Raw genomic sequence first — 57,010 nt, forward strand, 5'->3', positions numbered from 1 at the left:
CGATGATCTTCACACACACAACATGTCTTGCAGCCCCCTTTTTTGGGGGTGTGAATAGCAGCGTGTTTCGCGTCCACTGTACGGTTTTGGAACAACACCGTCCCACAACCATCTGGTTCCCGTTCGCCGGGGTTGGTGGTGGTGGGTGGTAGGTTCGTGAACAGGTTTCCACGCGCACTGCGGTGTGTGGTGGTGGCAGGTTTGCGGTGGTTATAGCGTGAGGGAAACGCCCGGTCCCATCCCGAACCCGGAAGCTAAGGCTCACAGCGCCGATGGTACTGCACTCTGATGGGTGTGGGAGAGTAGGTCGCCGCCGCAATTATTTGTACGGAGAGAGGCTGATCGCTGACTCCTTGTCTTCACCGTGAGGGTGAGGATGGGTCGAGTCGCGGTCGGCCTCTTTTCGTGTACCCAGATGCTTTTTGCCCCCTCCTGCTGAGTGGATACCTGATTGCGCTATGAGGGCCTTTAGCGCAATTGGGGATCCACTCGGCCTACGGGGCTCTTCCTCCCCGCGCCGAGTGGATAGTTGATTGCGCTGTTGGGGCTCTCAACGCAACTGGGAATCCACTCGCGCAAAGGGAGAGGGCGGTTATCACTGCAGAGCCCCTCCTGGCTCTGTCTGCCGGCTCTTCGGGCTCACTAGCGATGTAGGCGGAAGGGCAGCAGGTCAGAGTGCGAGATCCGCCATGGCCGCGCGGGCGGCCCAGGCGCCTGGCATGCCGTGGACGCCGGCACCCGGAGGGGCGGAGGAGGAGGCCAGGTACAGTCCCCGCGGTGCGAGCCGATACGGGTCGAGGCTCGGGCGCGGTCGCAACACCGACTGCAGTCCCGTCATGGCACCGCCGGCCACGTCGCCGCCGATGAGGTTGGGGTTCCACCGCTCGAGGGCCGCGGGGTGCGTGCTGCGGCGTTCGAGGATGCGGTCGCGGAAACCGGGGGCGAAGCGCTCGATCTGGGACGTGATGCGCTCGGCGACCTCACCGGGGCGCCGCTCCACGTACCCCGCCGGCACATGGGCATAGGCCCACAGGACCACGCGTCCCTCGGCTGGGCCGTGTGCGCGCGACGGATCGGCCGCCTGCTGCTGGCACACCAATACGAACGGTCGTTCTGGTAGCTGTTCCCTGAAGACCTCGGACTCCGCGCGCACCAGCTCCTGAGCGGTACCCGCGACGTGGACGGTGGTGGCCTCCGCGACGCGCGGATCGCTCCACGGCACTGGCCCGTCGAGGAGGAAGTCGACCTTGTAGGCGGCCGCCCCGTAGCGCCACCGGCCCAGCTGATTCCGCACACGCGGCTGGATCTCCTCGGCGCCCGGCCCGCTCAGGCGCAGCACCTGCGAGGGCGTGAGGTTCAGAAGGACGGCATCGGACTGCGGCAGCTCGCGCAGATCGGTGATCCAATGACCGGTGTGCACGCGGCCGCCGTGGGACTCCAGGACGCTGAGCAGGGCTGCGACGATCGAGCCGGTGCCTCCGCGTGCCACCGGCCAGCCGCGCGTCATGCCCAGCGCCCCGAACAGGGTCCCGAACGCACCGGTGAGCGGCTGTCCCAGCGGCGTGATCGCATGAGCGGCCGAGCCCAGGAAGAGGGTGCGCGCGGCGTCGTCGCGGAACAGCGCGCGTGCCATCGCAGCGGCAGGGGGCGCAGAGCGCAGCCCGAAGCGCGCCATAGCCAGCGGGTGCTTCGGCCAGCGCAGCATGGGCCCCAGGATGTTCTCCAGGTGGGCGTCGAGGCCCTCGACGACGGGGGCGTGCAGAGCGCGCCAGGCGCGGGCGTCGCGTCCCAGGCCCTCAGCCGTGGAGGCGAGGTCCTGGTGGAGCAGCGCGGCCGGAGCGCCTTCAGCTGGATGCGCCATGGGATAGGCGCTGCGGACCCACTGAAGGCCGTGCTGCTCCAGGCGCAGGTCCCGGAACACCGGGCTGGCGACGCCGAAGGGGTGCCCGGCGGCGCCCAGATCAACGATCGTGCCCTCGCCGAGCAGCGGGGCGGAGGCCGCCGCGCCGCCGGGATGCTCGCCGCCCTCGTAGACGTCGACTTCCCAGTCCTGACGGGCGAGCAGCGCTGCGGCCGTGAGGCCATTGGGCCCAGAGCCCACGACGACGGCGCGGGGCGGTCCGTCGCTGCTGTGCCGATGGGCGGTCATGCCTCTCACCTCCGGTGGCGATCCGCAGGATGCGCGAGACCTGCTGTCCCTGGACCGCGATGTCCCTCGACTATGGCCCACCGGAATGAAAGCCCGATGAGCGCGCAGCGCGAGGGCGAGATGCCGACGGCCGGGTGCCGATCGCTGCCGGTGAGGGCGCGATCGGCCCCCGGCCGTCGGTGCGGGGTGCTGGAGCCCCTGACCTGCTCCGACGCCGCGCGGACGAGGAGCGGGTCAGGGGTGGGGATCAGGCGAAGGGCTGGGAGGCCTCGTTCAGCGCCGTGACCTCCGCATCCGTGAGCTCGAGCTCGGCGGCTGCGATCAGCGCCGGGAGCTGCTCGACCCGGGAGGCCGAGGCGATCGGGGCGGTGATGCCGCGGGCCAGCAGCCAGGCCAGGGCCACGGTGGGCATCTCGACGCCGCGAGCAGCGGCGATGCGCTCCACGGCCTCGACCACGCGCAGGCCGTCCTCGGAGAAGTAGCCCTCGGCCATCCCGCCGCGCTGGGCACCCTCGAGATCGGCCTTCGTGCGGTACTTGCCGGTGAGGAAGCCTGCGGCCAGGGAGAAGTACGGGAACACGGCCGCGCCGTACTCGCGGGCGATGGGGGAGTAGTCCTGCTCGTATTCCTTGCGGAACACCAGGCTGTACTGCGGCTGGATCGCCACCGGGGCAGTAAGGCCCTCGCGGCGGGCGGTCTCGAAGAACTCGCGCATGCGCTGCGGCGAGTAGTTGGACAGCCCGTAGGCCATGACCTTGCCGGACTGCACGAGATCGTGGAAGGTGCGGACCTGGTCGGCGATCGCGATCGCCTCGTCGTCGTAGTGCGCGTAGTACAGGTCGATCCGGTCGGTCTGCAGCCGCTGCAGGGAGGCCTCGAGGGAGGCCTTGACGGTCTCGTCGGCCAGGCCGGTGAACTCCGGGTGCCGGCCGGTCTTCGTCGCGATCAGCATGTCCTCGCGGTTGCCGCGGGCGGCCAGCCAGCGGCCCAGGACGGTCTCGGACTCGCCGCCGGTGTGGCCGTCGGCCCAGACTGAGTACATGTCTGCGGTGTCGATGAAGGTGCCGCCGGCCGCGACGAAGCCGTCCAGGACCTCGAAGGAGGTCTGCTCATCCGACGTCCAGCCGAAGGTGTTGCCGCCGAGGTTCAGCGGGAGGAACTGCGTGTCGATGCCGGGGATGCGTGCGGATGCTGCCATGGGGTGCTCCTTGATCGAGGATCCGGGCCGCAGGATTCTTCGAGGGCCCGAGAGAGGTTCCACCCGTCTCAGCACCTCAGGGCCCGGGGCTTATTCCGATGGCGGCGCGGCGGCGACGGGAGGAGGCTGCGGCCCGGATGCAGAACGGCCCCCGTCGGCAGAGTCTGCCGACGGGGGCCGTGCGAGCCGATCAGGAGGCTCAGCCCTGCTGCTGACGGTGCTGCTCCAGCACCCGGGTCTGGGTGTCGGGGGAGTCGATGACCTTGCCGGGGTTGAAGTTCTCGCCGGGGTCGGCCGAGCGGAACAGCCCGCGCAGGACCTCGACGCCCTCTTCGGAGACGTCCTGGTCCATCCAGGGGCTGTGCTCCGCACCGACGCCGTGGTGATGCGACAGAGTGCCGCCGGCGTCGATGAAGGCCTGCTGGATCCGCGTCTTGACCAGGGCGTACTCGTAGTCGACGTTCTCGTCGGTGAAGGGGAACGCGAACGTGAAGTAGAGGCAGGCCCCCGTGTGGTACGAGTGCGACATGTGGCTCATGATCCAGCCCTTGACGCCGAGCTCGTCGAAGGCGGACTGGGCGGCCTGGTATGCGGCCTTGTGCACCGAGATCAGCCGCGACCAGGGCGCGGCCGTCTCGGAGACGTCGCCGATGATCTGCTGCTCGAGCAGGAAGTCGCGCAGGTACGGGGTGTCGAACTTCTTCTGGTCGTAGAGCGCTCCGGGTCCGGAGCCCAGCACGATCGCGCCGTTCGACTTGGCGATGCCGGCGACCGCCTTGCGGTGGCGGGCGACGTCCGCCTTGGCGCCCTCGAAGCAGACGTAGGCGATGCACATGGCCTGGGTGTCCCAGCCGCGCTTGCGCATGAACGCCCACAGCGCCTCCTGGCCCTTGGCGGCGATCTCCGACTTCCGGGAGGTGGGCGCCTTCTGCGTGGCCAGGGAGAACTCGGTCTCGCCGGCATCCGAGATGCGGGCGAAGGTCGTGGGGATCTCCGCCTCCTTGATCTGTCGGATCCCGGTCAGCCCCTGCTCCCACGTGGGGAACATGTAGGCGATGACCTGGCGCTCGGGGGCGATGCGGTGGACCTGGACCCACAGCTCGGTGATGATGCCCAGCCGGCCCTCGGAGCCGATGAACATCTCCCGCAGGGACGGCCCGGTCGAGGTGGAGGGCAGCGGGCGCAGCCGCACGGTGCCGCCGGGGCGCACGACGTCCATGCCGCGGATGATGTCCGCGATGTCGCCGTACTTGTCCGACTGCATGCCCGACGAGCGCGTGGCCGCCCAGCCGCCGACGGTCGAGTGGGTGAAGGAGTCCGGGAAGTGGCCCAGGGTCCAGCCGCGGGCGTTGAGCTGCTCCTCCATGTCCGGGCCCAGCGTCCCGGCCTGGATACGGGCGATGCAGGAGGTCTCGTCGATCTCGAGCACCTTGTTCATGCGTCCCAGGTCCACGGAGACGACCGTCCGGGTCTCCTCCGGGCGGGGCTGCAGGCTGCGCGAGATGCTGGTGCCTCCGCCGAACGGGATCAGCACCAGGTCGCGCTCGACGGCCAGGCGGGTCACCGCGGCGACCTGCTGCTCGTCGGCCGGGTAGACGACGACGTCGGGCAGGCGCTCGAAGCGGTTCTGCAGCGTCTTGACGATGTCCATGACGGCCTTGCCGGCCCAGTGGACCACGCGGTCGTGGTCATCGGTCACGGTGTGCTCGGCGCCGAGGATCGCGGTGAGCTCGGAGCGGAGGTCCTCCGGCAGGCGGGACTCGGGGACCTGGGCGGTGGCGAAGTCGACCGTGTCGACCTCGCGCGGGCGCAGGTCGACGCCCACGGCCCGGCGCACGATCGGGGCGAAGGCCGGCTTGTTCTGCCAGTTGAAGAAGACGCCCTCTTCTCCCCAGCCCCACCACTTCATGTGCTTGACGTTCGGCATCGCTGCTCGTGCTCCTTCTGCTCGTGTGGTGCCTATCATCCTCCGTCGGGCGCTGCCGCGTCCGTCAGGGGCGGCGCGCGGCGGGCCCTGCTGCCGGGCTCAGGCGGCGTCGGGATCGTCGATCAGGGGCCGGTTCTGCGCGTACAGCGACCGGACCGTGGCCTGGATCCGCTCGTTGAACGACGGAACGGACTCGTTGGGGCGGTGCCGCATGGGCTCGCCCAGGGCCACGACAACCGGCGGGCGGCCCCAGCGCGGCCACGAGGACCCCTTGGGCATGGCCTCGTGGGCGCCGATCAGGGCGACCGGCAGGACGGGGACCTCGAGCGACTGGGACAGCGCCGCCGCGCCCATCTTGAAGTCGCGCATGCGCCCGTCCTTGGAGCGGGTGCCCTCGGGGAAGATCAGCACGGGGATCCCGGCGGCGATCAGCTTCTTGGTCAGCCCGCGGTTGGCCCCGCTGCCCTTGCGGTCGACGGGGAAGGCGTTGAAGACCAGCTGCGTGAACAGCCGCTTGTGCCAGGCGGTGAAGAAGTAGTCGGCTGCCACGCCGGTGGCGACCTCGTGGCGCAGGTTGGGCGGCAGCGAGCTCATGATCATGGGGGCGTCGAGGTGGCTCGAGTGGTTGCACACCACCACGCACCCGCCGGAGAGCTGCTCCGCTCCCGGGGCGCGGACGACCCGGCGACGGACCACACGGTCGACCAGACCCCGGAAGAAGATGGTCTGCGCGATCGTGCGCGCCCGCCGACGGGACTGCCCGGTGAAGTCGGCGAGGCTGATGTGCGCCGAGGCCGCCGGGGGAGCCACGGGATCGGGGCCGCTGCGCTCCTCGCGCTGACCGTGGGAGTCGATGCTCTCCAGGACCGGCTCGTGCTCCGGATGCGTCCAGCCGTCCAGGCGCTGGCGCAGCTCGCGCGCCTCCCGGCTGGCGCGCTCCTGCGCGGCGCCCCACGGGGTGCTGCGCTGCCCGGCCTCGGCGGGATGCTGCGGCTCCTCGGCCGCCTGGCCTGCCTCGGACTCTGATGCGCGCCGGTCGTGGTCCTGAGTGCTCATGCGTGCTTCCCCTGTCCAGCGCGGCGTCGGGCGGTGGAGCCGGAGGCCGCGGGCTCGGCCAGCGGAGTCTCATTGGCGCGAGAGCCCATCAGCATGCCCGAGCACTTGCGCACCACAGCGCGCGGGGCGAGCTTGGCTCCGAGCATGATCGCCTTGTAGCGCAGCGTGGGGATCGACACCACGCGGCCGCGGGCCAGGTCCTTGAGTGCCTCCTCGACCAGGTCGTCGGCCTGCAGCCAGAGGAAGTCGGGTATGGAGGAGCCGCTGATGCCCGCCCGGGCGTGGAACTCGGTGCGCACCCAGCCGGGCAGCAGCGCCATCACGCGCACGCCCGTGCCCTCCAGCTCCACGGCCAGGGACTCGGTGTAGGTGGTGCACCAGGCTTTGAGCGCGGAGTAGGGGCCCATGGTGACCTCGCCGGAGGTCGAGGAGACGTTGAGGATCCACCCCTCGCCGCGGGCGGTCATGGCGCGGGCGGCGGCCGAGGAGAGATCCAGGACGGCCTTGGCCATGACGTCGATGCCGCGGTGGTGCAGGTCCAGGCCCTCGGCCTGGTAGGTGCGCTTGACCGAGAAGCCGGCGTTGTTGACCAGCATGTCGATCGGTGCGCGCGGGTCCTCGATGCGCTCGGCGACGCGGGCGACGTCGTCGGCGTCGCTGAGATCGGCCTCGAGGGTCTCGACCTCGACCGCGTACTCCGCGCTCAGCCGCGAGGCGGTGGACTCGAGGCGCTCGGCGCCGCGGGCGACCAGGACGAGGCTGAATCCGCGGCGCGCCAGCGCCTCCGCGAACGCAGATCCGATGCCGGAGGTTCCGCCGGTGATCAGAGCAGTCATCATGGTGGACAGGCTACACTACGGTGAGCGTAGCGATTCAGAAGAGACGAGGCAGTCCCCTTGGCAGCAGCCGCAGCCCAGCCCCCGCTCGGATACCTGGCCCAGCACCGTTCCGGCAGGCTCTACAGCACCCCCGGGCAGCAGGGGGTCCTGTCCACGGACTTCTCCGTGCGGGAGTTCTTCCGGCGCGAGCGCGGAGCCTTCTCCTCGGATCTCGGGCTGGAGGAGTTCGAGCAGCGTCGACTGGATGACGACGTCCTGGAAGCCGTGCGCCACCTGTGGGACCTGCAGCGCTCGACCACCGGCCGGCTGCGCGACCTGTTCGCCGGGTGGACCTCCAAGGAGGCTCGGATCGACGCCTTCCTGACCACCTGGGCCTACGAGAAGTTCTGGATCGCCGATGCCCTCAAGCGCGTGCTGCGTGCCCACGGAGCCCCCATTCCGCCCGAGGTCGAGCCGGACGACGACCTCCGCGGCCGCCTGGGTCGGCTCCTGGACCACGTCTATCCGATGACCGACTCCGTGTGGACGAACCTGCGCGGCGAGCGGATCGTGGCAGGGCAGATGGCCCGCGAGCTGTCCCGGGAGTCCACGGCGGCAGCACTGCTGCAGCGCCTGGGCGAGGTGGCCGATCACCCGGTCATCGACCGGCTGTGCCGGGAGTCCCTCGAGCGCACCGACGACTACATCGCGTTCTTCCGCGAGGAGGCCCGGACCCGGCTGCTGGCAGACGCCTCGGCCGCAGCGCCCGCCAGGCGCGCGCTCGGAATCGGCTACTCGCCGCTGGTGGCGCCGCGGATGTCGGCCCGCCGGGCTCGACGCGCCCTCGAGGTCCTGGCCCCGGGGGTGCGCGAGCGCCGGCAGCTGAGCAGCCGGGCCGATGCCCCGGTCCACTCCCTCCCCGGCCTGCGCGGGCCCGAGCCGCTGGCGGCGGCGCTGCGCAGCGGCCGGTGAGCCCTCGGCGGCCTGCGTGCCGAGCTGAGATGCACATCACGAGGCCCGCGACTGTGCCTGTGACGTCCCCGTCGTCCGGCACACTGGTAGCACCCAAGCCCCGTCCCTGACATCGCGCGGCAGGCGCCGCGCCCCTCGAGGCGGCCGACAGGCCGCCCCTGCACAAGGAGTCCTCTTGAGCGAGACCACCACCAAGCGCGTGCTGCTGACCGGAGCCACCGGCTTCCTCGGCCAGGCGGTCCTCGAGCGCCTGCTCTCCTCCGGAGCGGACGTGCACGTCACCGCCGTCATCCGCCCCAAGGGCGAGATCACCGCACAGACCCGGCTCGGGCAGCTCTTCCGCAAGCCCGTCTTCAAGAACTGGCGCGCTGCCGTCGGCGACGACGAGGCCCGTCGGATCTTCGAGGAGCGCACCGATGTGCTCTCCGGCGATCTCTCCGCACTGAGCGAGATCCGCGAGCCGTTCGACGTCGTGATCCACTCGGCCTCGACCGTCTCGTTCGATCCGCCGATCGACGACGCCTTCAAGACCAACGTGGGCGGTGCGCTGAGCCTCTACGAGGCCCTGCGCGCCTCGGGCCAGGACCCCCACGTCATCCACGTCTCGACCTGCTACGTGGGCGGCATCGCCAAGGGCCTGCGCCCGGAGACGGCCGTGGACCACGACGTCGACTGGCGCCTGGAGCTCGACCACGCGATCGCCTCGCGCGCCGAGGCCGAGGCGGCCTCTCGGACCCCGGAGCAGCTGCACGCGTTCGTGGAGTCCGCGACCCGCACCGAGGGCAAGCAGGGCCCCAAGTCGGTGGCCGGCTCGGCGGAGGCCAGCCGCACCGGCTGGATCACCCAGCGCCTGGTGGATCTGGGCCGCACCCGCGCGCAGTCGCTGGGCTGGACCGACGTCTACACCTTCACCAAGGCCATGGGCGAGCGCGTGGCCGAGGACCTGTGGGCCGGTGACGGGCACCGCCTCTCGGTCGTGCGCCCGGCCATCATCGAGTCCTCCCTGCGCCACCCCTTCCCGGGCTGGATCGACGGCTACAAGGTCGCCGATCCGCTGATCATGGCCTACGCCAAGGGCGCGCTGCCCGAGTTCCCGGGCCTGCCGGACTCCGTGCTGGACGTGACCCCGGTGGACTTCGTGGTCAACGCGATCGTGACCCTCGCCCTGCAGGGCCACCGAGGGGAGGCCGAGGGGGAGCGCTCCCGGGCCGGGTACTACCAGATCTGCACGGGCGCCTCGAACCCGCTGCCGTTCCACAAGATGTACGAGTACGTCCGCGAGTACTTCCTCGAGCACCCGGTCGAGGGGCCCGACGGCAAGCCCGTGGTCGTCCCGGAATGGAAGTTCCCGGCCAACAACGGCGTGGAGAGCTCCCTGGCCGTGCGCGAGCGGCTGGTCGATCTGGGCGGGCGGCTCAACGAGCTGCTGCCCTCGACCAAGCGCACCCTGCAGTGGGCGAATCAGCTGCACAAGGCCCAGTCCGGGCTGGGCTCGCTGCGCACCTACGTGGATCTCTACCAGAACTACACGCGCACCGAGATGATCTTCGACGACACCAACACGCGTGCGCTCAACGCCCAGCGGCCGCAGGATGCGCCGGAGGACTCGTCCTTCGACCCCCGCGACATCGAGTGGCGCACTTACTGGCAGCAGATCCACCTGCCTGCCCTCACGGAGATGACCAAGGCGTACTCGCGGGCCTCGGCAGCCCGGCGAAAGCGCACCGAGCGCCCGCGCCGGGAGCTCAAGCCGGGCACCGACGTCCTGGCGCTGTTCGACCTCGAGGGCACCGTGCTCGACTCGACCGTGGTCTCCCAGTACCTGGCCGTGCAGCGCAGGGTCGCACCGTCGCGCATTCCGAGCGACATCCTGGGCATGGTGCGCACCGTGCCCACCTACCTCAAGGCCGAGCGGCGCGATCGCGGCGAGTTCCTGCGCTCGTTCCTGCGCCGCTACGAAGGCCTCCCGGAGTCCTCGATCCGCGAGGCGGTCGACGGCCCCCTGGGCGAGCAGATGCTCGAGCGGCTGAACCCGGGTGCCCTGGCCCGCCTCGACGAGCACCGCGCAGCAGGGCACCGCACGGTGCTCGTGACGGGCAGCCCGGAGCTGCTCGTCTCACCGGTCGCGGATCTGTTCGACGAGGTCGTCGCCTCCCGGATGGGTGTGCGTGCCGGCGTGCTGACCGGCTACCTCGACACCCCGCCTCTGGTCGATGAGGCCCGGGCCCAGTGGCTCAAGCGCTACGCGCAGGATCACGGCCTGGACCTGTCCCGCTCCTTCGGCTACGGCGACTCCGTGGCCGATGCGGCGTGGCTCGGTCTGGTCGGGCACCCGGCCGCCGTGAATCCGGACATCCCCCTGTATCGCCTGGCCAAGCGCTCCCACTGGCCGATCGAAGACTGGAAGAGGCACTGATCGCATGGCATTCGACATCGACCGCTTCGCCGAGACCTCCCACCGCGTCGCGTGGGAGGACCTCGACATGGACAGCTTCCGCAGGGACCCCCTGCCGGAGTCGTCGCTGCGGGTGCTGCGCTACATGTGCGATGTCGAGTTCCACACCGTCTGCTACCTGCGCGATCTGCTGATCACCCCGTCGCACCACGACGAGGACGTCTCCGCGTTCATGACCATGTGGAACCGCGAGGAGTTCTGGCACGGCGAGGCGCTGGCGGAGGTGCTGGGGCTGCACGGAATCGTCGTGGACTACGACGAGATCAAGGCCAAGCGCGTGAAGCTGGGCTGGGCGGAGGCGCTCAAGCCGCTGAAGCAGTCGCTGCTGTCCACGCTGATCGGCCACGACTTCGTGGCCACGCACATGACCTGGGGAGCGGCGAACGAGTATTCGGCGGTGGCGGCCTACAAGCGGATGGCAGCGATCGAGAAGCACCCCGTGCTCTCGGAGCTGCTCGTGCGCATCGCCCGTCAGGAGTCGCGCCACGTGGCCTTCTACTCCACGCAGGCCCGGCAGCGCCTGGGCGACTCCGTCAAGGCCCAGCGCATCACCCGGCTCGCGCTGCGCAGCGCCTGGCGCCCGGTGGGCTCCGGCGTGATGAGCGATGAGGAGGTCCGCCACGTGATGGGCCACCTCTTCGCCGGCGAGGAGGGGCGTGCGGAGATGCGCAAGCTCGACGCCAACATCGCCCGCCTGCCGGGCATGGAGGGGCTCACCCTGTTCCAGGATGTCATCGGGCATGCCGAGCCCGCAGATCAGGAGACCGCCGGGCCCGGCGAGGCGGAGTCTGCCCAGCGGCAGGTCGCATGAGCTCGCAGCGGCAGGAGGCCTCGGCAGGGCCGGCGCGGGGGCGCGCTGCCACGACGGATCGCAAGATCGTCGCGGCAGTCCTGTCGCTGCTCGTGCATGAGGGCCCGGGACGGGTCTCCATCGAATCGGTCGCGGCCGAGTCCGGGGTGGCCAAGACCTCGATCTACCGCCGCTACGCCAATACCGAGGCCATGGTCGAGGACGTCCTGGAGCGCAGCGGCGACAGCCTCGCACCGCGGCCCCTGGAGATCCCCCAGGACGGGCAGTGGACCCAGCGGCAGTGGACCGAGGCTCTCGATGCCGCGGTGCGATCGCTGGTCCTCGATCTCGGGACGGGCACGGCAGTCGCACTGCTGTCCCAGCCGACCTCCGAGGTGGCCCGGATCCTGCGATTGCACCTGGTGCGGCCCAGGATCGAGCAGCTGCACCGGCTGCTGCAGCTGCAGGTCGAGGCGGGGCGGCTGCGCTCCGATCTCGATCTGGAGGTCGTGATCGACTTCGTGCTGGGCTCCGCCTATGCGCGTCTGGCGCGGGAAGGGGAGCTCGGCGCCGACTGGGCGCAGCGGGTGCGCGATGCGCTGCTGGGCCAGCTCGGACAGGACTGAGCACCCGCGGATCCGGGAGGCCTCAGAGCCTCATCTGCTCATCGGGCCTGCGCCGCAGCTGGGACTCCAGGTAGTCCTTCGTGGCGACCTCGGTCGGCACGTCGTGCTTCTGCCGCTCGGAGAGGAACCAGCGGTGCTCCAGCACCTCGTGGACGATCTCGGCGGGCTCGCGCTTGGCGCGCAGCTCCGCGGGGACCGCCTGCATCATGGGCGAGAAGACCTCCTGCTTCCACAGGCTGGCGGTCATGTCGTCGGGCAGCCCCGGGTACAGGGCGCGGCCGAACTGGCGGATGTCCGTGAGGATGCGCCGCGCCTGGTTCTCCCGGGCGTGCAGACCGGTCAGGTTCAGCAGCTCCCGGGTGTGGTGCCCCGGCTCGACCACGCGGGGGATCAGGCGCACCACGCCGTCGTCGTCGGTGTCCAGGGAGGCCTCCTCCACATCGAAGCCGAGGTCCTGGAGGCGCTGCACGCGCTCCGCCACGCGCCACTTCTGCTCGTGAGGGAAGCGCTCCTCTCCGGTGAGCTCCTCCCACAGGGAGTCGTAGGTCTCCGAGAGCCGGTTGGCGGTGGCGAACGGGTCCACCGGGGTCGAGGCGGTGGCCACGGCCGGGAGCACCGTCAGCGCCTGAGTGGCGGCCGCTGGCTCGTAGCCGGGCCCGGAGTGCGTGCCGCGGTCCTCGGGGTCGAGCTGATCGTCGCCGCGCAGGTCCTCATGGATGTCTGCGGGGTCCTGGTCCTGCTCGAAGGCCGCCAGCAGGTCCATGAGCTCGCCGGCCACGTTGGTCGTGGCCAGGTCCAGGTCGTAACGTCGCTGGCCGTCCGTCAGCCGCGGGTGCAGCTCGCCGGTCTCCGCATCCACCAGGCATGCCGCGAAGGCCCCGGCATCGCGCAGGAACAGGGTGTTCGACAGGGAGGCGTCCCCCCAGTAGAAGCCGGCCAGGTGCAGCTGGACCAGCAGCAGCGCCAGGGCATCCACGAGCTTGTTTGCGATCTCGGGGTCCGGATTGTCCGAGAACAGCACCCGGTAGGGCAGGGAGAAGGCCAGATGCTCCGTGAGCAGCACCGCAGGCAGCTCGGTGCCGTCCGGCGCACGTCGATCGGTGACCACGGCGACCGGCACGACCGACGGCGTGCCCATGTGCCGCAGTTGGCGCAGGACCTCGTACTCCCGCGAGGCATTGCGGGCCGTGGTCTCCTTAGCGGCCAGGACGCGCTCGCCCACCCGGGCGAAGCGCACGACGTGACGGGAGATGCCCCGGGGGTAGGCCACCAGGACGTCCTCGGGCCACTCGGCCAGCGGTACCTGCCACGGCAGATCCAGCAGCTCGGGCTGGGGGAAGCCGGTCTGGATGGATACGCGGCGCCCGTGGCGATGCGTCTCGGGCGGGGCGGTGGGGGACTCCGTCATGGGACAAGAGCCTACTGGTCAAGCGGCAGCCGGTGAGATGACGCCGGCGCTGCGCACATCACCTGGTCTGAGCGTGTCGCGCGTCACGTAGTGGGCTGAGCATTTAGCCTGGGGTTCCTGCAGCCTGGATTCGGGTATGCAACGTCCCAGATCGGACCGGAGATCACTGTGGAGCGAACGCCGTACCCGAGACACCGGGCTGCGACTGGACAGCGTCCTGACCGACGTCTGACGCGCCGGGCCCTGCTGGGCGGAGGCCTGGGTCTGGGCGCTCTCGGGGCACTGAGCGCCTGCACCGAATCGGGCGCCGGTCTGGGACTCGGTGCAGGAACGCTGAAGATCCAGGCCGGTGACGACGAGATCCCCGGCCTGCGGCGCATCGCCGAGGGATTCACGCAGCAGACGGGCGTGAACGTCGAGTACATCCAGCGTGAGATCAACGCCGACTCGATCTCGGACTTCATCGCGCAGTCGCCCATGGGCCAGGCCCCGGACATCATCATCTCCCCGCATGACAGTCTCGGGCAGCTGGCCACGAACGGCGTCGTGGCATCGGTCGAGCTGGGCGACCGGGCGCAGGACTTCACGGACAACGCTCTGACCGCCGTCGTCTTCGACGGGGTGTCCTACGGGGTGCCCTATGCCGTGGAGTGCGTGGCGCTGATCCGCAACGATCAGATCACCGACGCGCAGCCGGAGTCCTTCGACGAGCTGCGGCGGATCGGCCGGCGGCTGATGCAGGAGCAGGGGCTGAGCTATCCGCTGGCGGTCTCCCAATCGCCCACCTCGGGAGATCCGTACCACCTCTACCCGCTGCAGACCTCATTCGGCGCGGAGGTCTTCCACCGGACCGAGGACGGCGAATACCTGCCCGAACTGACCATGGGCGGCTCGGAGGGCGAGGCCTTCGCCGACTACCTGGCCGAGCTCGGGGAGGCGGGCGATGTGCAGACCTCGATGACTCCCGACATCGCCTCCGAGGCCTTCCTCAACGGAGAGTCGCCCTTCCTGATCGGAGGGCCGTGGGAGCTCGCGGCGATCGAGGCGGCCGGGATGAGGTGCACCGTGCTCCCCGTGCCGCCAGCCGGTGACCAGCCCGCTCGGCCGTTCGCCGGAGTCCAGGCGCTGTTCGTCAACGCCCACGCGGCGAATCCGGTCGCCGCACATGACTTCGTGACCAACTGGCTGCCCACCACCGAGGCGCAGATCGCCCTCTACGAATCCACAGGGCGGCCTCCGGCCTCCGTCACCGCCGTGGAGGCGATGGACGGCGATCCCCTGCGCACCGAGTACGCCAGGATCGCCGACGAGCTGGCGCTGCCCATGCCGTCGATCCCGGCCATGGGAGCGGTGTGGAACTTCTGGGGCACCACGGAGAACGCCATCCTGGACGGACGCGCGGAGCCCGGACCCCAGTGGCAGTCCATGATCGAGAGCATCGAGGGGCAGATCTGATGACTGAGCAGGTGAAGGCTCCGGAGATGGGCTCCGAGCTGGATTCGAAGCCCCCGCGACGCTCCCACACCCGGGGCTTCGGCGCCGGATTCCTGGTCAAGCTCGCCCTGATGGGGCTGGTCAACGCGTTCGGCCTCTATGGGATCGTGGCCTCGGCCACGGTCGGCAGCTGGGCGATCTGCCTCTTCCTGGTTCTCGCGCTGGTCATCGCCGACCTGATCTACTTCGTCCCCTCCCGGCGGATGCTCCCGGGCAAGTACCTGTTCCCCGGGCTGCTGATGCTCGTGGTCTTCCAGGTCTTCGTCATCCTCTACACGGGCATGACTGCGTTCACGAACTACGGCGACGGGCACAACGGCACCAAGGACGAGGCGATCGCCCAGCTGACCCGCACCTACGAGCAGCGCGTGGAGGGCTCGCCCGAACGTGCTGTGACCGTGCTGCGCAGCGACGACGGCGACCTCGCCCTGGCGGCTGTCGAGGACGAGGAGGTGCTGATCGGCACGGCCGATCAGCCGCTGGCTGCTGAGGACTCTGCCCAGACGGACGGGGATCGGGTCACAGCTGCGGATGGCTACGAGGTGCTGGACTACGCGGGCGTCGTCTCGGCCTCGGAGGACCTGGAGCAGCTTCGCGTCCCGGTCTCGGGAGATCCGGATGACGGCTCGCTGCGGACCGAGGACGGGCGGACCGCCTATGCCTGGGAGCCGACGCTGAGCTACGACGAGGACACAGGCTCCATGGTCGCCGAGGACGGCACGGTGTACAGCGACTCCGGTGAGGGCTCGTTCGTCTCGGAGGCGGGCGAGGAGCTGCGTCCGGGCTGGCGGGAGTTCGTGGGATTCGAGAACTTCGCGGCGATCTTCGACCCCGAGATCCTGGGCGGGCCGTTCGTATCCGTGACGCTGTGGACCTTCGCCTTCGCCATCCTGTCGGTCGCGCTCACCTTCTTCCTGGGGCTGCTGCTGGCGATGCTGCTCAACGACCCCCAGCTGCGCGGACGCGGCTTCTACCGGGCGATCCTCTTCCTTCCCTATGCCTTCCCCATGTTCCTCTCGGCGCTGATCTGGGCCGGACTGCTGAACACCGACTACGGATGGATCAACCAGGTGCTGCTCGGGGGCGCAGGGGTGCCCTGGCTGGAGAACGCCTGGCTGGCGCGAGGCTCGGTCCTGCTGGTGAACCTGTGGCTGGGCTTCCCGTACATGTTCCTGATCTGCTCCGGGGCCCTTCAGGCGATCCCCTCCGAGATCTACGAATCGGCTTCGACCGACGGTGCGGGCCCGGTGCGTCGCTTCCGCTCGATTACGCTGCCGATGCTCATGGTGGCGGTGGGCCCGCTGCTGATCGCCTCCTTCGCCATGAACTTCAACAACTTCAACGTGATCTACCTGCTCACCGGCGGCGGGCCCGTGGACCTCGAGTCCACGACAGGGGTCGGCGGGACGGACATCCTGATCACGTTCGTCTACAAGATCGCGTTCGCGGGCGGCACCAATGACTACGGTCTGGCGGCGGCCCTGTCGATCCTGATCTTCCTCATGGTCGCGCTCATCTCGCTGCTGACCTTCCGTCGCTCCCAGGCTCTCGAGGAGATCAACTGACATGGCCAGCACCGCAGGGTCTCGCACCCCTCGTCGTCGTCGCAGCGCCCGTGCACGCTCGAATGCCTGGTGGCGCCATCTCGCCGCCGTGGCCATGTGCGTGTTCGCGCTGTTCCCGCTCGTCTACGCCCTGTCGGCCTCGCTGTCGGCTTCGGGGTCGCTGGTGGGCTCGAATCAGCTGTTCGCCACCGTCACCGATGCGAACTACAGGCAGCTGTTCTCCGATCCGCAGAATCCGTTCCCGCGCTGGTTCCTCAATTCCATGATGGTCTCCACGATCACAGCGATCGGCACGGTGCTCATGGGGGCGGCGGCGGCCTATGCGTTCTCCCGGTTCCGCTTCCGGGGCAGACGCCAGGGGCTCATGGCACTGCTCATCATCCAGATGTTCCCCCAGCTGCTGGCCTTCGTGGCGATCTTCCTGCTCCTGTTCGCGATCTCCGAGGTCTATCCGGTCCTGGGACTGAACTCCCGATTCGGCCTGATCGCTGTGTACCTGGGCGGGGCTTTGGGAGCGAACACGTTCCTGATGTTCGGGTTCTTCAACACCATCCCGCGGGACCTCGACGAAGCCGCGACGCTGGATGGGGCGAGCCATGCCCAGATCTACTGGCGGATGATCCTGCCGCTCGTGACGCCGATCATCGTGGTCGTCGGCATGCTCTCCTTCATCGCGTCGTTCTCCGACTTCCTGCTGGCGCAGATCGTCCTGCAGGATCCTCGCCAATACACGCTCGCGGTGGGCCTCTACCAGTTCGTCTCGGTCGAGTTCGGGGCGGACTGGGGAGTCTTCACAGCAGGAGCCGTGCTCTCGGCGCTGCCAGTCGTGCTGCTGTTCCTCTTCCTGCAGCGCTACATCGTGGCCGGGCTCACCGGCGGGGCCGTCAAGGGCTGAGCAGATCTCGGATCCGCTCAGCCCAGGGCGTCCGCCCGCAGCTGCGCGAACTGCGTCAGCAGTCGCCCCAGGGCCTCGGGGGAGGCCACGCGGAACGGCGCGACCGTCTCCTTGTCGCCGACCTTCAGGCCGACGTCCTGGGGGCGCAGCGCTCGCATGCCGTCCTCGTCGGTGACGTCGTCGCCCACGAACAGCGCCGCATCCGCGCCGGTGGCCTGGATCAGCGCCTCGACGCCCTCGCCCTTGGTCGCCGAGAGCACCGAGCACTCCATGACCTGCTGGCCCGGGGTGATGCGCAGCCCGTCCAGGGCCTCGAAGCGCCCGAGCATCTCGGCCAGCGCCTGATCCGACAGGGACTGGTCCTCCATGGGACGGGTGTGCAGGCAGACCCCTGCCGGCTTGAGCTCGGCCTTGGCCCCGGGATACCTGTCCACGACCTCGCGCACGGCGTCGACGGCGCGATCGAGTGCCACGAGCTGCTCCCCGGACAGGCGGATGGCCGTGTCGCCGGCGTCGGGCCCGAGCGGATGCAGGTCCAGCTCGGCCCCGTGGGACCCGCTGAGCAGCTTGGTGCGGTCCTTGTCCACGACGGAGCGCAGGAAGCCGAGGTCCCGCCCGGAGATGATGCCCACGTGAGTGCGCTCCATGGCCGCCAGCCGGTCGAGCGCCTCCTGGGACTCGGGCAGCGCCCGGGAGTCCTGCGGGTCCACGGTGAAGGGGGCCAGGGTGCCGTCGAAGTCGAAGGCGGCCAGCAGGACGGGCGCCTTCGCCAGACGCCGCAGGGCCTCGAGCAGCTCAGGAGACAGGGCGTCGTCGGGAGAGGACATGGGCTCAGGACTCCTGGGCATCGTCGTTGCGGCGGCGGAGGGCGGCGAGGTCGTTGAGGAACGCCTCCTGCCAGGCGTCGACGTCGTGGGTCAGCACCTGCCGGCGCATGGCGCGCATGCGCTTGCGGGCCTCGTCGTCCGGCATGGCCTTGGCCGCGAGCATGAGCAGCTTGAGGTCGTCGATGTCGTGCGGGTTGACCAGGATCGCCTGCTTGAGCTGATCCGCCGCCCCCGTGAACTCGGAGAGCACGAGCCGTCCGCTGCCGTCGGCCTTGGCCGCCACGAACTCCTTGGCCACCAGGTTCATCCCATCGCGCAGGGAGGTCACGAGCATGACGTCGGTGGCCAGGTAGAGCGCGACCATCTCCTCGAACGGATAGCCGTGGTGGAGGTAGCGGATCGCGGTGTGGCCCATGGTGTCGTACTGGCCGTTGAGGTGCCCGACCATGCCCTCGACCTGCTCGCGCAGCACCTTGTAGGACTCCACGCGCTCGCGCGACGGGGAGGCGACCTGGACCAGGATGTCGTGATCGACATCGAGATCGCCGTCTGCCAGCAGCTCGCCGTAAGCCTTGATCCGATGGCGGATGCCCTTGGTGTAGTCCAGGCGGTCCACGCCCAGGAACACCGTCTCGGGATCGCCGAGCTCGCGGCGGATCTGCCGCGCGCGCTCCTTCGTCTCCTTCCGGGCGGCCATCTCCTTGATGCCCTCGACGTCGATCGAGATCGGGTACGGACCGGCCTTCAGGGTCCACGACGGATCGTCCGCGGCGTCCTCGCCCGTGAAGTCGAAGGCGGTGGAGGTGGTCTGCGCGGTGATCTCGGCCTCGCCGCGGCGGAAAGAGACTCCCAGGAACCGGCGGACGCAGTTCTGGAAGTTCTGGGCGTCGCCGGGGCGCTGGAAGCCGACCAGATCCGCACCGGTGAGGCCCTCGAGCACCGAGCGCCGCCAGGGCAGCTGGGCGAAGATCTCGACCGGCGGGAACGGGATGTGATCGAAGAACCCGATGGTCAGATCGGGACGCATCTGCCGCAGCATCCTGGGCACGAGCTGCAGCTGGTAGTCCTGCACCCACACGGTCGCGCCCTCGGAGGCAGCCGTTGCGGCGGCCTCGGCGAAGCGCCGGTTCACGTCCTTGTACGCGTTCCACCAGGTGCGGTGGTAGCTCGGCGGGGCGATGACGTCGTGGTACAGCGGCCACAGGGTGCCGTTGGAGAACCCCTCGTAGTAGCGCTCGACCTCCCGGGCGGAGAGCTCGACCGGGACCAGGTGGAAGACATCGTGGTCGAAGGGCTCGAGCTGCTCGTCCGGGCTGCCGGCCCAGCCGACCCAGGCGCCGTCGTTGCTGGCCATGACCGGGGCGAGCGCGGAGACCAGCCCGCCAGGGGAGCGATGCCAGGAGCTGCTGCCGTTCTCGTCGACGGCGCGGTCCACCGGCAGGCGGTTGGCGACGACGACGAAGTCCCGGCCCGGCCCGTCCCCAGTGGATGTCTGATCGGTGCTCGCGGATGCGGACTGGCTCACGGTGCACTCTCCTCCATCGGGTGATCTGCTGGCTCCAGTCTAGGTTGCCGCGCCTGGCCCGGCCCCGGGGCGTCTGCACGTCGGCTGGACGGTCCCTGATCGCGGAGGCGGGCGCGGTCACCGCTATCCTGGCGCGTGAGACCACTCGAGCCCGCGATACGCCCCCGGGCACCGTGGTGCCGTCGCCCCCGACCTTCACGCAGAAGAGGATCCATGGCCTCCACCCACGACAAGGACGATTTCAGGGCTCAGGCTCGCGGGATCGCCGAGAAGCACGCCCAGGCCGACCAGCGGCAGAAGCGCCTCCTCCAGGGCGGCATCGCGCTGCTCGTGGTCGCGGTCCTGGTCATCGCCGCGCTGGTGTTCTGGCAGGTGCGCTCCCAGCGCATCCCCGATTCCGGGCCCGTTCCCGCCAGCGCCAACCAGTGGGGCGGGATCGAGATGACCGCCGACGGCATCACGAAGGACTCCTCCGATACGGATGAGGTCTCCGCCGATGACGCCGGCGACCCGCCCGAGACCCCGCCGGAGACCCCGGAGGCCGAGGGCATCGTCAAGCCGGGAACGGCCGCCGATTCCGATGAGCCCGTGCAGATCGTGATCTGGCAGGACTTCGACTGCGTGCACTGCGCGGAGTTCGAGGAGGCCCACGCCGAGGACCTCGCGAAGGTCGTGGACTCGGGCGAGGCCACCGTCGAGTACCGCACGGTGAATTACCTGGACAACGCCACGTACTACTCCTCCCGCTCCGCGGCCGCCTTCTACGAGGTCGCCAACCAGGTGGGCACCGACGAGGCGCTCGCCTTCCAGGAGGAGATGTTCACGCACCAGGGCACCGGCGGGCTCGACGACGACGAGATCGTCGAGATCGCCTCCAAGCACGGCGCGGACATCGAGCAGGCCATGGACGACCAGGACTGGCGCCCGATGGTCGACTACACCTCCGCCACGGCCCAGGCCGACGGCGTGAACGGCACGCCCACCGCCATGGTCGACGGCGTGGTCTGGGAGCAGGGCTCGAGCCTCTCCGAGGCCGTCAAGGCCGCCGCCGAGGGCAAGGACCCGAACGAGGCCGGCGGTGAGGCCTCGGACTCCGCCTCGGGCGGGGCCACGGAGTCGCCGTCCGCCTCCGCGTCGGGCTCCTCGACCGCCTCGGCGGAGCCCACCGAAGGCTGATTCCCCCTCGGACCGCGCGACCACGGCGCCCGTCGAGCCCAGGGCTCGACGGGCGCCGTCGTGTCATCCGGGTGCTCCCCGCTAGGATGGCAGGGTCCTTCAGCAGAGGACGCGCCTCCTTAGCTCAGTCGGCAGAGCAGCTGCCTTGTAAACAGCAGGTCGTCGGTTCGATTCCGACAGGGGGCTCCGCTTGTGCCAGCATGTGGCTCATGATCCTGGCAGCGCTGGACATGATGGTCCCCACCCACCAGAGCACGGGGCTGTGGCGCTATCCTCGCGCTCAGCCGGAGCAGTACCGGGACCTGAGGTTCTGGACCGCCCACGCACAGATGCTCGAGCGCGCCGGCTTCGACGTCCTGTTCCTGGCCGATGCCGCCGGGGTCTACGACGTCTTCGACGGCTCCGGGCGCACCGCCATCCGCTCCGGGATGCAGTACCCGGCGCTGGATCCCCTGACGGCCGTCAGCGCGCTCGCCGCAGCCACCACCACCCTCGGCTTCGGCGTGACGGCCTCGGTGAGCTACGAGCAGCCGTATCTGCTGGCGCGCCGCTTCGCGAGCCTGGACCACCTCACGGACGGGCGCATCGGCTGGAACATCGTGACCGGCTATCAGGAATCCGCCATGCGCAACCTCGGCGCCGGAGGCCAGCTGCCCCATGACGCCCGCTACGACCGGGCCGATGAGTTCATGGACGTGGTCTGCGCGCTGTGGGAGGGCACGTTCGAGCCGGGGGCGCTGCGCGCCGACGCCGAGTCCGGGATCTATCTCGACCCGGACCTCGTCCACGGGGCGGGTCATGAGGGCGAGCACTTCAGCGTCCCCGGACCCGCGCTCGTGGCGCCGGGCCCGCAGCGCACCCCGTACCTCTTCCAGGCGGGCTCCTCGCCGCGCGGGATGGCCTTCGCCGCCCGGCATGCCGAGGCCATGTTCTTCTCCGGGACCTCGACAGCATCCGTCCGTCGGCTCACGGACGCCGCGCGAGCCGGGTTGGAGCGGGAGGGCCGCGGGGCGGATGCTGCGCACATGCTGATGTCGATCACGGTGATCGCCGACAGCACCGACGCGGAGGCGGCCGAGCGCGCGGCTTCCTACGCCCAGTTCGCCGACCGGCAGGCTGCCCTGGCGCTGTTCGCGGGCTGGACCGGGCTCGACCTGGCGCCGTTCGCCCCGCAGACCCCCTTGGCGCAGGCGGTCGCGCAGCTGACGGGCGACGGCGCCATCGAGGGCAACCGCTCAGCGCTGCAGTCCTTCCTGGAGCTGGACCCTGACCGGGACTGGACGGTGGGGGAAGTGGCTGCGCACATGTGCCTGGGCGCTCGCGGCCCCGTCGTGATCGGCTCGGGCGCCACGGTCGCCGAGGAGCTCGAGCGCTGGATGGCCGAGGCCGGCGTGGACGGCTTCAACATCGACTACGGCCTGCGCGACGTGGATATGACGGCCTTCGCTGAGCACGTGAGCCCCGAGCTGCGCCGCCGCGGGCACCTGCCCGGGGGCGCCCGGCCAGGCTCGACGCTGCGCGGGCGGCTCACCGGCGCCGATCACCTGCCGAGCACCCACCCCGGGGCGGCGTTCCGGCGCTGAGGTGCCGCACAGAACGGAAGCGGCCCCCGACCATCCGGTCGGGGGCCGCTGGGGATCGAGGCGGGATCACTCGTCGGTGATCGCGACCTCCGCCTGCTCGCGGCGGCCGAAGGCCCACAGCAGCAGCTCGGACGGGGTGCCGCGCACGATGCGCACCGTCGTGGTCTTGGCCTTGCCCCCGGTCACGGAGCCGTAGCCGTTGGCCACCAGCAGGACGGAATCCTGTTCGGGACGCAGCAGAGCCTTGCCCATGAGCTTGAGGGCGGCCCAGAGGTCCCGCTCCTCCTCCTGCAGCAGCTGACGGCGGTGCCAGGTCTCCTGGGCTCGGCGCACGTCCTCGTGGTGGACGAAGAACTCGGCGGTGTTCATGCGCTTGTCCAGCGGGCCCAGTCGGGCTGGGGAGTAGAGGGCAGGCTTCTCGACCTTGGACACCAGCTCGCCCCAGTCCTGGCGGCGCAGCTGGGCGTCGGCCTCCTGGGCCCGCTTGCTCAGCACGGGGATCTTGGGCAGGACGGTGCCCGCGATGAGATCAGGGCGGGAGTCGCGCTCGATCAGGTGGACCGCGAGGTCACGGGTGACCCAGCCCTCGCACAGGGTGGGGGCATCCGGCCCCACGCGGCGCAGCAGGGCTGCCAGGTGACGGCGCTCGACGACGGCGAAATTGGTCACTTCATCTCCTCCCGGCGCGCTCCGGGTCGCCGGAGGCGCTCATGCGATGACTGATGCGATGCCTTCCTCCCCAACGTATCCGCGCACGCCGAGGGGAGGAACCGCACTCGTCGCATCGGCTCGAATGCACAGGACATTCCCACGGGGATCCGCCGCGGGACCGTCGAGCACCTGGCCCGGGCACGACGAAGGCCCTCCTCGATGGGCACTGCGCACCGAGGAGGGCCTTCGCGGCTCGACCCGGCTCAGACGTCCTTGCGGGTGCGGCTGACCACCTTGGCGCGGATGGACAGGAGCAGGATCACGGCGAGCAGCCCGTAGAGCACCCAGGTGATGGGGCCGTCGATCAGCACGGAGGGATCACCGGCGGAGGACACCAGCGCATCCCGCAGGGAGGTCTCGGCCAGCGGCCCGAGGACCATGCCGATGATCAGCGGCGCCATGGGGAAGTCGTTGAGCCGCATGACGAACGCGATCAGTCCGAGCACCAGCAGCAGGCCCAGGTCGAACAGGGCGCTCGACGACGCGTAGATGCCCAGCGCGCAGAAGACCATGATCCCGCCGTAGAGATACGGGGCGGGGATCAGCAGCAGCTTGGCCCAGATCTGTGCGAACGGCAGGTTGATGATCAGAAGGACCACCATGGCCACGAAGAAGCTGGCCAGCAGCGCCCACACCAGGTCCGAGGATCGCTCGAACAGCAGCGGGCCGGGCTGCAGGCCGTACTGCCGGAAGGCCGCCAGCATGATGGCCGCGGTGGCGGAGACCGGCAGGCCCAGGGCCAGCAGAGCGCCCATGGCCATGCCGGTGGTCGAGTTGCCGGCGGCCTCGGGTGCGGCCAGGCCGCGGATGGCCCCCTTGCCGAACTGGGGGTCCTTGCGGCGTCGATCCAGCGATCGCTCGGTGCCATAGGCCAGGAAGGTGGGGATCTCGGCGCCGCCGGCGGGGATCACGCCGAAGGGCAGGCCGATGGCGGTGCCGCGGCCCCAGGCCGGGGCCGCCTCCCGGAACTCCTTGCCCGACAGCCACGGACGGCCCTTGGAAGCGACCATGGTCCCCTGCGGGGTGTGCCGGGTGACGGTGGCGTAGTGGAAGACCTCGCCGAGAGCCAGCACGGCCACGGTGACGGTGACCAGCGAGATGCCGTCGAAGAGGTTCTGGGAATCGGCGGTGAAGCGAGGGATGCCGGTGACGGAGTCGATGCCGATCACCGCGATGCCCAGGCCGAGCAGCAGCGACAGCAGGCCCTTGACCGCCGAGTCGGTGACGACGGAGGACGTGGCCATGAAGGCGAACAGGGCCAGGGCGAAGTACTCGGCCGGTCCGAAGCTGGAGGAGAACCTGGCCAGCCAGGGCGCGACGAACACCAGCAGGATCGAGGCCGTGAAGCCGCCGACGAACGCGCCGATCGCGGCCGTGGCCAGGGCCTGGGGCGCTCTGCCGTCCTTGGCCATGCGATGGCCCTCGAACGTGGAGGCGATCGCCGATCCCTGCCCCGGAGTGTTCATGAGGATGCCCATGGTGGAGTCGCCGAACAGGCCGCCGAAGTAGACGCCCGAGAACATGATGAACGCGGCGGTGGGCTCGAGGGCGAAGGTCACGGGCAGCAGCAGCGCCACGGCCATGGAGGAGCCGAGCCCGGGGATGACGCCCACAGCGGTGCCCAGAAGGCACCCGGCGACGACCCAGAAGAGGTTGCTCAGCGTCAGGGCTCCGGCGAAGCCGTCGGCCAGAAGGGACAGGGATTCCATCAGAACGCACCTCCCAGGATGCCGGAGGGCAGGTTCAGGCCCAGCCCCATGTCGAAGCCGATGTAGGCCAGCGAGCTGACCGTCAGGCCCACCGCGAGCGAGGTCAGCGGGCTGCGGTTGCCGAACCCGCGGGCCACGAACCAGAAGAGCAGCGCCGCGGCCAGGACCCAGCCGAGCAGCCGCAGGGTGAGGATGAACAGGATGAACCCGCCGACGGTCCAGACCAGTGCGGGCCAGTCGAACGGCGCGGCCGACTCGGCGGCGGCCGCGGGCGCGGGGCCGCGACGGGAGCGGTTCCGGGCGATGCTCAGCAGCTCCAGGGCCGTCAGCGCGTAGATCAGCCCGGCGATGATCGCGGGGAAGAACCGGGGGCCCGGGAAGTCGGTGGAGTCCGTGACCTCGATCAGGAACAGGTTCACCGTCAGATAGGTCGCGAACGCGAGCAGGATCAGCGGAGTGAGCAGATCGCGGATCAGCGTGGTGCGCACCTCGGGCTCGGCGGAGGAGCTCGAAGGCGCTGCGGGGTCGCGGGGCTCGTCGGAGCCGTCGGCCCAGGGGGTCTCGGCGGCGGATGCTGAGGTGCTCATGAGCCCATCTCCTCGTACAGGCCGGAGATGCGCTCGCGCTCGGTCTCCAGGAAGTCGGTCAGCTCGTCGCCGAAGATCCGGTTCTCGGACCAGTGGTAGCGCTCTACGGCCTCGGCCCATTCGGGGGCGTCGATGGTCTCGAGGATCACGTCCTCCAGCTCGGCCTTCTCCTCTTCCGTGATTCCCGGAGGGGCTGCGAGCAGGCGCCAATTGGTCAGCGAGACGTCGTATCCCTGCTCCAAGGCGGTGGGGATGTCGATGCCCTCGACCGGCTCGGGGGCCACCAGCGCCAGCGCGCGCAGGTTCCCGGCCTCGATCTGATCCACGTTGTCCGGGTAGCCGCCCGTGGCCGCCTTGGCGGTGCCGTTGAGCAGCGCCTGGATGGCCTCGCCGCCGCCGTCGGAGGACACGAACTGGAAGTTCGCCAGGTCCACCCCGGCCTTCAGCGCCAGATCGGTGATCACGAGCTCGTCGAACGAGCCGCCGCCGGTCCACGGAAGGGCCCTGGGGTCGTCCTTCCACGCCTTCACGAGGTCGTCGAGGCTCTCGTAGGGGGAGTCTCCGGGCACGACGATCACGCCGTACTCCTCGACCACGACGGCCAGAGGGGTGACGTCGTCGAGGGTCGCCTCCGTCTCGTACTGGATGGTCGCCGCGAGCTGGCCGGTGCCGCCGACCATCAGGGTCTGCGGGTCGCCCTCCATGTTGATGAGGTTGCTCAGCGCGATCGTGCCGCCGGCACCGGGCTGATTGACCACCTGGGTGTTGTTGATGATCTGGTTCTCGCGCTGGACCATCTGCATCTCACGGGCGATGGTGTCCCATCCGCCGCCGGCCGCGGCCGGGGCGATGATCGTGAGGTTCGAGCGCAGATCGGTTCCGGAGGTGCGCGAGGTGATCGAGCCGTAGGCCGCGGTCCCGAACGACCCGAGCGCGACGACCGCGCCCAGTCCCTTCAGAACGGCCCGACGGCCCGGGGGACCTGTCTGCGGTGTTTCCTGTACTTCCACGGGAGGGCTCCTGCTGGTGCGTGGCGCAGCCGCAGGTCAGAGGTGGTGGCATCCCGACCCGCGGCTGATGATGTGCGCCATGCTACATGTGAACTCGCCCACAATCGCATCTGAGCCGAGCCCCCGCAGCGGCCGCGATCACAGCTGATCGAGCGAGCCGGTGAGGGCCTCGGGCTCTTCGGGAGGCTCCTCGCTGAACTGGCTCTCGTAGAGCGCCCGATAGGCCCCGGGGCGGGACATCAGCTCGTCGTGGGAGCCCTGCTCGATGATCCGGCCGCCGCTCATCACCAGGATCGTGTCCGCGTCGCGGATGGTGGAGAGGCGGTGGGCGATCACGAACGATGTGCGGCCCCGGCGCAGCGCGGCCATGGCCTTCTGCACCGCGACCTCCGTGCGGGTGTCCACCGACGAGGTCGCCTCGTCCAGGATCAGCAGGGCGGGTGCCGCCAGGAAGGCGCGGGCGATCGTGATGAGCTGGCGCTCGCCGGCGGAGATGCTGCCGCCGTCGTTGTCCAGCACGGTCTCGTAGCCCTCGGGCAGGGAGCGCACGAACCGATCCACCGAAGTGGCGCGGGCCGCCTCCTCGACCTCCTCGTCGGTGGCCTCGAGGCGCCCGTAGCGGATGTTCTCGCGGATGGTCCCGGTGAACAGCCACGCGTCCTGCAGCACCATGCCCACCTGCGAGCGCAGCTGCGCACGGGTCATCTCCCGGATGTCGGTGCCGTCCAGGGTGATGCGCCCGGAGTCGATCTCGTAGAAGCGCATCACCAGGTTGACCAGTGTGGTCTTGCCCGCGCCGGTGGGGCCCACGATCGCGACCGTGCGCCCCGGCTCGGCGGTGAAGGAGAGGTCCTCGATCAGCGGCTCGTCGGGCTGGTAGGAGAAGTCCACGTGCTCGAACTGCACGCGGCCCTCGATGCGCTCGGGCATCTGCGCCGGAGCGGACTCGGGCTCCTGCTCCGGGGCGTCCAGCAGCTCGAAGACGCGCTCGGCGGAGGCTACGCCCGACTGGATCTGGGTGGCCATCGAGGCGACCTGCGACAGGGGCTGGTTGAACTCACGCGAGTACTGGATGAAGGCCGTGGCCGCACCCAGCGTCATGGACCCCGACACCACGCGCATCCCGCCGACCACGGCGATGCCCACGTAGGACAGCCAGGAGACGAACTGCATGATCGGCATGATCGTCCCGGAGACGAACTGGGCGGAGAAGGCCGAGCGGTAGAGGTCGTCGTTGCGGCGATCGAAGTCCCGGGCCATGTCGTCCTCGCGCCCGAAGACGGTCACGAGCTGGTGGCCGGTGAAGTCCTCCTCGATCTGGCCGTTGAGGGCTCCGGTGGCCGCCCACTGCTTCCCGAAGTGCTTCTGGGCACGAGAGCCCACGATCCCGGCCGCGGCGGCGGACAGCGGCAGCGCGATCAGCGCCACGAGCGCCAGCTGCCAGGACAGCACGAACATCATGATCAGGATGCCGAGCACCCGCATGATGTTTTCGAGCAGTGACGAGAAGGTCTGCTGCAGCGCCGTCTGGACGTTGTCGACGTCGTTGGTCACCCGCGACATCACATCCCCGCGGCGGCGGGTGTCGAAGTAGCTCAGCGGGATCCGGTGCAGCTTGTCCTCGACCTGGGCGCGCAGGTCCCGGATGATCCGCACGGAGATCGTGTTGAGGATCCGGCCCTGGGCCCACTGCAGGACCGAGGCCACCAGGTACATGGCCAGCACGAGCATGATCAGCTGGCCCAGCCGACCGAAGTCCACTCCGGAGCCTGGGTCCAGCGTCATGGTCGAGAAGACGTCGGCCAGGGAGTCGCGCCCGTCGGCGCGCAGGCCGTCGACGACCTCCTGCTGCGTGGCATCCGGCGGGAGGTCCCGGGACAGCACACCGGCGAAGACGACGTTCGTGGCCTGGCCGAGCAGCATGGGCGCCAGCACGGAGAGCAGGACGGATCCCGTGATGAACACCAGCACCACGGCCAGCCCCGCCTTGAAGTCCATCATGAGGCCGCCGAGCCGGTGCACCGAGGGCCAGAAGCTGCGCGGCTTGCGCGCGGGAGCGCCGCCGCCCCAGCCGTCGTCAGCGGGAGCGTCATCCAGGTCGATCTCGGGGGAGATCAGGGAATCGTCCTTCAGGGCCTCGTCCCCGGCCGCGGCTTCGGCGTCGGCGCGGCCGCGGCGACGTGCAGAGGAGGTGCTGGGGCTCATCGGGCGGCCTCCGCTTCCGTGTCGGCCGAGGGATCCTCGGGACTGAGCTGGGAGTCCACGATCTCCCGGTAGGTGGCCGAGGACTCAAGCAGCTCGGCGTGGGTGCCGCGGGCGGTGATCCGGCCGTCGTCGAGCACGAGGATCTGATCGGCATCGAGCACGGTGGCCACGCGCTGGGCGACCACGATCTGGGTGACGTCGCGGGTCACGGGACGCAGCGCCGCCCGCAGCGCGGCATCCGTGGTGACGTCCAGGGCCGAGAACGAGTCGTCGAACAGGTGGACCACGGGATCCGCGATCAGTGCCCGTGCGATGGACAGGCGCTGGCGCTGCCCGCCCGAGACGGTCGTTCCGCCCTGGGACACGTTCGTCTCGAGCTGCTCGGGCATCCGGCGCACGAAATCGGCGGCCTGCGCGGTCTCCAGGGCCTCCCACAGCTGCTCGTCGGTGGCCTCGGGGCGCCCGAAGCGCAGGTTGGAGGCGATCGTCCCGGAGAACAGGTAGGGCTTCTGCGGCACGAGCGCCACGCGGCGCACGATCTCGCTGCGGGCCAGGCGCGAGGTCTCCGCCCCGTCGAGCAGGACCTGCCCGTGCGTGGGGTCGTCCAGGCGCGGGATGAGGTGCAGCAGCGTGGTCTTCCCGGCGCCGGTGGAGCCGATGATCGCGGTGGTGGTGCCCGGGCGGGCCGTGAAGCTGATGCCCTCCAGCACCGGGGCCTCCGCGCCGGGGTAGGAGTAGGAGACGTCCCGGAACTCGACGACGCCCTCGAGGCGCTGCGGGGCCTGCGGCTGCAGCGGTTCGTGGAGGCTCGTCTCCGTGCGCAGGACCTCTCCGATGCGCTCGGCGCTGACCATGGCCCGGGGGACCATCATCATCATGAACACGCCCATCATCAGGGCCATGAGGATCTGCAGCAGGTACTGCGTGAACGCGGTCATCTGCCCGACCTCGAGCAGCCCCTCATCCACGCGGTGGCCGCCGAACCACAGCACCGCGGCGGTGGCCAGGTGCAGGATCATCATGATCAGGGGGAACATCAGCACGAACAGCTGCCCGATGCGCAGGGAGATCCCGGAGAGCTCGTCGTTCACACCGGCGAAGCGCTGGCGCTCGTGGTCCTCGCGCACGAAGGCCCGCACCACGCGCATGCCGACCACCTGCTCGCGCAGCACGCCGTTGATGTCGTCGATCCGGCCCTGCATGGAGCGGAACAGGGGCATGAGCCTGCGCATGATCAGCAGCAGCAGCACCACGAGCAGCGGGATCGCGACCCAGACCAGCCAGGACAGGCCGGGGTCCGTGCGCAGGGCCATGGCCAGGCCGCCGATGCTCATCAGCGGCGCGGTGATCATCATGGTCAGGCCCATCAGGGTCAGCATCTGGATCTGCTGGACGTCGTTCGTCCCGCGCGTGATCAGCGACGGTGTGCCGAAGCGGTCCATCTCGCGCCCGGAGAAGCGGGCGACCCGGCGCTGGACGGCGTGGCGCAGGTCGCGTCCGGTGCCCATGGCCACGCGCGCGCCGCAGTACACGGCCGCCACGGCAGTCACTGCCTGCAGCAGCGTCACCCCGAGCATGACCAGACCCGTGGAGACGATCACCCCGGTGCGGCCCTGGGCCACCCCGCCGTCGATGATGCGCGCGTTGAGCGCGGGCAGCAGGAGGATCGTCATGGTCGCGGCCAGCTGCAGGACGACCGTTCCCAGGATCCAGCCGGGGTAGCGGCCCGCGTAGTCGCGGATCAGGCGCAGGAGCAAGCGGTGCCTCCAAGGGGGCGGACGAGGGGCGCAGGGATGGGTGCGTCCGTCATCGATGACGGGGTGCGCGGAAGGGGCAGGGGCCCGGAAGCCGGGCCCGGCCGGGGACAGGATAGACCTTCGGACAGGGAGGCTCCCGATAGTCTCGGGGGCGACGCCCCGGGTCGCAGCGGCCCTGTCTCGGCTGCCGCGAAAGGACCGCGCACCGAGGAGGGGGCGAGGCACGGACTCGGGTCCCAGGAGGAATCGGCACATGTTCGCACAGGAGCGGCAGGCGGAGATCGCCGAGCTGGTCAGCACATCCCGTCGGGTCAGCGGCGCCGACCTGTCCCGGCGATTCGATGTGGCCATGGAGACCGTGCGCCGGGATCTGGCCGCGCTCGAGGCCGCGGGCAGGCTGCGTCGAGTGCACGGCGGGGCGGTCTCCCTCGACCGGCCGGCCTCCGTCGAGGCAGCGATCGCAGGGCGCGAGGCGCCGAAGTCCCCGGCCAAGCGGCGCATCGCCGCGGCTGCCGTGCGCCTGCTCGAGGCCGAGGGCGCGGTCACCGTCGTCCTGGACGCGGGCACCACGGTGGAGGCGGTGGCCGATGAGCTCGCGAACTGGCGGTCCGATGACTCCGAGCAGCCGCTGCAGGTGCTGACCCACGCGCTGCACGTGGCCGGGCGGCTGGCCGATCACCCGGACATCGAGCTCGACATGGTCGGCGGCGCTGTGCGCAAGCTCACCTGGGCGGCCGCCGGAGCCCGGACCGCCGGGCACTACTCCGACCACCGGGTGGACCTGGCGATCCTGGGCTGCTCGGGGGTCTCGGAGGGCTTCGGATTCTCCACGCCGCACGCGCCTGAGGCCGCGGTCAAGGCGGCGATCGCAGGGGCCGCCCGCCGGGTGGTCGTGGTCTGCGACGCCGAGAAGCACGGCCACGAGACGTTCTCGCGCTACGCCCATCTGAGCGAGATCGACGTCATGATCACCGACGCCGAGCCGCCGTCAGGGCTCGCCCGCGCCCTGGAGCGCGCCGGTGTGGAGATCGTCATCGCCTGAAGGACGCGCAGGGGCGGTGCCGGGGTCCGAGCAGGGATCACCCGGTACGGTGGGAGGCCGAGACCCCTGTCCGCGAGCCCGGGCGGCGCGGGCCTGCTGTCGGCCCCCGTCCCGTCCTCGACGAGACAGCCCCCGAGCGATCGTCCCGGGGCATGACCCGAAAGGAGCACCGTGCGCGCTTTCACCGCACGCTTCGCCACGACCCAGGAGATCGACGCCTGGGATGAGCATGTGCAGTCCAACCCGCGCGGAGGGGACCTGCTGCAGGCGTCCTCGTACGCCGACGTCAAGAAGGATCACGGCTGGCGGCCCGTGCACCTGGTCCACGAGCCGCGCGACGGATCGCAGCCGGTGTTCACGCTCGTGCTCGAGAAGGTCGTTCCGGGGCTGGGCAGCCTCTGGTACATGGCCAAGGGCCCGTCGGTCGAGGCCGGCGAGGACGTGGTCGGCTTCGCCGAGGCTACGAAGGAGCTGATCCGCCGCAAGCGCCTGGGCGTCTTCATGGTCAAGATGGAGCCGGTGCTGCTGGATGACCCCGAGCTCACGTCCACCCTGGAGGACGCCGGCCTGGTGCGTTCCTTCCCGATCCAGTCCAACGACTCGACCGCGCTGCTGGACACCGACCGCAGCGAGGACGAGGTCTTCAAGGCCCTGCACTCCCGCGGCCGCAACGCGGTGCGCCGCGCGATCCGGGAGGAGGCGCGCGTCGAGCGCGTGCCCGTCACGGAGGAAAACATGCAGGCCATGTTCGGGCTGATGCAGACCATCGGACAGGGCCACGCCAGCGTCATGCTGCGTCCGTACGAGTACTACCAGCGGTTCTGGACGAACTTCGACCAGGCCGGGCAGGGACGCCTGTACTTCGCCTACGAGGACGGCGAGCCCTCCGTCGGCGCCTTCGTGGTGGCCTTCGGGAGGCACGGCTTCTACAAGGACGGCGGGTCGAAGCCCCGGCGCAAGCAGTACGGCGATTCGCACCTGGTGCAGTGGACCGCGCTGACGGATCTCATGAAGGACCACGGGATCATCGACTACGACTTCGTGGGCACCCCGCCCAAGGACCGGGTCAAGGACAAGGAGCACCCGTTCCACGGGCTGGGGCTGTTCAAGACGTCGTTCACCAAGACCGTCATCGACTACACCGGCGTGTGGGATCAGCAGATCTCCCCCTGCCGGGCCCGCCTGTGGAACACCGTGATCGAGAAGGTCATGCGACGGCTGTGGGTCCGCTCCCGCAACGAGGCGTTCTACTGAGCCGACGACCGGCCCCCTGCCCGGCCTGCCCGGGTGCCCGTGACGGATGACGCCGCACGGCGGCATCCGGCGCGATGCATGTCGGAACACACCATGGAGGAGAGTCCGCGGTGCCCCCAGCCACGCTCACCGGTTCCCTGACCAGCCTGACGGACGCATCCGAGCCGTCGGCTCTGCAGCCCTTCGGCCAGGGGGTCCGCCCCGGCTCCTATCCGAGCTCGGGATGGACGGACCTCGAGCAGCTGCCCGCGGATCCCTTCGGGCCGGACGCCCAGCTGAGCCTGCAGCAGTGGCTCAGCGACGAGGACCTGGCGCCGATCCGGCCCACCGAGGCCCAGGCCGGACGCGCCCAGGCCCTGGCGGACGGTCAGCTCGGCGATGTGCTGGCACCGCGCGTCGAGGCGCTTCCAGTGCTCACGACCGAGGCCATCGAGCGCGACCGGCTGCAGCGGCAGTCGCCCGCCCAGACCGTCCCGATCGCCACGACGAGCCGTCGGCGCGCCTCACAGGAGTCCACGGGCCCGGTCTCGCGCCCGGACACCTCGATGCTGCCGGCCGTCGAGCCGACGGATCTCGGCAGCCAGCCGACCACGCAGATGCAGACGGCGGCCTACCCGTCGTCGAGCTCCGCAGCGACGGCACCGCAGCCGCGGCGCTCGCGTCGCGTGCTCGAGTCGATCATGAAGCGCGACGCAGGGATGACCGCCGCCATGCCCATGGTCGAGCGGCTTACGGCCAGCCCGTTCGCGGGCCTGCGCCGGTACGCGAGCTCGGACGACCGAGAGGCCCGGCGCACCCTGAATTTCGCCCTGCGCCTGGCGGAGACGATGTTCCACTACGGCGCCGACGCACTGGACGTCGAGAACGCGGTCGTGGCCGTGTGCGCGACCTACGGCGTGGAGAACATCGAGGTCGACATCACCAACCAGTCGGTCACGATCAACTACGTCGCAGACGTCTCCGGCCTCGATGCCTCCGCGACCCGCGAGGACGTGTTCAACCACGCCGACACCACGAGCCACACCGTCATGCGCGTGGTGCGCTCGTCGTCGGACAACTACTCCGGTCTGGCGGACACGCACCGGCTGGTCACGGAGATCAGCCGAGGGAGGATGTCGCGCGAGGAGGCCCGCGAGCGGCTCCAGGCCATCAACTCCCGGCCCAAGCCCTTCCCCAACTGGGTGGTCTCCCTGGCCACCATGGCTGCGGCATTCGCCATCACCCTGGGCATCGGCGGCGGCCTCACGGGCGCCACGATCTCGATGCTCTCGGCCGGCATGGTGGGCAAGATCGGGGCCGTGATGGGCCGACGCCGCGTGCCGGAGTTCTTCACCATGGTGGTCTCGGCCTTCGTCATCACCGTCATGGCGCTGCTGGGCTCCCAGATCGGCATCGAGATGTCGCCCCCGAAGGTGATCGCGGCCGGTCTGATCATGCTGATGCCCACCACCAGGTTCATGTCGACCATGCACGACGCGATCTCGGGCTTCCCCGTCACGGCCGCAGGGCGCGCGCTGTCCACGGGCATGGCCTTCGCAGGGATCGTCGCGGGGATCTACACGGGCATCGCGGTCATGGGGCTGATGGGCCAGGGAGGGCTGGACATCTCCCAGACGCAGTTCGAGCCGGCGGCGCCCTACCTCAACATCATCTGCATGACGCTGGCAGCCGGGCTGATCGCGATCAGCCTGCAGGCCTCGGCGCGGCACCTGCTGCCCGCCATGGTCGCCGGGCTCGGTGGCCTGCTGGCCTATCACCTGGTGGGGTGGGTCGGACTCGACGCGCGCCTGCAGGTGGTCTTCGGGGCCACGATGACGGGCGTGATCGGCGCCTACATCGCCGGGCGGCACCGCATCCCGTCGCTGGTGCTCGCGGTGCCGGGCATGACGTTCCTGCTGCCCGGGCTGTCGGTCTTCCGCGGCATGTACGCAGTGACGATCGAGGCCGAGACCACGGGCCACGGCGTCGTGTCGCTGGTGACGGCCATGACCACGATCCTGTCGATGGCCGCCGGGCTGGTCCTGGGCCAGCTGCTGATGCGCCCGTTCGTGCTCTCGGAGGACGCCCGGATCGGCATGCGTCGCAACCGCCGCCGCTGACTGACCGACCCCGCCTGCGCAGACGACGACGGCCGCGCACCCTCGCATGAGCAGGTGCGCGGCCGTCGTGCTGTGCGAGGGGAAGGGGATCAGACCTTGCCGACCGGGGTCTTCTTCTCGGCCTGGAAGGCGTCCTCGTCGCGGCCGCGGGCCCAGTAGCCCGACAGCGAGACCTGCGCCCGTTCCAGGCCGTGCTCCTCGAACAGGACGGGTCGGAGGGCCTTCATGGCCTCGCGCTCGCCGTGGGCGAAGACCTGGATGCCGTCCGTCGTGCCGGGCCACTGCGCCGTGCGCGCGGCCTCGACCAGGGCGGGGAAGCCGGCGGGGGCCTCGGCGCGGTGGATCCAGCGCAGGCTCCAGCCCGAGGGCACCTGGATGTCCAGGTGGTGATCGGCGTCCTGGACCTCGAGCAGGATCTCTCCGCGGGCGTCCTCCGGCATGGCCTCGACGTTGGCGAGCACCGCGGGGATCGCGGCCTCGTCGCCGAGCATGAGGCTCCAGGAGGCCTGTGGGTCGGGGATCCACTTGCCGCCGGGACCCACAGCGACGATCGTGTCGCCGGGCTGCGCTCCGGCCGCCCACGGCCCGGCCCAGCCGGAGTCGCCGTGCAGCGCGACGTCGATCCACAGCTGCCCGGCCTCGAGGTCCACGTGGCGCAGCGTCATGTGCCGGGTCACGGGAAGGTGCTCGCGCGGAAGCGTCTCGCGCAGGCTCCAGTAGTCGGGATGATCTCCCAGGCCCAGCTCGGGATCGAAGAACACGAGCTTGCAGTACTTCTCCGGCGGCTCGATGTCCCGGAAGGAGCTCGGATCGCCGATCGAGGCCACGATGCGCACCATCGACGGGGAGAGCTCCAGGCGCTGCACGACGGTCAGGTCGATCTGCGCCTTCGGCGGCTTTGCGGGAGCGGGCTGGTGCTGGGCGGGGTCGTCAGTCATGAGGCTCACCTTACCGACCAGTCGATCGGAGCCGCCCCCTGCTCCTCGAGCAGACGGTTGACCTGGGAGAACGGCCGCGAACCGAAGAAGCCGCGGGAGGCGGACAGGGGAGAGGGGTGCGTGGACTCCACGGTCGGGGCCGGGGCGAGCCAGGGGGCGCACTGGCGTGCGGGGCGCCCCCACAGCAGGCCCACGAGCGGGCCGCCGCGGGCCGCCAGGGCCCGGACCGCGCATTCGGTGACGGCCTCCCACCCCTTGCCGTGGTGGGAGGCAGGCACTCCGTCGCGCACCGTGAGGCACCTGTTGAGCAGCATGACGCCCTGGCGGCTCCATGCGCTGAGGTCCCCGTTCTCGGCCGGGGCGATCCCCAGGTCGTCGTGCAGCTCGCGGTAGATGTTCTGCAGGGACCGCGGCAGGGGGCGGACGTCCGGGCGCACCGAGAACGACAGCCCCATGGCGTGGCCCGGGGTGGGGTACGGGTCCTGGCCCAGGATCAGCACGCGGACCTCGGCCATCGGCTCCTGGAAGGCCCGCAGGATCTCCGGGCCCGGCGGGAAGGTGCGCTGGCCCTGCGCATGCTCCTGGCGCAGGAAGTCGCCCATCCCGTGGATCGCGTCCTCCACGGGGCGCAGGGCCTCGGCCCAGTCCTCGGCCATGATCTCGGCGAGCTCGGGGCGGTCTGCGGAATCGGTGCTGGTCATGCGGACCACTCTAGGGACCGCCGCCCACGACGCCGGGGGGCGCCCCGCTGCGCTGTCGTGGCCGCGTTCTACAGTGGCGGCATGAGCGAGTCGAGCATGCCCACCGATCAGCGTCCCCTCGCCCTCGTCACCGGTGCCACCGGCGGCATCGGCCGGGCGGTCGTCGAGTCCCTGGCGGTCGATCACCGGGTCCTGGCCGTGGGCCGCGATGAGCACGCCCTGGCGCAGCTGCCGGAGGGGGCCGAGCCCGTGCGCGCCGAGCTCACGGACTTCCAGGCCCTGCCCGAGCTCGTGGACGGGCTCGAGCGGCTTGATGTCCTGGTCCACTGCGCCGCCCTGGGCCACCGGCTCTCGGTCGAGGACTCCCGCCCCCAGGACTGGCAGGCGCAGCTGGAGCTCAACGTCATGGTCCCCGCCGAGCTGACCCGGCTGGCCCTGCCCGCGCTGCGCCGCGCGCAGGGAACCGTGGTGCTCGTGAACTCCGGCGCCGGCTTCACCGCCAGCGGCGGCAACGCGGTCTACGCGGCCTCCAAGTTCGCGCTGAGGGCGCTGGCGGACTCGCTGCGCCAGGAGCTCGAACCGGACCTCGTGCGGGTGGCCTCGGTGCACCCCGGCCCCACGGACACCGAGATGCTGCGGGGGATCCACGACTCGATCGGGAAGCAGCACCGCCCGGAGGAGTACATCCTCCCCGAGTCGGTGGGCCGGGCCGTGCGTGCGGTCGTAGATGCCTCCCCGGATGTGCAGCTCACCTCGGTCTCGGTGCGCCCGCGCCAGGAGCAGCGCTGATGGGCGCGCAGGCGGGGGAGCTGGACGAGCAGCAGCGGGCGATCCTCGACCTGGAGAAGCGGCGCTTCAAGTACCAGGGGGCCAAGGAGCGGGCCATCGGCGCGCAGCTCGGGATGCCCGTGACGGAGTACTACCAGCGGCTCAACGCGCTGCTGGACACGGAGGCCGCCTGGGCGGCCGAGCCCGTCCTGGTGCGGCGGCTGCGCGAGCTGAGGGACTCGTGAGCGCGGTCCCGGCGGCTCGTCGCGGCGCATGAACGGGCTCCCGGATGGAAGGATGGGGCGCATGAGCGAACAGCCCCCGTGGTCCGATCCCGACCTGCATCCCCGCGACGTCTTCGACGACGTCCCGGAGGGCGGCCCTCGGCAGGGCGCGCACCGGCCCCGGGAGGCCGCAGCCCCCAAGACACCCGGGAGCCTGAAGGCCATGGTCATCGTGGGCTCCCTCGGCCTGCTGCTGGGCGCCTGCGCCTACGTCTTCTCGACCGTGAACCAGGACCGCGGCTCGAGCGCCGTCCAGGGCTCCGAGGACCAGGTCGCCGAGGATCCGAGCGGGTCGGCCGGGGCGGAGGACGGGGCGAGCGCCTCCGCCGCTCCCGAGGACGCCGAGCAGGTGGGCATCTTCAACGCCACCGACCTCGACGGCGTGGCCGGCGCTGCCAGTGAGGACCTCACGGCGCTGGACTGGGAGGTCATCGCCACCGGCAACTGGGGCATGCCCGTGGACGAGAGCGTGGTCTACTACGCGAGCGACGGCGTCACCGGGGACACCGAGGAGCAGGCCCGGCTCGTGGCCGATGCCCTGGGGATCGAGCAGGTCCAGGCCGACGACGCCATCGCCTATCCGCTGGTGGCAGTGATCGGAGACGACCTCGGCGAGGAGCTGGTGGGCGCAGGCCAGGAGCAGTCCTCCGCGCAGGGCGCCGCCGAGCTCCCGCAGGAAGGCGCCGGCGCCCAGGCGCTGGCGGCCGATCCGGCGGAGGCCCTCCGATGAGCGCGGCGGGGAACTCGCGCGCTGTCGAGCCGCTGGCCGTCGAGGGCCGGCGCGTGCGCCTGCGCGACTGGCGCGCCGATGACCTCCCCGTCTACGAGCGGTGGATCATGCCCCCGCCCGGCGGCGGCGAGCACGAGTGGCAGCGCACGGACGGGCCCTTCTACCCCAACTTCACCGCAGAATCGGCCCAGCGCTGGCTCGGTAAGCTGACGGAGCGGGTGCGCCAGGGCGACTGGCCCGCAGTGCGCGACACCGCGGTGATCGCCGAGCAGGGCACCGACCGGTTCCTGGGGCAGGTCTCCTGGTATCACGCGGAGGCCCCCACGGAGGATCCGGGTACGGGCACGCATCTGCTGCCGCTGCACTCGATCGGCGTGGCGATCTACCCGCCGGAGTACTGGTCCGGCGGGTACGGCTCGGAGGCCCTGCGCCTGTGGGTCGACCTGCTGTTCCGGACCAGCGGCGCCGACCGCGTCGACCTGGAGACCTGGAGCGGCAATCGCGGCATGTGCCGGGTGGCCCGGAAGCTCGGCTTCACCGAGGAGGCGCGGATCCGCAGGGCTCGGAAGGTGGCGGGGGAGCACTACGACCGGATGATCTACGGCATTCTGCGCGAGGAGTGGGAGCAGGTGCCGTGGCACGGGGCGTCCGCCCACGGTGAACCCTGAGCCGAACGCGCTCAGGGGTTTGCACTCGCAGGGGCCGAGTGCCAATAATGGACTTGGCACTCAGTCGAGCAGACTGCCAGCCGGCCCCGCTGCGGTCGGCGCAGCCGCTCGACCACGCAGTGGAAGCCACCGCCTCTCTGAGGGGCAGGCTCGGCGGGCAGATCCCGCAGGAGCCGGCGCCCCGTCCGTCGCGGGCAGCGGGTCGGTGGGAGTCAGACTGAACGTCCAGGAGGGACGAACACATGGCAAAGCTCATCGCATTCGACGAGGAGGCCCGCCGCGGTCTCGAGCGCGGCCTCAACACCCTGGCTGACGCCGTCAAGGTCACGCTCGGCCCGCGCGGCCGCAACGTCGTCCTGGAGAAGTCCTGGGGCGCTCCCACGATCACCAACGACGGCGTGTCCATCGCCAAGGAGATCGAGCTCGAGGACCCCTACGAGAAGATCGGCGCCGAGCTCGTCAAGGAGGTCGCCAAGAAGACCGATGACGTCGCCGGCGACGGCACCACCACCGCCACCGTGCTCGCCCAGGCGCTCGTGCGCGAGGGTCTGCGCAACGTGGCCGCCGGTGCTGACCCGCTCTCGCTCAAGCGCGGCATCGAGAAGGCCGTCGAGGCCGTCACCGCCGAGCTGCTCAGCTCCGCCAAGGAGATCGAGACCGAGGAGCAGATCGCGGCCACCGCGTCCATCTCGGCCGCGGATCCGGAGATCGGCCGCCTCATCGCCCAGGCCATGGAGAAGGTCGGCAAGGAGGGCGTGATCACGGTCGAGGAGTCCAACACCTTCGGGCTGGACCTCGAGCTGACCGAGGGCATGCGCTTCGACAAGGGCTACCTCTCCGGCTACTTCGTCACGGACGCCGACCGCCAGGAGGCCGTCCTCGAGGATCCCTACATCCTCATCGTCAACTCGAAGATCTCGGCCGTGAAGGATCTCGTCCCGGTCCTGGAGAAGGTCATCCAGTCGGGCAAGCCGCTGATGATCATCGCCGAGGACGTCGAGGGCGAGGCGCTGGCCATGCTGGTGCTGAACAAGATGCGCGGCTCCGTGAAGTCCGTGGCCGTCAAGGCTCCGGGCTTCGGCGACCGCCGCAAGGCCCAGCTGGCGGACATCGCCATCCTGACCGGCGGCCAGGTCATCACCGAGGAGGTCGGCCTCTCGCTCGAGACCGCCACCCTGGACCTGCTGGGCACCGCCCGCAAGGTCGTCGTGACCAAGGACGAGACCACCATCGTCGACGGCGCCGGCTCCGCCGAGGAGATCGAGGGCCGCGTGGCCCAGATCCGCGCCGAGATCGAGAACTCGGACTCGGACTACGACCGCGAGAAGCTGCAGGAGCGCCTGGCCAAGCTGGCCGGCGGCGTCGCCGTGCTGAAGGCCGGCGCGGCCACCGAGGTCGAGCTCAAGGAGCGCAAGCACCGCATCGAGGACGCTGTGCGCAACGCCAAGGCCGCTGTGGAGGAGGGCATCGTCGCCGGCGGCGGCGTCGCCCTGATCCAGGCCGGCGAGACCGCCTTCGGCCAGCTGCAGCTCAGCGGCGACGAGGCCACCGGCGCGAACATCGTGAAGGTCGCCATCGACGCTCCGCTCAAGCAGATCGCCTTCAACGCCGGGCTCGAGCCGGGCGTCGTGGCGGCCAAGGTGCGCGGCCTCGAGAAGGGCTGGGGCCTCAACGCGGCCACCGGCGAGTACGAGGACCTCTTGGCCGCGGGCATCAACGACCCGGTCAAGGTCACCCGCTCCGCCCTGCAGAACGCCGGCTCGATCGCCGGTCTGTTCCTCACCACCGAGGCCGTCGTGGCGGACAAGCCGGAGCCGGCCGGTGCCGGCGGCGGCGAGGACCCCATGGGCGGCATGGGCGGCATGATGTGATGACGCCTCGGCGTCATCGCTGAGCGCAGCCCAGCGAGTTCGACGGGCCCCGTCTCCCACCTCGGGAGGCGGGGCCCGTCGTCATGTCCGGGGGTGGACCCGACGAGCGTCTGCGCTGCCGGCCGGTGCCGCAGGCGTCCCAGGGCCCGGTGCGACCGGCCTGCCGACGGGAGCCTGTCGGGGCAGCCCGAGCCGCGGCGCCGGACGGGGCTGTGCTGTCGGTGGGACGTGCCACAGTGTGCGGCATGACGATCATCGCTGCCGCCGACGGCTCCGCCCTGGGCAATCCCGGCCCGGCCGGCTGGGCCTGGTACATCGACGACTCCAACTGGCGCAGCGGGGGCTGGCCGCATGGCACGAACAACATGGGCGAGCTCCAGGCCGTGCTGGACCTGCTCGAGTCCACGCAGGAGCTCGGCGAGCCCCTGCGGGTGCTGTGCGACAGCCAGTACGTGATCAACTCGATCACCAAGTGGATGAAGGGCTGGAAGAAGAAGGGCTGGAAGAAGAGCGACGGCAAGCCGGTGCTCAACGTCGAGCTCATGAAGGCGCTGGACGCCGCCATGCAGGGCCGGGACGTGACCTTCGAATGGGTCAAGGGCCACGCGGGCCACGAGCTGAACGAGGCCGCCGACGCCCGAGCCAACGCCGCCGCCAAGGCCTTTCAGGCCGGCCGCGCGCCGGAGGAGGGGCCGGGGCTGGCGCTGGGCTCGGACGCGGCCGCGGCCTCAGCTGCTGCGGCGCCGGCAGGCCCTGCGGCTTCTGCCGAGCCCGCGGCCGCCACGGGCGCCGCAGCGGGGGACCAGGCCGGTCCCGCAGGCAGCGGCGCAGCCGATCCCCGTGCGGAGGCAGAGGAGCAGGTGGGGGACCCGGATCCCGATCTGCTCTCGAGCCTGGAGGACCAGTCGGAGGACCTGGCCGCCGCTCCGAGCCCCGCGCAGGAGGTCTTCGGCCTGGAGCGCGGACGCATCCGCGAGGGCCTGCCGTCCGCGACCCTCCACCCGGAGGCGGTGCTCATCGACTCGGACGGGCGCCCCGGCGATCCCGCGAGCGTCTCCCGGGGCGATGACTCCGCCGACCTGCATCTGGTGGACCTGCTGGCCCTGAGCGGGCGCGCTGTGCAGACCACGATCCATGTCCTGGGCTCCACGGGCTCGGCGGTGCACACCGCGCTGTGGACGCGCGAGGACTCCCGCAGCGAACTGGGACAATGGCTGCTGCGCCACCTCCAGGTGACGCTCGAGTCCTGAACAGCCCCGCGGCGCACCTGCCGGCGGCGGGGTCCCTGCCCTTCCCCGTCTCAGGAGCCCCGTCCGCATGAGCTCACCGTCCGCCCAGGCCTCGCCCTCGCCGCTGCAGCGCCAGTCCGTGCTGTGGAGCCTGCGCTCGCCGCGAGCCCTGCGCACCGAGCTGCTGGCGGGACTCGTCGTGGGCCTGGCGCTGATCCCGGAGGCGATCGCCTTCTCCGTGATCGCCGGGGTCGATCCGCGGGCGGGGCTCTTCGCCTCCTTCACCATGGCGGTGACCATCTCGATCGTCGGCGGCCGACCCGCCATGATCTCGGCGGCCACCGGTGCCGTCGCCCTGGTCGTCGCGCCCCTGGTGGCCTCCCACGGGGTCGAGCACCTGATCGCATGCGTGATCCTCGCCGGGATCCTGCAGGTGCTCCTGGCGCTGGTCGGACTGCCCAAGCTCATGCGCTTCGTGCCGCGGCAGGTCATGGTGGGCTTCGTCAACGGGCTGGCGATCATCGTCTTCACGTCCCAGCTCCCCGAGCTGCTCGGCGTGCCGTGGATGGTCTACCCGCTCGTGGCCCTGGGCCTGCTGATCACCTTCGGTCTGCCGCGGCTGAGCCGGGCGGTGCCGTCCCCGCTCGCGGCGGTAGTCGTGGTGACCCTCCTGGCGGTGCTGGCCTCGATCGCCGTGCCGACCGTGGGGGACAAGGGCGAGCTGCCGCGCGAGCTGCCGGTACTGGGACTGCCGGAGGTCCCCTGGACGTTCGAGACGCTGCAGGTGATCTTCCCGTACGCCCTGTCCATGGCGGTCGTGGGGCTGCTCGAGTCGCTGCTGACCGCCAAGCTGGTGGACGACATCACCGACACCCCGTCCTCCAAGACCCGCGAGACCTGGGGGCAGGGCGCTGCGAACATCGTGACGGGGCTCTTCGGCGGGATGGGGGGCTGCGCGGTGATCGGGCAGACCATGATGAACGTCAACGCCTCGGGCGCCCGCACGCGGATCTCCACGGCCTCGGCGGGCATCTTCCTGCTGGTGCTCGTGATCGCACTGGGAGACGTCGTGGCCGTGATCCCCATGGCCGCACTCGCCGCGGTGATGATCTACGTGGCGCTGACCTCGTTCGACTGGCACAGCATCCACCCGCGTACCCTTCGCACGCTGCCGCGCAGCGAGGTCGCGGTCATGGTCATCACGACCGTGGTCATCGTGGTCTCGCACAATCTTGCGATCGGCGTGGGCGCCGGAGTGCTGGCTGCCATGGTCCTGTTCAGCCGCCGCGTGGCCCACACCGTGCGCGTCCACCGCTTCCCGGGCCGGGTGGGCGAGGACCTCGTCACCACGGCCCCCAGCGAGGACATGGTCACCTACGTGGTGGACGGCGAGCTGTTCTTCGCCTCCTCGAACGACCTCTACACGCAGTTCGGCTACGCCCGGGACCCGCAGCACGTGCGCATCGACCTGAGCCGGGCGCACATCTGGGATGCCTCCACGGTCGCCGCGCTGGATTCGATCCGGGAGAAGTACGACCGCCACGGCGTGCAGGTGGAGATCGTGGGCCTGGATCGGCTCAGCTCCGGGCTGCACGACCGGCTGACCCGCCGTCCCCGCGGCTGAGCTGACGCCCCCGCGACCGAGGCGTCGTCTCTCTGCCCGGCCGGCGGCCGCGAGGACCTCTCGGGCCATGCTCGCCCTCGGAAGCGGCCTGCGCCGGTCGCTCTGCGAGCCGTGGACGGACCCTCAGCTGTGCGAGGAGCCGCCGCTGCGGTCGTCGCGCGGTGCCCCGGGATCTGGGCCGGACAGATCCGGCAGCTCGCCGGTCTCGTCGATGATGCTGGGATCGTCCTCGTCGATCTCGGGGATCGGAGGCAGGCCGTCGTCGCCGAACGGGGCGTCGTCTCGGGTCTCGCGTCCAGCAGTGCCTGCTTCGGCATCTGCGGCGCGGGCGGGCTGAGCCTGCTCGGCCGGCGACGCCCCCGCAGCCGTCGAGGCGCGAGCGGAATCTCCCGCCTCGAAGCCGTCGGCATCGGACGCGCCGGCACCGGTGGCCTCGGCTGCCGAACCGGGCTCGACCGGGGAGTCTCCGGCCGAGGGCACTGTCGTCTCGCCGCGGCGGGCGGCACGGCGCATCCGACGACCGCTCGAGGCGGAAGCGGGACCGGATTCCTCGGCGGCCTGGCGCTGCCGTTCGAGCTGCTCCTCGGTGGGTGCGCTGCGCCGCCTGGAGGGGGTCCACGCACCGCGCGAGAACCAGGTCCCCGACTCCCCGCGGGAGGCCCTGGGAGCCTCAGCGCCGCTGGAGCGCAGGGCCTGGTCCGCGGGGTCGTCGGCGTCGGCCGCGCGCTCGATCGCGGCCTCGGCGGACTCTCCGCCGGGCAGGGTGACCACGAATGTCGCGCCGCCGCCGGGGGTCTCCTCGAGGGTGACCACTCCGCCGTGCTGGCCCACCACCGAGGCCACGATCGACAGGCCCAGCCCGGTGCCGCCGGTCTCGCGGGTGCGGGAGGTGTCCGCGCGGTAGAAGCGCTCGAAGATCCGAGTGCGGTCGGGGCCCTTGATGCCGGGACCGTGGTCGCGGATCTTCAGCTGCGCCAACCAGGTCGGCGCGGACTCGTCATCCGGGACGGCGGGCTGCTGCTCCTGCGGCACGGCGTCGAACGAGGGGTTCTCCACGATGATCTCGAGGTCTGTTCCCTGCGGCGTGTAGCGCACGGCGTTGGTCATCAGGTTGACCACGACCTGGCGCAGACGGGCGTCATCGCCGCGGGTCCACACCGGCGCGGCGGCGCTGTCGTCCGGGCCGAGCACCGTGATGCGGCGATCCGGCCAGGCCGCCGCGAAGTCGGCGGCGGCATCGTGGGCCAGGACCAGCAGGTCGACGTCGGTGATCTCGAGGGCTCGGCCGTTGTCCACCCGGGCCAGCGAGAGGAGGTCCTCGACCAGCTGGGTCATGCGCGTGGCCTCGGATTCGATGCGCCCCATGGCCTGAGAGACCTTCTCGTCATCGTCCAGGGCGCCGTGGCGGTAGAGCTCGGAGTATCCGCGGATCGACACGAGAGGAGTGCGCAGCTCGTGGGAGGCATCGGCCACGAACTGGCGCAGCCGCTTCTCGGAGTGGGTCCGGGCGTCGAAGGCGTCCTCGATCTGCCCGAGCATGCGGTTCAGCGACATCGACAGCTGGCCGACCTCGGTCGCGGAGCTGTAGCCGGAGATGCGCTGGGACAGGTCGCCGGCGGCGATCGCGGCAGCGGTGGCCTCGACCCGCTTCAGCGGTGTGAACGCCCGCGTGATGAGGATCCAGCCGACCGTCAGGGCCACCAGGAGGGTGGCCACCCCGAAGCTCAGGGTCAGCAGCGTCACCGCCGAGATCATGCCGTTGGCCCAGCCCAGCGGCTCGGCCGTCACGACGGTGTAGTCCGAGTCGGCCTGGGGGGCTGCCACCACGCGCCAGGAGCCGTCCTCGCCGTCGGCGGAGCGCACCGTCATCCCGGACTGCTCCGTCTGCAGGACGAGCTCGCGGGTGAAGCTGGAGAGGTCCGGCTCGCCCGGGTCGACCGGGCCGGGGGCGGTGGAGCCCACCTGGGCGACGATCTCGCCGTCGGAGTCGAGCAGGTAGCCCCGCTTGGACACGTTGACGGTGGGCGATCCGATCATGTCCGACATCAGCGCGGTCGACACGGTGCCCAGCGACTCGCGCAGCTCGTTGTCGATCGAGTTGACGAGCGAGTCGCGCACCACGGAGATCGACACGAAGCTCGTCAGCAGGATCGACGGCATCAGCAGCAGGCCGGTGAGGACCATCAGCTGGGTCCGCAGCGACGACGAGCGCCACCACGCTGTGAGCTTCTCCACGGTTCAGACCTCCGTCGACGGCAGGCGGACGACGGTCATCTTGTCAGGACGACGGGCGGCGCCGCCGGAGGCGGACACCGCCCGGTGAGGGCTGCAGATGGGCTCAGCCGTTCTTGTGGGCCGTGCGCAGCAGGTATCCGACGCCGCGCTTGGTGTGGATCAGCGGGGGAAGATCCGGATCGTTGTCGATCTTGCGGCGCAAGTAGGAGATGTAGGACTCGACGATCGAGGCGTCTCCGTTGAAGTCGTACTCCCACACGTGATCCAGGATCTGGGCCTTGGACAGCACGCGGTTGGGATTGAGCATCAGATAGCGCAGCAGCTTGAACTCGGTGGGCGACAGATCGATCTCGCGCTCGCCGCGGAAGACCTCGTGGGCGTCGTCGTCGAGGACCAGGTCGTCCACGCGCAGGCGCGAGTCGTCCTCCTCGGCCGGGGCCGAGCGGCGCAGGACGGCGCGGATGCGGGCCACGACTTCGTCCAGGCTGAACGGCTTGGTGACGTAGTCGTCGCCGCCGACGGTCAGGCCCTGGACCTTGTCCTCGGTGTCGTCCTTGGCGGTCAGGAAGACGATGGGGAAGGTGCGGCCCTCGGCGCGCAGCTTCCGCGTGACGGCGAAGCCGTCCAGATCCGGGAGCATGACGTCCAGGACGGCCAGATCGGGGCTCTCCTCCTGGGCGCGGGTGATGGCATCGCGGCCATTGGCGGCGGTGACGACCTCGAAGCCCGCGAACTTCAGCGAGGTGGCGAGGAGTTCGAGGATGTTGGGCTCGTCGTCGACGACCAGGAGCTTTGCTTCAGGGTTGCTGTTGTTCACGCGACCCAGTGTCTCGGAGTCTCCTGGACATCCTCTGGATGCTTTGAGGACGTTTCATGGAAGTCGTGGGCCATGGGGCAGGGCTCAGCCCAGCTGCCCGCCGCTGCGCTCGAGGTAGCAGGAGGCGCACAGGGACTCGTAGGCCACCTCACCGTCGATCGCGACCTGCTCTCCGTCCAGCACCATGCCGCCGTCCGAGGTGCGGGCGTTGAACATCGCCTTGCGGCCGCAGCGGCAGATGGTCTTGAGCTCCTCGAGCGTGTGCGCGATCTCCATCAGCCTCCCCGAACCGGGGAAGGAGCGGGTGCGGAAGTCGCCGCGGATCCCGTAGGCCAGCACCGGCACGGAATCGAGCACGGCGATGCGCAGCAGGTCGTCCACCTGCTGCGGGCTCAGGAACTGGGCCTCGTCCACGAGCAGGCACGCCACGGGCGGGAGCTCGACGGTTGCCAGCAGGGCCTCCGGGTCGCGGCCCGCGGCGGCCTGGCGGAAGCGGGCGCGGACGTCGTCGTGGGGTCCGAGCAGGAGGTCGACGGAGCGGGCGAGGCCCAGCCTGGAGGTGATGGTGGACTCGCCCTTCGTGTCCACGGAGGGCTTGGCCAGCAGCACGCGCTGGTCGCGCTCCTCGTAGTTGAACGCCGCCTGCAGCAGTGCGGTGGACTTGCCGGAGTTCATGGCCCCGTAGCGGAAGTACAGCTTGGCCATCTCAGCTCCGGTGCAGCAGGGGCAGGCTCGTGCTCACGACGTCAGCTGCGGGCACGGCGGATCGCGTTGCGCACCAGCAGCACGAACAGCAGGACGACCGACAGCGGGAACGCGACCAGCGCGTAGCGGGTGAACCAGGGCCAGATCTCGCCGCCGCCCACGATCCACTTGGTGATCAGCATGGCGGCCATGGCCGCCCCGGAGCTCACCGCCAGCACGACCGTGGCCCAGGCCAGCGCATCCATGCCTCCGGGCTGCCTGCCGGCGGCGGAGGATGCGATGCCGGAACGGGCAGGGGGAATCGAAGGGGAGGACTCGGCGGGCATGGATCCAGGGTACAGCCGAGCCCGGCAGGGGCGCCGAGGCACCGTCTGGAGTACGATGGGACGTTCTGCCGGTCCCCGAGCAGAGCGCGCCCGCCGGGGCTCGAGCCGTCTGCTCGAGCAGCGGGCCGCCGCAGGGACCGCGCAGGCGGCGTGCCCTGTCCGGAAGGGATCTCCGCGGCCGAGCACGCACCCGGAACACCCCGCGAGGCCGCTGCCTCGCCACGAGAAGCAGAGGATGTGCACAGTGCCCACCGGCAAGGTGAAGTGGTTCAACCAGGAGAAGGGCTTCGGATTCCTGGCCGACGACAATGGCGGCGAGGTCTTCCTCCACGTCTCGGCGCTGCCCGAGGGCATGGACACCGTCGCGCCCGGGACCCGCATGGAGTTCGGCGTGGCCGAAGGCCGTCGCGGAGCCCAGGCCCTGCAGGCCACCGTGCTGGGCAGGACCCCGTCCGTGGCCCGGAACAATCGCATGCCGGCCGAGCAGATGGCCGAGATCAGCCAGGACCTGGTGACGCTGCTGGACGGGATCTCGGAGGGGCTGCAGCACGGCCGCTACCCGGATCGCGCCCACGGGCAGAAGATCGCCAAGATCCTGCGCACGGTCGCGGATAATCTGGACGCCTGAGACCTCCTGCGGCGGGCCGCTCGCGCCTGGTGCCTGCCCGCCGCAGGAGGCAGCACATGGAATACGACGACTAGGGGCATCGGTGACCGATCAGTCCACCACCACTCACGACCAGGGCCCCGAGCGCAGCCCGGACGTCCAGCTCGCCGCGCGCCGGGATCTCGCCCTGGCGGCTCTGCGCTCGATCGTGCCGGCCGATGAGATCGGCGAGGGCCACCGTGTGCGCGCCGACGGCGAGCTGCTGGTCACGCACCTCTTCCCGGCCACGGCCCGGGGCAGCCGCGGCTGGGAGTGGTACGTCACGCTGACCCGTGTGCCCGGCTCCGAGGAGGCCACGGTCTGCGAATCCGGCATGCTGCCCGGTGAGGACGCCCTCCTGGCCCCGGCCTGGGTCCCCTGGTCAGAGCGCGTGCTCGACAGCGACCACGACGAGGATCGAGAGGGCGAGCCTGGGGCCGAGCCCGACGAGACCGAGGAGTCCGACGGGTCGGAGGAGTCCGACACCGATGATGGCTCCGACCAGGAGGAGCCCGAGGACTCGGAGTCCGAGGACCAGGAGCGCCCCGACCCGCAGGAGCGGGACCCCGATCGCGACGCGGCCCAGGCCGACTCCCGTGATCACGGGCAGGACGGCTCGGAGCAGAGCCCGGGGATCGATCCCGCTCCGTGAGCGAGGCACCCGCGACCGGCGCGTTCCGGTCCCTGCGCGTGCCCAACTACCGCCGCTGGTACGCGGGCTCCCTGCTGTCGAACACCGGCACGTGGATGCAGCGCACGGCGCAGTCCTGGCTCGTGTTCGACGAGCTGACCGACCATGACGCGAGAGCCATGGGGCTGGTGCTCGCCCTGCAGTTCCTGCCGCAGCTGCTGATCTCGCCGTGGGCCGGGCTGCACGCCGACCGCGCGGACAGCCGCCGGGTCCTGCTGGTCACGCAGACGCTGATGGGCGTCCTGGCGCTGGGCCTGGGAGCGCTGGTGCTCTCCGGCGCGGTCACGCTGAGCTGGGTGATGGCCTTCGCCCTGGCCCTGGGCGTCACCACGACCTTCAGCGCCCCGGTGCGCCAGACCTTCGTGGCCAGCCTGGTCGGGGACCGCGACCTGTCCAATGCGGTGGCGCTGAACTCGACGGCCTTCAACGCGGCCCGTCTGCTCGGTCCGGCCGCCGCCGGGGTGCTCATCGCGCAGGTGGGCACGGGATGGGTCTTCCTGCTCAACAGCCTGACCTTCGCCGCCATGATCACCGCCATCCTTCGCCTGGATCAGGATCGGCTGCATCCACGGGAGCGCACGCCCAAGGGCCCCGGCCAGATCCGGGAGGGCTTCCGCTACGTCCGGCAGCGCCCGGATCTGCTGGCCGTGCTGCTCACCGTCTTCCTGCTGGGCACGCTCGGGCTGAACTACGCGATCTTCCTGGCGGCCATGACCGGCACGGTCTTCGGGCTCGGGTCCCAGGCGTTCGGCCTCCTGAACTCCGTGCTCGCGGTGGGGACCCTGCTGGGGGCTCTGCTGGCGGCGCGCCGTCCCCGCGCCAGGCTGAGGACGCTTTATGCCGGTGCGGCGATATTCGCGCTGAGCTCGCTGCTGGCCGCGCTGGCACCCACGCCGCTGCTGTTCGGCCTGTGCCTGATCCCGCTGGGCATGGCGTCGCTGACCATGACGACGACGGCCAACGCCTATGTCCAGACCATGACGGAGCCGCGCTTCCGCGGGCGGGTCATGAGCCTGTACACGGCGATCCTCATGGGCGGCACCCCGATCGGAGCGCCGCTGATCGGGTGGGTCATCGACACGGCCGGCCCGCGTTGGGGGCTGGGCGCCGCCGTCCTGGCAGGGGCTGCCGGGGCCTGCGTGGGCCTGCTCCACCGGCGGCGCCTGCGCGCCGAGCCGGGCGGCTGATCAGGGACTCAGAGCTGTTCGATCAGCGCGTCCAGGCAGGCCAGCAGCTTCTGGACGTCCGAGGGCTCGACCGCGGTGAAGGTGGCGATCCGCAGCTGGTTGCGGCCCAGCTTCCGGTACGGCTCCACATCCACGACGCCGTGGGCGCGCAGCGCCGAGCTGAGCACCGAGGCGTCGATGCTGTCGTCGAAGTCCACGGTCACGACTACGGGGGAGCGGTCCTCGACGGCTGCGGCGAAGGGCGCGGCATGGGGGTGCGCCTCGGCCCAGTCGTAGATCAGCCCGGAGCTGCGCGCCGTGCGCTCGGCGGCCCAGTCCATGCCGCCCTGGTCGTTGAGCCAGCGCACCTGCTCGTCGAGCATCACGAGCGTGGCAAGGGCCGGGGTGTTGTACGTCTGGTCCTTGCGCGAGTTCTCCAGGGCCGCCCCCAGGGACAGGAAGGCCGGTATCCAGCGCTCGGAGGCGGCCACGGACTCGATCCGCTCGATCGCCGCCGGCGAGAACGCGCCGAACCACAGCCCGCCGTCCGAGGCGAAGTTCTTCTGCGGCGAGAAGTAGTAGACGTCCGTCTCGGAGAGATCCACGGCCATGCCCCCGGCGGCCGAGGTGGCATCGACCACGACCAGCGGATCCGCCGCGCTGCGTGCCGGGGCCAGGCCCTCGGGGCGCACGACGGGGGCGGCCACGCCCGTGGAGGTCTCGTTCTGCGGCCAGGCGTAGACGTCGATCCCGTCTTCGAGCTGCACGGAGGTGCGCGTGCCGGGCTCCGCACGGCGGATCGACGACGGCTGCAGGAACGGGGCGCCGTCGGTGACCTCGGCGAACTTGGCGCCGAACTCCCCGAAGGCCGCGTGCTGTGCGCGCTCGCGCACCAGGCCCAGGGCCGCGGCATCCCAGAAGGCGGAGGCTCCGCCCATGCCCAGCAGGATCTCGTAGCCGTCAGGGACACGGAGGAACTCGCCCAGGCCCTCGCGAAGGCCGCCCACCAGGCCGCGCACCGGGGCCTGCCGGTGGGATGTGCCCATGAGCTGACGATGGGCTCGGGCGACCGCTCCCATCTGCTCCTCGCGGACCTTGGAGGGTCCGGCGCCGAAGCGCCCATCGACGGGCAGCAGGCTGTCGGGGATCGTGAGGCGGTCGGTCACGGGCGGTGCTCCTGGGACGAGGGATCGGGCGGAGGACCGGCAGGACCCTCCGTCCGGCCATTGTGCCGCACGGAGCCGATGCGCTGTCGGGGGATCTGCGTAGACTCCTGCGATGAACCGGCATGCGCCGCCCAGCCGCGGCCACGTCCCCAGATGTCTGCTCGCCCCCTGCTCAGGAGCTGTCACATGACCGAACTGATCGACACCACGGAGATGTACCTGCGCACGGTCCTCGAGCTCGAGGAGGAGGGGATCCCTCCCATGCGCGCCCGTATCGTGGAGCGCCTCGATCACTCCGGGCCCACCGTCTCCCAGACCGTCTCCCGCATGGAGCGCGACGGCCTGCTGACCGTGCAGCCGGATCGCCGGCTGGCCCTCACGGAGGCGGGGCGGGAGACCGCGGTCAAGGTCATGCGCAAGCACCGCCTGGCCGAGCGCCTGCTCGCCGACGTCATCGGCCTGGACCTCTCGGTCGTCCACGACGAGGCCTGCCGCTGGGAGCACGTCATGAGCGAGGCTGTGGAGGAGCGACTCGTGGATCTGCTGCACAACCCGCAGATCTCGCCCTACGGCATGCCGATCCCGGGCCTGGCGGGCCTGGGCGCGGCCTCGGAGGAGGCCGCTCACCAGGCTCTGCTGCAGCCGCTGCAGTCCCTTCCCGGCACCGACCAGATCCTCTCGGAGGCCGCCCCTAGCGAGCTCGGCGGGCGCTTCGTGCTCAGGGGCGTCCCGGAGGTCGTGCAGACGCATCCTGAGGTGCTGAGCCTCCTGGGTCGCTGCGGGCTGCTGGCCGGTGGACCGTTCGCGGCGCGCAAGGAGGAGAGCGGTGAGGTCGTCGTGCGGGCTCTGGAGCCTGCCGAGGGCGTGGAGGCGGAGGACATTCGCATCCCGGAGGCCTCCGCCCACTCCATCGTGGTGGGGCAGGGCTGAGCCGCCCGCTGCTGAAGCGCTTCTGACGGCACCGCCGGTGACACGATCGCCGGCGGTGCCGTCGTCTGCGCGGGTCGGTTGCGCACCCGCGGCTCCACAGGCGCATCCCTCAGCGGATCATGTCGCGGCAGAGGAGTGGTCCCCGCTGCTCAGCGCCCTCGGGAGTCTCAATGCGGCGAAGGGCAGCAGGCGCGCAGCGGCACGGGGCATAGCGTTCGAGGGCATCGCCGTCGTCGATGCCCGCCGCCGCGGCGGCCGCCGCACGCTTCCCGTGAGAGGTTCCGCCATGAACGCCGTCGCCCTCCGATCCGCCGATCCCGTCCGGGAGACATGGGCCTTCGACGCCCGTGACCTCGCAGGCCTGCGATCCGCTCCCGCTCTGCGACCCCTGGCAGGTCAGATCGAGCCCATGCTCTCGGCCCGGGCCATGCGCCCTTCAGGTGGAGCCGCGAGCCGGGTCCTCAGCGGTGGCCGCACGGTTCGGGCTCCCGCGCCGCTGGCGGGTGCTGCGGGGCTCGGGCTCGTGGGGGCGGCGCTTCTGGGAGCAGCCCCGGCGCAGGCCGCTGCGCTCGAGTTCCCCGCCTGGGTCACGGTCACCGGGACCGTCCCCGACGACGCCGGGCTGGATCGCGCGGCCGCCGAGGCCAACGACTGGACCTTCTCCTGGTCCACGGACGCCGACGGCGTGGTGAGCTTCGCCTACGCCGACGGCAGCCGCTCCACCTCGCTGGACCCCACGGCCCGCCATGCGGCCCAGCCCACGGCAGCAGACACCGCCGTCGGTGATCAGCTGGGCGTCCAGAGCCTCCAGGACACTCTGTGGGAGTCGGACCCCGCCCAGCCGGCGGCGGATCCCGGGCTCGACGACCTGGCCTCAGCGGCCACGGCCCCGTTCGAGCGCAGTCCGGGCGCCGAGACGCTCTCGGCAGGACCTCAGGCAGCCCTTGCGGCCCCTGCCGCTCCTGCTCATGCGCCGACGACCGAGCAGGCCACGACCAGCGCCGCGGACACAGGCGGCGGGGTCTCGGACGAGGAGATCCTGGCCACCGCTCGGCTCGGGCTCGGCGGGCAGTACGTCTGGGGCGGCACCGATTTCAAGGCCTGGGACTGCTCCGCGTTCGTGCAGTGGGTCTACGCGCAGCACGGCCTCGAGCTGCCGCGGGTCACGTGGGAGCAGTTCGCCGCCGCCGAGCCCACGGCGGACCCCCGCCCGGGCGACCTCGTCTCGCAGAACGGGGGATCGCACGTGGGGATCTACCTGGGCGGTGATCGGATGATCTCCGCCCTGAACCCCCAGCAGGGCACGATCGAGCACTCGGTGCACGACATGGCCCTGGACGGCTTCTACACCGTGCGCTGAGGCCACCGGCCGCGACGGCCCACCGCCTCGGCGCGGATAGGCTGGAGCCATGGCACAGGACCCTCGAGGACAGCAGCGACCCCCGGCGGACTACAGCGCGGCCGCGCGCACCGGCAGCGACCAGGAGTACACCTACCTGGCCGTGGGCATGGTGGCCGGAGCGGTCCCCGGAGTCATCGCGGGGCTGCTGGTGTCGCTGGCGATCGGGCACGCGGCCATGTGGGTCTCGGTCATCGGCGGCGTGGGCATCATCATCGGGCTCGTGACGGCCAGCATCCTGTGGCGCCGGCGCCGGACCCGTCTGCAGGCCGAGCAGGCAGGGCAGGCCCAGGGGCAGCAGCCTCCCAGGAGCTGAGCGCCGTCCCGCCGCGCAGTGTCGCCGAGCGGTTGTTCACCGCGGACCGGCGCTGAAGAACCGCGGATCCCGGCGGCGCAGCAGCGGGATGACCTGGCGGCGCACCAGCGGGGCCAGGGACGGCTCGGCCTCGGCGACCGCCTCCGGTCGCAGGTCCAGCGGACGCAGCTCCTCGATCTCCGCCTGCGGACGGGGCTGCTGCGCCTGCTCGTCCAGATCGACCGTGAAGACGGTCGAGGAGACCCAGGTGTCCGCCTCGTTGGCCGCCGGCGAGTGGAAGCGGCCCAGCAGCTGCAGGTCCTCCGCGCTGATCACGGCCCCGACCTCCTCGGCGACCTCGCGCTCAGCGGCCTGCTCGGCCGTCTCACCGGGCTCGAGCTTGCCGCCGACCAGCATGAACTTCTGCGTGCCGCGCTTGCGGACGGTCAGCAGACGACCCTCGCGCAGGAAGCACACGCCCACGATCGTGAGCACGTCCAGGCCCTCCGGCACCTGGATCTCCCGCAGGGACTCCAGGCGCAGGTCGTCGATCTCGACGGCGAGGTTCTCCGCCGCCTGCTTGGCCCACAGCTGCTGCCCCTTGGGCGTGCGGTAGAGCTCGGCCGCGGAGAGCTGCTCCAGGATCTGCAGCCGCCCCCGCACGAAGTCCGGCCGCGGCACCGAGGCGTACTCCTCGGACACCCTGCGGACGTAGTCGGCGTACACGGCCGGGGCGCCGCCCAGCACCGCCAGATCGGCATCGCACAGCAGCTGCCCCGCGTCGTCGTCGGGCCGGGGACGGTGGGAGGCGGTGAGGCGGACCAGGCGGGCGACTTCGGCGACCTCCGAGGCCTGGAAGCCGGCATCCGGCAGCAGGCGCTCGGCCAGCTCGGCGGAGGCCTCCTCATCGGCGCCGGGGCGGCCGTCGTAGACGGCGTCGTGGAACCAGGCGGCCAGCACGACGGGCCGCGGCGGGGCATCGTCGGTGAGCAGATCCAGCGCCCTCAGCACGGCCAGCAGGTGGGTGCGGTCGTGGTAGCGGCGGTGGGGCTCGCCCCAGCGCTCGAGCAGCTCGGCGCGCAGGCCGCGCAGCTCGGGGCCGATCCCGATGCCGCTGTCCCAGCGCGAGCGCAACGCGTACTCGGCACGCTCGCTGCGACGCGCAGCCGGGATCCTCAGCCCGGACTGCACCAGGCGCCGGGCCAGCTCCTTGCCGTCGACTTCGATCGCGCCTTCGGCCACGGCCTTGTCGTAGTGGGCCACTGCGACGTCGTAGTGATCGCCGTCGAAGGCCCGGGGGCTCACGCCGATCCGCCGAGCCATCTCGTGCAGCTCGTCCAGGGAGCTGTCGGAGACCAGGTGCGAGAAGACGGTGCCATGGGCAGGCCAGCGCGCGGGATCGATGTAGACAGCCATGCGCGTCAATCTATCGCCCGGCACCGACCCCGCCCGGCACTCGCGCTGCCGCCCGCTGTTCAGAGCGGCAGGCTGCGGGCCCTATGATGGTCGCCGTCGCCCCCGTAGCTCAGGGGATAGAGCACGGCTCTCCTAAAGCCGGTGTCGCGCGTTCGAATCGCGCCGGGGGCACCCCTTCTTCCTTCTTCCGCGCTCGCACGCGGTCCTGCACCGGGCCGCCGGCTCAGGCCTGCTGGTCCTGGCGCCCGCGCTGCGCCATCTCGCCGGCGATCCGACGCACCGAGCGCAGCATGGCCCACACCAGCAGTGCGACCATGCCCAGCAGCAGCGCCCCGCGCAGGTTCATCAGCAGCGAGGCCATGCCCACCAGGGTCTCGTCCTGCGGATCGGCCACGGCGCGGTCCAGGACCGAGCTGCCGAGCAGGTAGACGATCGTGAACAGCGCCACCACGCCCAGGCCGGCCCAGCGGAACAGCGCCGCGCCCCTGGACTGCAGGAGCACGAAGGCCGCCCAGCCCACGGCCATGCCCAGCGGGGCGATCAGCGCCGTGGAGCGGTGGATGGAGCGGTAGGCCTCGGCGGCGCCGTCGTCCATGGCGTCCGTGAAGCCCCGGAACCACTCGGCCTCGAATCCCAGCAGGCGCAGCTCGGGGACGCCGTGGCCGCCGGCCATGGCCGAGGCGAAGCCCGGCAGGATCACCAGGTTCACGTAGAGCAGGAACAGCGCTGCGACCGCCATGAGCACGCCCACCAGCATCATGGGGCTCGACGGCGAGCTCTCCGGCTCCGGGCGCAGCTGCTCGCGACGCTGAGCCGCTGCTGTGGTCGTCGAGGCCCCGGTGCTCCGGGCCGCCGGGCGCGATCGGGCGGCAGTGGTGCGGCCGGTCGGTGCCTGCGCAGCGCTGTCGCCGTGCTTCTTGATCTTCTGCGCCCGCGAGAGTCCCATGCCTGCAGGCTATCGGCCATGCGGCACCGGAACACGACGCCCGCTGTGCTGTCCGGCGGCTCTTCTAGACTCGAGCCCATCATGGACTTCCTCTCGGACAACCCCCTGCTCTCCTCCCCGCCGGCCTCGGGCGCAGCCAGCGCCATGGAGTCGGCTCCGGGGCGGCGCAGCCCGGAATCCCTCCTGGAGGGGCTCAACGGGCCGCAGCGCCAGGCTGTCGAGCACGCCGGCTCGCCGCTGCTGATCGTGGCCGGGGCGGGCTCGGGCAAGACCCGCGTGCTGACCCACCGCATCGCCTATCTGCTGGGCACGGGGCGGGCGCATCCGGGGGAGATCCTGGCGATCACCTTCACCAACAAGGCCGCCACGGAGATGCGCGAGCGCGTGGTCGAGCTCGTGGGGCCGTCTGCGCGGACCATGTCCCTGTCGACGTTCCACTCCTTCTGCGTGCGCGTGCTGCGGCGGGAGGCCACCGCGATCGGGCTGAAGTCCACGTTCTCGATCTACGACTCCGCCGATTCGTTGCGCGTGATCACCGCAGTGGCCAAGCAGCACGAGCTGGACCCCAAGCGCTTCGCCCCCAAGGCGCTGCAGCACGCCATCTCCTCGCTGAAGAACGAG

General features: G+C 70.8%; 49 protein-coding genes, 2 tRNA genes and 1 rRNA gene (1 of these 52 cut by a window edge). 29 read left to right on the plus strand and 23 right to left on the minus strand.

Going from position 1 to position 57,010, the window contains the following annotated elements; all coding sequences use genetic code 11:
* Positions 1–202: 202 nt before the first annotated feature.
* Positions 203–319 (plus strand): 5S ribosomal RNA (rrf, locus tag QSJ40_RS03680).
* A gap of 351 nt (positions 320–670) precedes the next feature.
* On the opposite strand, the gene QSJ40_RS03685 is transcribed toward rrf, so the two are convergent.
* The 5 genes from QSJ40_RS03685 to QSJ40_RS03705 form a co-directional block, all read right to left on the minus strand.
* Positions 671–2,149 carry a phytoene desaturase family protein gene (locus QSJ40_RS03685; RefSeq protein WP_006215613.1) on the minus strand — a complete coding sequence of 493 codons (1,479 nt, stop codon included), beginning with the start codon at positions 2,147–2,149 and terminating at the stop codon, positions 671–673.
* Between the two features lie 247 nt (positions 2,150–2,396).
* A complete protein-coding gene (locus QSJ40_RS03690) occupies positions 2,397–3,347 on the minus strand; it encodes an aldo/keto reductase (protein WP_268142274.1) in 951 nt (316 codons plus the stop codon).
* A 199-nt stretch (positions 3,348–3,546) separates the two neighbouring features.
* Positions 3,547–5,274 carry an FAD-binding oxidoreductase gene (locus tag QSJ40_RS03695; RefSeq protein WP_285728926.1) on the minus strand — a complete coding sequence of 576 codons (1,728 nt, stop codon included), beginning with the start codon at positions 5,272–5,274 and terminating at the stop codon, positions 3,547–3,549.
* A 99-nt stretch (positions 5,275–5,373) separates the two neighbouring features.
* Positions 5,374–6,330 (minus strand): lysophospholipid acyltransferase family protein, encoded by a 957-nt coding sequence (locus QSJ40_RS03700; protein ID WP_024289115.1) that lies wholly within the window; start codon positions 6,328–6,330, stop codon positions 5,374–5,376.
* Positions 6,327–7,169 (minus strand): SDR family NAD(P)-dependent oxidoreductase, encoded by an 843-nt coding sequence (locus QSJ40_RS03705; protein WP_268142279.1) that lies wholly within the window; start codon positions 7,167–7,169, stop codon positions 6,327–6,329. The genes QSJ40_RS03700 and QSJ40_RS03705 overlap by 4 nt, the downstream gene beginning before the upstream one ends.
* 57 nt (positions 7,170–7,226) lie before the next feature.
* Here QSJ40_RS03705 and QSJ40_RS03710 point away from each other — a divergent pair, with 57 nt between their 5' ends.
* The 4 genes from QSJ40_RS03710 (at position 7,227) to QSJ40_RS03725 (ending at position 11,991) form a co-directional block, all read left to right on the plus strand.
* Positions 7,227–8,120, plus strand: coding sequence for a hypothetical protein (locus tag QSJ40_RS03710; protein ID WP_206390862.1), 894 nt, complete (start codon positions 7,227–7,229; stop codon positions 8,118–8,120).
* A gap of 175 nt (positions 8,121–8,295) precedes the next feature.
* Positions 8,296–10,536 carry an HAD-IB family hydrolase gene (locus QSJ40_RS03715; protein WP_285728934.1) on the plus strand — a complete coding sequence of 747 codons (2,241 nt, stop codon included), beginning with the start codon at positions 8,296–8,298 and terminating at the stop codon, positions 10,534–10,536.
* Positions 10,537–10,540: 4 nt separating this feature from the next.
* A complete protein-coding gene (locus tag QSJ40_RS03720) occupies positions 10,541–11,386 on the plus strand; it encodes a ferritin family protein (RefSeq protein ID WP_259871486.1) in 846 nt (281 codons plus the stop codon).
* Positions 11,383–11,991 (plus strand): TetR/AcrR family transcriptional regulator, encoded by a 609-nt coding sequence (locus tag QSJ40_RS03725; RefSeq protein WP_006215605.1) that lies wholly within the window; start codon positions 11,383–11,385, stop codon positions 11,989–11,991. Before QSJ40_RS03720 ends, QSJ40_RS03725 begins: the two co-directional genes overlap by 4 nt.
* A gap of 22 nt (positions 11,992–12,013) precedes the next feature.
* On the opposite strand, the gene QSJ40_RS03730 is transcribed toward QSJ40_RS03725, so the two are convergent.
* Positions 12,014–13,399 (minus strand): DUF4032 domain-containing protein, encoded by a 1,386-nt coding sequence (locus QSJ40_RS03730; protein ID WP_268142287.1) that lies wholly within the window; start codon positions 13,397–13,399, stop codon positions 12,014–12,016.
* 168 nt (positions 13,400–13,567) lie between these two features.
* On the opposite strand from QSJ40_RS03730, the gene QSJ40_RS03735 reads away from it, so the two are divergent.
* The 3 genes from QSJ40_RS03735 to QSJ40_RS03745 are packed head-to-tail and all read left to right on the plus strand — an operon-like array spanning position 13,568 to position 17,353.
* Positions 13,568–14,854 carry a sugar ABC transporter substrate-binding protein gene (locus QSJ40_RS03735; RefSeq protein WP_206390858.1) on the plus strand — a complete coding sequence of 429 codons (1,287 nt, stop codon included), beginning with the start codon at positions 13,568–13,570 and terminating at the stop codon, positions 14,852–14,854.
* Positions 14,854–16,458 (plus strand): ABC transporter permease subunit, encoded by a 1,605-nt coding sequence (locus tag QSJ40_RS03740; protein WP_241180356.1) that lies wholly within the window; start codon positions 14,854–14,856, stop codon positions 16,456–16,458. Before QSJ40_RS03735 ends, QSJ40_RS03740 begins: the two co-directional genes overlap by 1 nt.
* Before the next feature lies 1 nt (position 16,459).
* A complete protein-coding gene (locus QSJ40_RS03745) occupies positions 16,460–17,353 on the plus strand; it encodes a sugar ABC transporter permease (protein ID WP_006215601.1) in 894 nt (297 codons plus the stop codon).
* A 17-nt stretch (positions 17,354–17,370) separates the two neighbouring features.
* Here the strand turns inward: QSJ40_RS03745 and otsB are convergent, their stop codons facing one another.
* On the minus strand, positions 17,371–18,180 hold the full coding sequence (gene otsB, locus QSJ40_RS03750) for a trehalose-phosphatase (protein ID WP_285728950.1): 810 nt from the start codon (positions 18,178–18,180) through the stop codon (positions 17,371–17,373).
* Between the two features lie 4 nt (positions 18,181–18,184).
* Positions 18,185–19,705, minus strand: a complete 1,521-nt coding sequence (locus tag QSJ40_RS03755; protein WP_259871499.1) for an alpha,alpha-trehalose-phosphate synthase (UDP-forming) — start codon at positions 19,703–19,705, stop codon at positions 18,185–18,187.
* A gap of 213 nt (positions 19,706–19,918) precedes the next feature.
* Between QSJ40_RS03755 and QSJ40_RS03760 the strand changes: the two genes are divergently transcribed.
* From QSJ40_RS03760 to QSJ40_RS03770, 3 genes are all read left to right on the plus strand, one after another.
* Entirely contained in the window at positions 19,919–20,881 is a 963-nt protein-coding gene (locus QSJ40_RS03760) for a DsbA family protein (RefSeq protein WP_285728953.1), read from the plus strand.
* A gap of 113 nt (positions 20,882–20,994) precedes the next feature.
* A tRNA-Thr gene (locus QSJ40_RS03765) sits at positions 20,995–21,067 on the plus strand.
* Positions 21,068–21,090: 23 nt separating this feature from the next.
* Positions 21,091–22,464, plus strand: a complete 1,374-nt coding sequence (locus tag QSJ40_RS03770; RefSeq protein ID WP_157796672.1) for an NtaA/DmoA family FMN-dependent monooxygenase — start codon at positions 21,091–21,093, stop codon at positions 22,462–22,464.
* Positions 22,465–22,530: 66 nt separating this feature from the next.
* On the opposite strand, the gene QSJ40_RS03775 is transcribed toward QSJ40_RS03770, so the two are convergent.
* From QSJ40_RS03775 to QSJ40_RS03800, 6 genes are all read right to left on the minus strand, one after another.
* Entirely contained in the window at positions 22,531–23,133 is a 603-nt protein-coding gene (locus QSJ40_RS03775) for a TIGR03085 family metal-binding protein (protein WP_006215596.1), read from the minus strand.
* Positions 23,134–23,378: 245 nt separating this feature from the next.
* On the minus strand, positions 23,379–24,884 hold the full coding sequence (locus QSJ40_RS03780) for a tripartite tricarboxylate transporter permease (protein ID WP_006215595.1): 1,506 nt from the start codon (positions 24,882–24,884) through the stop codon (positions 23,379–23,381).
* On the minus strand, positions 24,884–25,471 hold the full coding sequence (locus QSJ40_RS03785) for a tripartite tricarboxylate transporter TctB family protein (RefSeq protein WP_006215594.1): 588 nt from the start codon (positions 25,469–25,471) through the stop codon (positions 24,884–24,886). The genes QSJ40_RS03780 and QSJ40_RS03785 overlap by 1 nt, the downstream gene beginning before the upstream one ends.
* Positions 25,468–26,481, minus strand: coding sequence for a tripartite tricarboxylate transporter substrate binding protein (locus QSJ40_RS03790; RefSeq protein ID WP_006215593.1), 1,014 nt, complete (start codon positions 26,479–26,481; stop codon positions 25,468–25,470). The genes QSJ40_RS03785 and QSJ40_RS03790 overlap by 4 nt, the downstream gene beginning before the upstream one ends.
* A gap of 138 nt (positions 26,482–26,619) precedes the next feature.
* A complete protein-coding gene (locus tag QSJ40_RS03795; protein WP_006215592.1) occupies positions 26,620–28,686 on the minus strand; it encodes an ABC transporter ATP-binding protein in 2,067 nt (688 codons plus the stop codon).
* A complete protein-coding gene (locus QSJ40_RS03800; protein WP_006215591.1) occupies positions 28,683–30,443 on the minus strand; it encodes an ABC transporter ATP-binding protein in 1,761 nt (586 codons plus the stop codon). Before QSJ40_RS03800 ends, QSJ40_RS03795 begins: the two co-directional genes overlap by 4 nt.
* Before the next feature lie 253 nt (positions 30,444–30,696).
* On the opposite strand from QSJ40_RS03800, the gene QSJ40_RS03805 reads away from it, so the two are divergent.
* The 3 genes from QSJ40_RS03805 to QSJ40_RS03815 all read left to right on the plus strand — a co-directional run bounded on the left by QSJ40_RS03805 (position 30,697) and on the right by QSJ40_RS03815 (position 34,838).
* A complete protein-coding gene (locus QSJ40_RS03805) occupies positions 30,697–31,485 on the plus strand; it encodes a DeoR/GlpR family DNA-binding transcription regulator (RefSeq protein ID WP_285728962.1) in 789 nt (262 codons plus the stop codon).
* A gap of 171 nt (positions 31,486–31,656) precedes the next feature.
* Complete coding sequence (locus QSJ40_RS03810; RefSeq protein WP_285728963.1) at positions 31,657–32,739, plus strand: lipid II:glycine glycyltransferase FemX; 1,083 nt, start codon at positions 31,657–31,659, stop codon at positions 32,737–32,739.
* Positions 32,740–32,849: 110 nt separating this feature from the next.
* Positions 32,850–34,838 carry a threonine/serine exporter family protein gene (locus tag QSJ40_RS03815; protein ID WP_285728965.1) on the plus strand — a complete coding sequence of 663 codons (1,989 nt, stop codon included), beginning with the start codon at positions 32,850–32,852 and terminating at the stop codon, positions 34,836–34,838.
* Between the two features lie 89 nt (positions 34,839–34,927).
* On the opposite strand, the gene QSJ40_RS03820 is transcribed toward QSJ40_RS03815, so the two are convergent.
* Both QSJ40_RS03820 and QSJ40_RS03825 read right to left on the minus strand, forming a co-directional pair.
* Positions 34,928–35,776: a siderophore-interacting protein gene (locus QSJ40_RS03820; RefSeq protein WP_259870279.1), complete on the minus strand. Its 849-nt coding sequence runs from the start codon at positions 35,774–35,776 to the stop codon at positions 34,928–34,930.
* Between the two features lie 5 nt (positions 35,777–35,781).
* Positions 35,782–36,477 carry a uracil-DNA glycosylase gene (locus QSJ40_RS03825; protein ID WP_024289094.1) on the minus strand — a complete coding sequence of 232 codons (696 nt, stop codon included), beginning with the start codon at positions 36,475–36,477 and terminating at the stop codon, positions 35,782–35,784.
* Positions 36,478–36,558: 81 nt separating this feature from the next.
* Here QSJ40_RS03825 and QSJ40_RS03830 point away from each other — a divergent pair, with 81 nt between their 5' ends.
* The 7 genes from QSJ40_RS03830 to QSJ40_RS03860 all read left to right on the plus strand — a co-directional run bounded on the left by QSJ40_RS03830 (position 36,559) and on the right by QSJ40_RS03860 (position 43,651).
* Entirely contained in the window at positions 36,559–37,266 is a 708-nt protein-coding gene (locus QSJ40_RS03830) for an SDR family oxidoreductase (protein WP_024289093.1), read from the plus strand.
* On the plus strand, positions 37,266–37,490 hold the full coding sequence (locus QSJ40_RS03835; protein WP_006215584.1) for a DUF3263 domain-containing protein: 225 nt from the start codon (positions 37,266–37,268) through the stop codon (positions 37,488–37,490). The genes QSJ40_RS03830 and QSJ40_RS03835 overlap by 1 nt, the downstream gene beginning before the upstream one ends.
* Positions 37,491–37,551: 61 nt before the next feature.
* Entirely contained in the window at positions 37,552–38,259 is a 708-nt protein-coding gene (locus QSJ40_RS03840; RefSeq protein WP_006215583.1) for a LytR C-terminal domain-containing protein, read from the plus strand.
* Complete coding sequence (locus tag QSJ40_RS03845) at positions 38,256–38,927, plus strand: GNAT family N-acetyltransferase (RefSeq protein ID WP_024289092.1); 672 nt, start codon at positions 38,256–38,258, stop codon at positions 38,925–38,927. The genes QSJ40_RS03840 and QSJ40_RS03845 overlap by 4 nt, the downstream gene beginning before the upstream one ends.
* 242 nt (positions 38,928–39,169) lie before the next feature.
* Complete coding sequence (gene groL, locus QSJ40_RS03850) at positions 39,170–40,798, plus strand: chaperonin GroEL (RefSeq protein ID WP_006215581.1); 1,629 nt, start codon at positions 39,170–39,172, stop codon at positions 40,796–40,798.
* A 245-nt stretch (positions 40,799–41,043) separates the two neighbouring features.
* A complete protein-coding gene (locus tag QSJ40_RS03855) occupies positions 41,044–42,048 on the plus strand; it encodes a ribonuclease HI (RefSeq protein WP_285728975.1) in 1,005 nt (334 codons plus the stop codon).
* Between the two features lie 67 nt (positions 42,049–42,115).
* Complete coding sequence (locus QSJ40_RS03860) at positions 42,116–43,651, plus strand: SulP family inorganic anion transporter (RefSeq protein ID WP_285728977.1); 1,536 nt, start codon at positions 42,116–42,118, stop codon at positions 43,649–43,651.
* 123 nt (positions 43,652–43,774) lie between these two features.
* Here QSJ40_RS03860 and QSJ40_RS03865 read toward each other — a convergent pair whose 3' ends face one another.
* The 4 genes from QSJ40_RS03865 to QSJ40_RS03880 all read right to left on the minus strand — a co-directional run bounded on the left by QSJ40_RS03865 (position 43,775) and on the right by QSJ40_RS03880 (position 47,734).
* Positions 43,775–45,886: an ATP-binding protein gene (locus QSJ40_RS03865; protein WP_352156018.1), complete on the minus strand. Its 2,112-nt coding sequence runs from the start codon at positions 45,884–45,886 to the stop codon at positions 43,775–43,777.
* Positions 45,887–45,989: 103 nt separating this feature from the next.
* Positions 45,990–46,703, minus strand: coding sequence for a response regulator transcription factor (locus QSJ40_RS03870; RefSeq protein WP_006215577.1), 714 nt, complete (start codon positions 46,701–46,703; stop codon positions 45,990–45,992).
* Positions 46,704–46,787: 84 nt separating this feature from the next.
* Positions 46,788–47,408 carry a thymidine kinase gene (locus QSJ40_RS03875; protein WP_006215576.1) on the minus strand — a complete coding sequence of 207 codons (621 nt, stop codon included), beginning with the start codon at positions 47,406–47,408 and terminating at the stop codon, positions 46,788–46,790.
* A 41-nt stretch (positions 47,409–47,449) separates the two neighbouring features.
* A complete protein-coding gene (locus tag QSJ40_RS03880; RefSeq protein ID WP_285728981.1) occupies positions 47,450–47,734 on the minus strand; it encodes a hypothetical protein in 285 nt (94 codons plus the stop codon).
* Between the two features lie 244 nt (positions 47,735–47,978).
* Between QSJ40_RS03880 and QSJ40_RS03885 the strand changes: the two genes are divergently transcribed.
* The 3 genes from QSJ40_RS03885 (at position 47,979) to QSJ40_RS03895 (ending at position 50,258) form a co-directional block, all read left to right on the plus strand.
* Positions 47,979–48,362 (plus strand): cold-shock protein, encoded by a 384-nt coding sequence (locus QSJ40_RS03885; RefSeq protein WP_053446928.1) that lies wholly within the window; start codon positions 47,979–47,981, stop codon positions 48,360–48,362.
* An 82-nt stretch (positions 48,363–48,444) separates the two neighbouring features.
* A complete protein-coding gene (locus QSJ40_RS03890) occupies positions 48,445–49,032 on the plus strand; it encodes a DUF3027 domain-containing protein (RefSeq protein ID WP_006215573.1) in 588 nt (195 codons plus the stop codon).
* A complete protein-coding gene (locus QSJ40_RS03895) occupies positions 49,029–50,258 on the plus strand; it encodes an MFS transporter (RefSeq protein WP_285728985.1) in 1,230 nt (409 codons plus the stop codon). Before QSJ40_RS03890 ends, QSJ40_RS03895 begins: the two co-directional genes overlap by 4 nt.
* Before the next feature lie 8 nt (positions 50,259–50,266).
* On the opposite strand, the gene serC is transcribed toward QSJ40_RS03895, so the two are convergent.
* Positions 50,267–51,403, minus strand: a complete 1,137-nt coding sequence (gene serC / locus QSJ40_RS03900; protein WP_137802079.1) for a phosphoserine transaminase — start codon at positions 51,401–51,403, stop codon at positions 50,267–50,269.
* Positions 51,404–51,589: 186 nt separating this feature from the next.
* Here serC and QSJ40_RS03905 point away from each other — a divergent pair, with 186 nt between their 5' ends.
* From QSJ40_RS03905 to QSJ40_RS03915, 3 genes are all read left to right on the plus strand, one after another.
* Entirely contained in the window at positions 51,590–52,333 is a 744-nt protein-coding gene (locus tag QSJ40_RS03905) for a metal-dependent transcriptional regulator (protein ID WP_006215570.1), read from the plus strand.
* 286 nt (positions 52,334–52,619) lie between these two features.
* Positions 52,620–53,693 carry a C40 family peptidase gene (locus QSJ40_RS03910; RefSeq protein ID WP_241180358.1) on the plus strand — a complete coding sequence of 358 codons (1,074 nt, stop codon included), beginning with the start codon at positions 52,620–52,622 and terminating at the stop codon, positions 53,691–53,693.
* 49 nt (positions 53,694–53,742) lie between these two features.
* On the plus strand, positions 53,743–54,048 hold the full coding sequence (locus QSJ40_RS03915; RefSeq protein WP_006215568.1) for a hypothetical protein: 306 nt from the start codon (positions 53,743–53,745) through the stop codon (positions 54,046–54,048).
* A gap of 36 nt (positions 54,049–54,084) precedes the next feature.
* Here QSJ40_RS03915 and QSJ40_RS12780 read toward each other — a convergent pair whose 3' ends face one another.
* Entirely contained in the window at positions 54,085–55,443 is a 1,359-nt protein-coding gene (locus tag QSJ40_RS12780; protein ID WP_082330863.1) for a DUF4031 domain-containing protein, read from the minus strand.
* A 98-nt stretch (positions 55,444–55,541) separates the two neighbouring features.
* On the opposite strand from QSJ40_RS12780, the gene QSJ40_RS03930 reads away from it, so the two are divergent.
* Positions 55,542–55,614: transfer RNA gene (locus tag QSJ40_RS03930), tRNA-Arg, on the plus strand.
* A gap of 52 nt (positions 55,615–55,666) precedes the next feature.
* On the opposite strand, the gene QSJ40_RS03935 is transcribed toward QSJ40_RS03930, so the two are convergent.
* Positions 55,667–56,389 carry a hypothetical protein gene (locus tag QSJ40_RS03935; protein WP_285728988.1) on the minus strand — a complete coding sequence of 241 codons (723 nt, stop codon included), beginning with the start codon at positions 56,387–56,389 and terminating at the stop codon, positions 55,667–55,669.
* An 81-nt stretch (positions 56,390–56,470) separates the two neighbouring features.
* On the opposite strand from QSJ40_RS03935, the gene pcrA reads away from it, so the two are divergent.
* Positions 56,471–57,010: the 5' end (the start) of a DNA helicase PcrA gene (pcrA, locus tag QSJ40_RS03940; protein WP_285729582.1), read on the plus strand. The gene runs 1,833 nt beyond the window's last position; 540 of the gene's 2,373 nt are visible here — the first part of the coding sequence; it begins with the start codon at positions 56,471–56,473; its stop codon lies off the right edge, out of view.

The sequence above is a fragment of the Kocuria sp. NBRC 114282 genome (assembly GCF_030268385.1).
Taxonomy (GTDB): Bacteria; Actinomycetota; Actinomycetes; order Actinomycetales; family Micrococcaceae; genus Kocuria; species Kocuria palustris.

Coding starts and splice junctions, on each gene's coding strand:
- QSJ40_RS03685 (WP_006215613.1), bottom strand. CDS start 2,149: ATGACCGCCCATCGGCACAGCAGCGACGGACCGCCCCGCGCCGTCGTC.
- QSJ40_RS03690 (WP_268142274.1), bottom strand. CDS start 3,347: ATGGCAGCATCCGCACGCATCCCCGGCATCGACACGCAGTTCCTCCCG.
- QSJ40_RS03695 (WP_285728926.1), bottom strand. CDS start 5,274: ATGCCGAACGTCAAGCACATGAAGTGGTGGGGCTGGGGAGAAGAGGGC.
- QSJ40_RS03700 (WP_024289115.1), bottom strand. CDS start 6,330: ATGAGCACTCAGGACCACGACCGGCGCGCATCAGAGTCCGAGGCAGGC.
- QSJ40_RS03705 (WP_268142279.1), bottom strand. CDS start 7,169: ATGATGACTGCTCTGATCACCGGCGGAACCTCCGGCATCGGATCTGCG.
- QSJ40_RS03720 (WP_259871486.1), top strand. CDS start 10,541: ATGGCATTCGACATCGACCGCTTCGCCGAGACCTCCCACCGCGTCGCG.
- QSJ40_RS03725 (WP_006215605.1), top strand. CDS start 11,383: ATGAGCTCGCAGCGGCAGGAGGCCTCGGCAGGGCCGGCGCGGGGGCGC.
- QSJ40_RS03730 (WP_268142287.1), bottom strand. CDS start 13,399: ATGACGGAGTCCCCCACCGCCCCGCCCGAGACGCATCGCCACGGGCGC.
- QSJ40_RS03740 (WP_241180356.1), top strand. CDS start 14,854: ATGACTGAGCAGGTGAAGGCTCCGGAGATGGGCTCCGAGCTGGATTCG.
- QSJ40_RS03745 (WP_006215601.1), top strand. CDS start 16,460: ATGGCCAGCACCGCAGGGTCTCGCACCCCTCGTCGTCGTCGCAGCGCC.
- otsB (WP_285728950.1), bottom strand. CDS start 18,180: ATGTCCTCTCCCGACGACGCCCTGTCTCCTGAGCTGCTCGAGGCCCTG.
- QSJ40_RS03760 (WP_285728953.1), top strand. CDS start 19,919: ATGGCCTCCACCCACGACAAGGACGATTTCAGGGCTCAGGCTCGCGGG.
- QSJ40_RS03770 (WP_157796672.1), top strand. CDS start 21,091: ATGATCCTGGCAGCGCTGGACATGATGGTCCCCACCCACCAGAGCACG.
- QSJ40_RS03780 (WP_006215595.1), bottom strand. CDS start 24,884: ATGGAATCCCTGTCCCTTCTGGCCGACGGCTTCGCCGGAGCCCTGACG.
- QSJ40_RS03785 (WP_006215594.1), bottom strand. CDS start 25,471: ATGAGCACCTCAGCATCCGCCGCCGAGACCCCCTGGGCCGACGGCTCC.
- QSJ40_RS03795 (WP_006215592.1), bottom strand. CDS start 28,686: ATGAGCCCCAGCACCTCCTCTGCACGTCGCCGCGGCCGCGCCGACGCC.
- QSJ40_RS03805 (WP_285728962.1), top strand. CDS start 30,697: ATGTTCGCACAGGAGCGGCAGGCGGAGATCGCCGAGCTGGTCAGCACA.
- QSJ40_RS03820 (WP_259870279.1), bottom strand. CDS start 35,776: ATGACTGACGACCCCGCCCAGCACCAGCCCGCTCCCGCAAAGCCGCCG.
- QSJ40_RS03825 (WP_024289094.1), bottom strand. CDS start 36,477: ATGACCAGCACCGATTCCGCAGACCGCCCCGAGCTCGCCGAGATCATG.
- QSJ40_RS03830 (WP_024289093.1), top strand. CDS start 36,559: ATGAGCGAGTCGAGCATGCCCACCGATCAGCGTCCCCTCGCCCTCGTC.
- QSJ40_RS03835 (WP_006215584.1), top strand. CDS start 37,266: ATGGGCGCGCAGGCGGGGGAGCTGGACGAGCAGCAGCGGGCGATCCTC.
- QSJ40_RS03840 (WP_006215583.1), top strand. CDS start 37,552: ATGAGCGAACAGCCCCCGTGGTCCGATCCCGACCTGCATCCCCGCGAC.
- QSJ40_RS03845 (WP_024289092.1), top strand. CDS start 38,256: ATGAGCGCGGCGGGGAACTCGCGCGCTGTCGAGCCGCTGGCCGTCGAG.
- groL (WP_006215581.1), top strand. CDS start 39,170: ATGGCAAAGCTCATCGCATTCGACGAGGAGGCCCGCCGCGGTCTCGAG.
- QSJ40_RS03855 (WP_285728975.1), top strand. CDS start 41,044: ATGACGATCATCGCTGCCGCCGACGGCTCCGCCCTGGGCAATCCCGGC.
- QSJ40_RS03860 (WP_285728977.1), top strand. CDS start 42,116: ATGAGCTCACCGTCCGCCCAGGCCTCGCCCTCGCCGCTGCAGCGCCAG.
- QSJ40_RS03875 (WP_006215576.1), bottom strand. CDS start 47,408: ATGGCCAAGCTGTACTTCCGCTACGGGGCCATGAACTCCGGCAAGTCC.
- QSJ40_RS03880 (WP_285728981.1), bottom strand. CDS start 47,734: ATGCCCGCCGAGTCCTCCCCTTCGATTCCCCCTGCCCGTTCCGGCATC.
- QSJ40_RS03905 (WP_006215570.1), top strand. CDS start 51,590: ATGACCGAACTGATCGACACCACGGAGATGTACCTGCGCACGGTCCTC.
- QSJ40_RS03910 (WP_241180358.1), top strand. CDS start 52,620: ATGAACGCCGTCGCCCTCCGATCCGCCGATCCCGTCCGGGAGACATGG.
- QSJ40_RS03915 (WP_006215568.1), top strand. CDS start 53,743: ATGGCACAGGACCCTCGAGGACAGCAGCGACCCCCGGCGGACTACAGC.
- QSJ40_RS12780 (WP_082330863.1), bottom strand. CDS start 55,443: ATGGCTGTCTACATCGATCCCGCGCGCTGGCCTGCCCATGGCACCGTC.
- QSJ40_RS03935 (WP_285728988.1), bottom strand. CDS start 56,389: ATGGGACTCTCGCGGGCGCAGAAGATCAAGAAGCACGGCGACAGCGCT.